Source organism: Paenirhizobium cremeum, from assembly GCF_022884085.1.
GTDB lineage: Bacteria > Pseudomonadota > Alphaproteobacteria > Rhizobiales > Rhizobiaceae > Allorhizobium > Allorhizobium cremeum.
This window is the reverse complement of the sequence record NZ_JAGGCS010000021.1, coordinates 1-51,051: the sequence shown is the minus strand read 5'-3', so window position 1 is coordinate 51,051 and position 51,051 is coordinate 1. Positions and strand designations below refer to the sequence as shown.

At 58.8% G+C, this 51,051-nt stretch carries 61 protein-coding genes and 2 pseudogenes; 28 read left to right on the top strand and 35 right to left on the bottom strand.

The window, feature by feature from the left end:
* Window positions 1–296: 296 nt before the first annotated feature.
* Window positions 297–803, bottom strand: a complete 507-nt coding sequence (locus J5N58_RS24620) for a MarR family winged helix-turn-helix transcriptional regulator (RefSeq protein ID WP_244714023.1) — start codon at window positions 801–803, stop codon at window positions 297–299.
* A 347-nt stretch (window positions 804–1,150) separates the two neighbouring features.
* Here J5N58_RS24620 and J5N58_RS24615 point away from each other — a divergent pair, with 347 nt between their 5' ends.
* From J5N58_RS24615 to J5N58_RS24590, 6 genes are all read left to right on the top strand, one after another.
* Window positions 1,151–2,284, top strand: coding sequence for an ABC transporter substrate-binding protein (locus J5N58_RS24615; protein ID WP_244714021.1), 1,134 nt, complete (start codon window positions 1,151–1,153; stop codon window positions 2,282–2,284).
* Window positions 2,285–2,309: 25 nt separating this feature from the next.
* Window positions 2,310–4,214 carry an ABC transporter permease gene (locus J5N58_RS24610; protein ID WP_046797642.1) on the top strand — a complete coding sequence of 635 codons (1,905 nt, stop codon included), beginning with the start codon at window positions 2,310–2,312 and terminating at the stop codon, window positions 4,212–4,214.
* Window positions 4,211–5,014, top strand: a complete 804-nt coding sequence (locus J5N58_RS24605; protein ID WP_046797641.1) for an ABC transporter ATP-binding protein — start codon at window positions 4,211–4,213, stop codon at window positions 5,012–5,014. The genes J5N58_RS24610 and J5N58_RS24605 overlap by 4 nt, the downstream gene beginning before the upstream one ends.
* Window positions 5,001–5,786 (top strand): ABC transporter ATP-binding protein, encoded by a 786-nt coding sequence (locus J5N58_RS24600; RefSeq protein ID WP_170986361.1) that lies wholly within the window; start codon window positions 5,001–5,003, stop codon window positions 5,784–5,786. The genes J5N58_RS24605 and J5N58_RS24600 overlap by 14 nt, the downstream gene beginning before the upstream one ends.
* 181 nt (window positions 5,787–5,967) lie before the next feature.
* The gene (locus J5N58_RS24595) at window positions 5,968–7,173 is read left to right on the top strand and encodes an alpha/beta hydrolase family protein (RefSeq protein ID WP_244714019.1); all 1,206 of its coding nucleotides are present in this window, start codon (window positions 5,968–5,970) and stop codon (window positions 7,171–7,173) included.
* A gap of 144 nt (window positions 7,174–7,317) precedes the next feature.
* Window positions 7,318–8,096, top strand: a protein-coding gene (locus tag J5N58_RS24590) for an IS5 family transposase (RefSeq protein WP_425314492.1) whose coding sequence is annotated in 2 segments (ribosomal slippage) — window positions 7,318–7,644 and window positions 7,647–8,096 — 777 coding nt in all. Because the reading frame shifts where the segments join, the coding sequence is not laid out codon by codon here.
* 70 nt (window positions 8,097–8,166) lie between these two features.
* Here the strand turns inward: J5N58_RS24590 and J5N58_RS24585 are convergent.
* Window positions 8,167–9,420, bottom strand: coding sequence for an ATP-binding protein (locus tag J5N58_RS24585; RefSeq protein WP_244714004.1), 1,254 nt, complete (start codon window positions 9,418–9,420; stop codon window positions 8,167–8,169).
* A gap of 329 nt (window positions 9,421–9,749) precedes the next feature.
* On the opposite strand from J5N58_RS24585, the gene J5N58_RS24580 reads away from it, so the two are divergent.
* On the top strand, window positions 9,750–9,968 hold the full coding sequence (locus J5N58_RS24580; protein ID WP_244714001.1) for a hypothetical protein: 219 nt from the start codon (window positions 9,750–9,752) through the stop codon (window positions 9,966–9,968).
* 18 nt (window positions 9,969–9,986) lie between these two features.
* Complete coding sequence (locus J5N58_RS24575; RefSeq protein ID WP_125271678.1) at window positions 9,987–10,226, top strand: hypothetical protein; 240 nt, start codon at window positions 9,987–9,989, stop codon at window positions 10,224–10,226.
* 7 nt (window positions 10,227–10,233) lie between these two features.
* On the opposite strand, the gene J5N58_RS24570 is transcribed toward J5N58_RS24575, so the two are convergent.
* Both J5N58_RS24570 and J5N58_RS24565 read right to left on the bottom strand, forming a co-directional pair.
* Window positions 10,234–10,476: a hypothetical protein gene (locus J5N58_RS24570; RefSeq protein ID WP_080823665.1), complete on the bottom strand. Its 243-nt coding sequence runs from the start codon at window positions 10,474–10,476 to the stop codon at window positions 10,234–10,236.
* 34 nt (window positions 10,477–10,510) lie between these two features.
* On the bottom strand, window positions 10,511–10,933 hold the full coding sequence (locus tag J5N58_RS24565) for a hypothetical protein (RefSeq protein WP_244713998.1): 423 nt from the start codon (window positions 10,931–10,933) through the stop codon (window positions 10,511–10,513).
* On the opposite strand from J5N58_RS24565, the gene J5N58_RS24560 reads away from it, so the two are divergent.
* Window positions 10,932–11,252: a WGR domain-containing protein gene (locus J5N58_RS24560; RefSeq protein WP_244713994.1), complete on the top strand. Its 321-nt coding sequence runs from the start codon at window positions 10,932–10,934 to the stop codon at window positions 11,250–11,252. The two genes, J5N58_RS24565 and J5N58_RS24560, sit on opposite strands and share 2 nt — an antisense overlap.
* A 405-nt stretch (window positions 11,253–11,657) precedes the next feature.
* Here the strand turns inward: J5N58_RS24560 and J5N58_RS24555 are convergent, their stop codons facing one another.
* The 4 genes from J5N58_RS24555 to J5N58_RS24540 form a co-directional block, all read right to left on the bottom strand.
* On the bottom strand, window positions 11,658–12,701 hold the full coding sequence (locus J5N58_RS24555; RefSeq protein WP_244713974.1) for a DNA-methyltransferase: 1,044 nt from the start codon (window positions 12,699–12,701) through the stop codon (window positions 11,658–11,660).
* Window positions 12,702–12,877: 176 nt separating this feature from the next.
* On the bottom strand, window positions 12,878–13,309 hold the full coding sequence (locus J5N58_RS24550) for a hypothetical protein (protein ID WP_244713971.1): 432 nt from the start codon (window positions 13,307–13,309) through the stop codon (window positions 12,878–12,880).
* Window positions 13,310–13,437: 128 nt separating this feature from the next.
* A complete protein-coding gene (locus tag J5N58_RS24545) occupies window positions 13,438–13,581 on the bottom strand; it encodes a hypothetical protein (RefSeq protein ID WP_244713967.1) in 144 nt (47 codons plus the stop codon).
* Window positions 13,582–13,833: 252 nt separating this feature from the next.
* A complete protein-coding gene (locus J5N58_RS24540; RefSeq protein ID WP_244713963.1) occupies window positions 13,834–14,151 on the bottom strand; it encodes a hypothetical protein in 318 nt (105 codons plus the stop codon).
* 345 nt (window positions 14,152–14,496) lie between these two features.
* Here J5N58_RS24540 and J5N58_RS24535 point away from each other — a divergent pair, with 345 nt between their 5' ends.
* A complete protein-coding gene (locus J5N58_RS24535) occupies window positions 14,497–15,093 on the top strand; it encodes a hypothetical protein (protein ID WP_244713960.1) in 597 nt (198 codons plus the stop codon).
* Between the two features lie 155 nt (window positions 15,094–15,248).
* On the opposite strand, the gene J5N58_RS24530 is transcribed toward J5N58_RS24535, so the two are convergent.
* Window positions 15,249–15,569 carry a hypothetical protein gene (locus J5N58_RS24530; protein ID WP_244713957.1) on the bottom strand — a complete coding sequence of 107 codons (321 nt, stop codon included), beginning with the start codon at window positions 15,567–15,569 and terminating at the stop codon, window positions 15,249–15,251.
* A 280-nt stretch (window positions 15,570–15,849) separates the two neighbouring features.
* Here J5N58_RS24530 and J5N58_RS24525 point away from each other — a divergent pair, with 280 nt between their 5' ends.
* The 3 genes from J5N58_RS24525 (at window position 15,850) to J5N58_RS26000 (ending at window position 17,139) form a co-directional block, all read left to right on the top strand.
* The gene (locus J5N58_RS24525) at window positions 15,850–16,194 is read left to right on the top strand and encodes a type II toxin-antitoxin system prevent-host-death family antitoxin (protein ID WP_125271792.1); all 345 of its coding nucleotides are present in this window, start codon (window positions 15,850–15,852) and stop codon (window positions 16,192–16,194) included.
* Entirely contained in the window at window positions 16,191–16,832 is a 642-nt protein-coding gene (locus tag J5N58_RS24520) for a hypothetical protein (protein ID WP_244713939.1), read from the top strand. Before J5N58_RS24525 ends, J5N58_RS24520 begins: the two co-directional genes overlap by 4 nt.
* Before the next feature lie 184 nt (window positions 16,833–17,016).
* Window positions 17,017–17,139 (top strand): hypothetical protein, encoded by a 123-nt coding sequence (locus tag J5N58_RS26000; RefSeq protein WP_280520096.1) that lies wholly within the window; start codon window positions 17,017–17,019, stop codon window positions 17,137–17,139.
* Here J5N58_RS26000 and J5N58_RS24515 read toward each other — a convergent pair.
* From J5N58_RS24515 to J5N58_RS24460, 12 genes are all read right to left on the bottom strand, one after another.
* The gene (locus J5N58_RS24515; protein ID WP_244713936.1) at window positions 17,136–17,465 is read right to left on the bottom strand and encodes a hypothetical protein; all 330 of its coding nucleotides are present in this window, start codon (window positions 17,463–17,465) and stop codon (window positions 17,136–17,138) included. The two genes, J5N58_RS26000 and J5N58_RS24515, sit on opposite strands and share 4 nt — an antisense overlap.
* Window positions 17,458–17,712: a hypothetical protein gene (locus tag J5N58_RS24510; RefSeq protein WP_244713933.1), complete on the bottom strand. Its 255-nt coding sequence runs from the start codon at window positions 17,710–17,712 to the stop codon at window positions 17,458–17,460. Before J5N58_RS24510 ends, J5N58_RS24515 begins: the two co-directional genes overlap by 8 nt.
* The gene (locus J5N58_RS24505; RefSeq protein ID WP_244713930.1) at window positions 17,696–18,142 is read right to left on the bottom strand and encodes a hypothetical protein; all 447 of its coding nucleotides are present in this window, start codon (window positions 18,140–18,142) and stop codon (window positions 17,696–17,698) included. The genes J5N58_RS24510 and J5N58_RS24505 overlap by 17 nt, the downstream gene beginning before the upstream one ends.
* A gap of 30 nt (window positions 18,143–18,172) precedes the next feature.
* Window positions 18,173–19,483 (bottom strand): PHD finger domain-containing protein, encoded by a 1,311-nt coding sequence (locus J5N58_RS24500; protein WP_244713926.1) that lies wholly within the window; start codon window positions 19,481–19,483, stop codon window positions 18,173–18,175.
* A 42-nt stretch (window positions 19,484–19,525) separates the two neighbouring features.
* Window positions 19,526–19,678, bottom strand: a complete 153-nt coding sequence (locus tag J5N58_RS24495; RefSeq protein ID WP_244713922.1) for a hypothetical protein — start codon at window positions 19,676–19,678, stop codon at window positions 19,526–19,528.
* A 45-nt stretch (window positions 19,679–19,723) separates the two neighbouring features.
* Window positions 19,724–20,290: a hypothetical protein gene (locus J5N58_RS24490; protein ID WP_244713919.1), complete on the bottom strand. Its 567-nt coding sequence runs from the start codon at window positions 20,288–20,290 to the stop codon at window positions 19,724–19,726.
* The gene (locus tag J5N58_RS24485; protein WP_244713898.1) at window positions 20,287–20,769 is read right to left on the bottom strand and encodes a hypothetical protein; all 483 of its coding nucleotides are present in this window, start codon (window positions 20,767–20,769) and stop codon (window positions 20,287–20,289) included. The genes J5N58_RS24490 and J5N58_RS24485 overlap by 4 nt, the downstream gene beginning before the upstream one ends.
* Window positions 20,766–21,260, bottom strand: a complete 495-nt coding sequence (locus tag J5N58_RS24480) for a hypothetical protein (RefSeq protein WP_244713895.1) — start codon at window positions 21,258–21,260, stop codon at window positions 20,766–20,768. Before J5N58_RS24480 ends, J5N58_RS24485 begins: the two co-directional genes overlap by 4 nt.
* A complete protein-coding gene (locus J5N58_RS24475; RefSeq protein ID WP_244713892.1) occupies window positions 21,260–21,985 on the bottom strand; it encodes a DUF6634 family protein in 726 nt (241 codons plus the stop codon). The genes J5N58_RS24480 and J5N58_RS24475 overlap by 1 nt, the downstream gene beginning before the upstream one ends.
* Window positions 21,982–22,419 (bottom strand): hypothetical protein, encoded by a 438-nt coding sequence (locus J5N58_RS24470; RefSeq protein ID WP_244713887.1) that lies wholly within the window; start codon window positions 22,417–22,419, stop codon window positions 21,982–21,984. The genes J5N58_RS24475 and J5N58_RS24470 overlap by 4 nt, the downstream gene beginning before the upstream one ends.
* Window positions 22,412–22,957, bottom strand: coding sequence for a hypothetical protein (locus tag J5N58_RS24465; protein WP_244713883.1), 546 nt, complete (start codon window positions 22,955–22,957; stop codon window positions 22,412–22,414). The genes J5N58_RS24470 and J5N58_RS24465 overlap by 8 nt, the downstream gene beginning before the upstream one ends.
* A gap of 210 nt (window positions 22,958–23,167) precedes the next feature.
* Entirely contained in the window at window positions 23,168–24,517 is a 1,350-nt protein-coding gene (locus J5N58_RS24460; protein WP_244713880.1) for a replication initiation protein, read from the bottom strand.
* A gap of 449 nt (window positions 24,518–24,966) precedes the next feature.
* Here J5N58_RS24460 and J5N58_RS24455 point away from each other — a divergent pair, with 449 nt between their 5' ends.
* The 3 genes from J5N58_RS24455 to J5N58_RS24445 all read left to right on the top strand — a co-directional run bounded on the left by J5N58_RS24455 (window position 24,967) and on the right by J5N58_RS24445 (window position 27,196).
* On the top strand, window positions 24,967–25,317 hold the full coding sequence (locus J5N58_RS24455; RefSeq protein WP_244713876.1) for a type II toxin-antitoxin system prevent-host-death family antitoxin: 351 nt from the start codon (window positions 24,967–24,969) through the stop codon (window positions 25,315–25,317).
* Window positions 25,318–25,587: 270 nt separating this feature from the next.
* Window positions 25,588–25,932: a hypothetical protein gene (locus tag J5N58_RS24450; RefSeq protein ID WP_244713873.1), complete on the top strand. Its 345-nt coding sequence runs from the start codon at window positions 25,588–25,590 to the stop codon at window positions 25,930–25,932.
* A gap of 1,003 nt (window positions 25,933–26,935) precedes the next feature.
* On the top strand, window positions 26,936–27,196 hold the full coding sequence (locus J5N58_RS24445) for a type II toxin-antitoxin system VapC family toxin (protein ID WP_244713870.1): 261 nt from the start codon (window positions 26,936–26,938) through the stop codon (window positions 27,194–27,196).
* A 149-nt stretch (window positions 27,197–27,345) separates the two neighbouring features.
* Here J5N58_RS24445 and J5N58_RS24440 read toward each other — a convergent pair whose 3' ends face one another.
* Both J5N58_RS24440 and J5N58_RS24435 read right to left on the bottom strand, forming a co-directional pair.
* Window positions 27,346–27,831, bottom strand: coding sequence for a hypothetical protein (locus tag J5N58_RS24440; RefSeq protein WP_244713867.1), 486 nt, complete (start codon window positions 27,829–27,831; stop codon window positions 27,346–27,348).
* Between the two features lie 56 nt (window positions 27,832–27,887).
* The gene (locus tag J5N58_RS24435; RefSeq protein ID WP_244713864.1) at window positions 27,888–28,196 is read right to left on the bottom strand and encodes a hypothetical protein; all 309 of its coding nucleotides are present in this window, start codon (window positions 28,194–28,196) and stop codon (window positions 27,888–27,890) included.
* A 97-nt stretch (window positions 28,197–28,293) separates the two neighbouring features.
* Here J5N58_RS24435 and J5N58_RS24430 point away from each other — a divergent pair, with 97 nt between their 5' ends.
* Window positions 28,294–30,102, top strand: a complete 1,809-nt coding sequence (locus tag J5N58_RS24430; protein ID WP_244713861.1) for a DNA cytosine methyltransferase — start codon at window positions 28,294–28,296, stop codon at window positions 30,100–30,102.
* A gap of 267 nt (window positions 30,103–30,369) precedes the next feature.
* Window positions 30,370–31,368 (top strand): hypothetical protein, encoded by a 999-nt coding sequence (locus J5N58_RS24425; protein ID WP_244713858.1) that lies wholly within the window; start codon window positions 30,370–30,372, stop codon window positions 31,366–31,368.
* Between the two features lie 325 nt (window positions 31,369–31,693).
* Here J5N58_RS24425 and J5N58_RS24420 read toward each other — a convergent pair whose 3' ends face one another.
* The gene (locus tag J5N58_RS24420; protein ID WP_244713855.1) at window positions 31,694–32,203 is read right to left on the bottom strand and encodes a hypothetical protein; all 510 of its coding nucleotides are present in this window, start codon (window positions 32,201–32,203) and stop codon (window positions 31,694–31,696) included.
* A gap of 207 nt (window positions 32,204–32,410) precedes the next feature.
* Here J5N58_RS24420 and J5N58_RS24415 point away from each other — a divergent pair, with 207 nt between their 5' ends.
* From J5N58_RS24415 to J5N58_RS24405, 3 genes are all read left to right on the top strand, one after another.
* Window positions 32,411–33,022: a hypothetical protein gene (locus tag J5N58_RS24415; protein ID WP_244713852.1), complete on the top strand. Its 612-nt coding sequence runs from the start codon at window positions 32,411–32,413 to the stop codon at window positions 33,020–33,022.
* Window positions 33,023–33,085: 63 nt separating this feature from the next.
* Window positions 33,086–33,412 carry a hypothetical protein gene (locus J5N58_RS24410; protein WP_244713848.1) on the top strand — a complete coding sequence of 109 codons (327 nt, stop codon included), beginning with the start codon at window positions 33,086–33,088 and terminating at the stop codon, window positions 33,410–33,412.
* Between the two features lie 579 nt (window positions 33,413–33,991).
* Complete coding sequence (locus J5N58_RS24405) at window positions 33,992–34,609, top strand: DUF1281 family ferredoxin-like fold protein (protein ID WP_244713844.1); 618 nt, start codon at window positions 33,992–33,994, stop codon at window positions 34,607–34,609.
* Between the two features lie 47 nt (window positions 34,610–34,656).
* Here the strand turns inward: J5N58_RS24405 and J5N58_RS24400 are convergent, their stop codons facing one another.
* The 4 genes from J5N58_RS24400 to J5N58_RS24385 form a co-directional block, all read right to left on the bottom strand.
* A complete protein-coding gene (locus J5N58_RS24400) occupies window positions 34,657–35,166 on the bottom strand; it encodes a hypothetical protein (protein WP_244713841.1) in 510 nt (169 codons plus the stop codon).
* 74 nt (window positions 35,167–35,240) lie between these two features.
* The gene (locus J5N58_RS24395) at window positions 35,241–35,690 is read right to left on the bottom strand and encodes a hypothetical protein (RefSeq protein WP_244713822.1); all 450 of its coding nucleotides are present in this window, start codon (window positions 35,688–35,690) and stop codon (window positions 35,241–35,243) included.
* Window positions 35,691–35,752: 62 nt separating this feature from the next.
* Window positions 35,753–36,235 (bottom strand): hypothetical protein, encoded by a 483-nt coding sequence (locus J5N58_RS24390; protein WP_244713819.1) that lies wholly within the window; start codon window positions 36,233–36,235, stop codon window positions 35,753–35,755.
* On the bottom strand, window positions 36,232–36,561 hold the full coding sequence (locus tag J5N58_RS24385; RefSeq protein WP_244713801.1) for a hypothetical protein: 330 nt from the start codon (window positions 36,559–36,561) through the stop codon (window positions 36,232–36,234). Before J5N58_RS24385 ends, J5N58_RS24390 begins: the two co-directional genes overlap by 4 nt.
* 233 nt (window positions 36,562–36,794) lie before the next feature.
* Between J5N58_RS24385 and istA the strand changes: the two genes are divergently transcribed.
* Window positions 36,795–38,315, top strand: a complete 1,521-nt coding sequence (gene istA, locus J5N58_RS24380) for an IS21 family transposase (RefSeq protein ID WP_244713797.1) — start codon at window positions 36,795–36,797, stop codon at window positions 38,313–38,315.
* A complete protein-coding gene (gene istB / locus J5N58_RS24375; protein ID WP_113426738.1) occupies window positions 38,305–39,099 on the top strand; it encodes an IS21-like element helper ATPase IstB in 795 nt (264 codons plus the stop codon). The genes istA and istB overlap by 11 nt, the downstream gene beginning before the upstream one ends.
* Window positions 39,100–39,169: 70 nt before the next feature.
* On the opposite strand, the pseudogene trbJ reads toward istB, so the two are convergent.
* From trbJ to traI, 6 genes and pseudogenes are all read right to left on the bottom strand, one after another.
* Window positions 39,170–39,820 (bottom strand): annotated as a pseudogene (gene trbJ / locus J5N58_RS24370) (P-type conjugative transfer protein TrbJ); the annotation flags it as partial.
* Between the two features lie 16 nt (window positions 39,821–39,836).
* The gene (locus tag J5N58_RS24365) at window positions 39,837–42,293 is read right to left on the bottom strand and encodes a conjugal transfer protein TrbE (RefSeq protein WP_172891010.1); all 2,457 of its coding nucleotides are present in this window, start codon (window positions 42,291–42,293) and stop codon (window positions 39,837–39,839) included.
* Window positions 42,294–42,302: 9 nt separating this feature from the next.
* A complete protein-coding gene (locus J5N58_RS24360; RefSeq protein WP_172891011.1) occupies window positions 42,303–42,602 on the bottom strand; it encodes a conjugal transfer protein TrbD in 300 nt (99 codons plus the stop codon).
* Window positions 42,595–42,975 carry a TrbC/VirB2 family protein gene (locus tag J5N58_RS24355; RefSeq protein ID WP_112635405.1) on the bottom strand — a complete coding sequence of 127 codons (381 nt, stop codon included), beginning with the start codon at window positions 42,973–42,975 and terminating at the stop codon, window positions 42,595–42,597. Before J5N58_RS24355 ends, J5N58_RS24360 begins: the two co-directional genes overlap by 8 nt.
* On the bottom strand, window positions 42,965–43,942 hold the full coding sequence (gene trbB, locus J5N58_RS24350; protein WP_112635407.1) for a P-type conjugative transfer ATPase TrbB: 978 nt from the start codon (window positions 43,940–43,942) through the stop codon (window positions 42,965–42,967). The genes J5N58_RS24355 and trbB overlap by 11 nt, the downstream gene beginning before the upstream one ends.
* A 10-nt stretch (window positions 43,943–43,952) precedes the next feature.
* Window positions 43,953–44,579 (bottom strand): acyl-homoserine-lactone synthase, encoded by a 627-nt coding sequence (gene traI / locus J5N58_RS24345; protein WP_112635409.1) that lies wholly within the window; start codon window positions 44,577–44,579, stop codon window positions 43,953–43,955.
* Window positions 44,580–44,953: 374 nt separating this feature from the next.
* Between traI and repA the strand changes: the two genes are divergently transcribed.
* The 3 genes and pseudogenes from repA to repC all read left to right on the top strand — a co-directional run bounded on the left by repA (window position 44,954) and on the right by repC (window position 48,850).
* Window positions 44,954–46,171: a plasmid partitioning protein RepA gene (gene repA, locus J5N58_RS24340; protein ID WP_172891012.1), complete on the top strand. Its 1,218-nt coding sequence runs from the start codon at window positions 44,954–44,956 to the stop codon at window positions 46,169–46,171.
* A 154-nt stretch (window positions 46,172–46,325) separates the two neighbouring features.
* Window positions 46,326–47,333 (top strand): plasmid partitioning protein RepB, encoded by a 1,008-nt coding sequence (repB, locus tag J5N58_RS24335; RefSeq protein ID WP_112635411.1) that lies wholly within the window; start codon window positions 46,326–46,328, stop codon window positions 47,331–47,333.
* Window positions 47,334–47,523: 190 nt separating this feature from the next.
* Window positions 47,524–48,850: pseudogene (gene repC / locus J5N58_RS24330) on the top strand (plasmid replication protein RepC).
* Between the two features lie 118 nt (window positions 48,851–48,968).
* Here repC and J5N58_RS24325 read toward each other — a convergent pair.
* The gene (locus J5N58_RS24325; RefSeq protein WP_162750716.1) at window positions 48,969–50,129 is read right to left on the bottom strand and encodes a site-specific integrase; all 1,161 of its coding nucleotides are present in this window, start codon (window positions 50,127–50,129) and stop codon (window positions 48,969–48,971) included.
* A gap of 77 nt (window positions 50,130–50,206) precedes the next feature.
* Here J5N58_RS24325 and J5N58_RS24320 point away from each other — a divergent pair, with 77 nt between their 5' ends.
* Both J5N58_RS24320 and J5N58_RS24315 read left to right on the top strand, forming a co-directional pair.
* Window positions 50,207–50,485, top strand: coding sequence for a type II toxin-antitoxin system Phd/YefM family antitoxin (locus tag J5N58_RS24320; RefSeq protein WP_112828854.1), 279 nt, complete (start codon window positions 50,207–50,209; stop codon window positions 50,483–50,485).
* Window positions 50,472–50,903 carry a plasmid maintenance toxin (PemK-like) gene (locus tag J5N58_RS24315; protein WP_244713794.1) on the top strand — a complete coding sequence of 144 codons (432 nt, stop codon included), beginning with the start codon at window positions 50,472–50,474 and terminating at the stop codon, window positions 50,901–50,903. The genes J5N58_RS24320 and J5N58_RS24315 overlap by 14 nt, the downstream gene beginning before the upstream one ends.
* The last annotated feature ends 148 nt before the right edge of the window (window positions 50,904–51,051 follow it).

The window sequence follows — 51,051 nt, the reverse complement described above, 5'->3', positions numbered from 1 at the left end:
CCACCATCAGCAGCGCCAGATGGGGTCTCCTTGTCGCTTACTGCTCATCACGTCCGGTTATCCGTCAACCGTTAAGCCACGAACAACGTGACAACGCCGTTCTGACGCTTTCGCTGGCCCTTTTAGCCACTTCAGGTCAATGTAATCCCCTTAGAAAGCTAAGTTAGTTCTGGGGATAAGAACAGGGGTAGGTGGGGCTTTTTCTGCAAAAATTTAGAACGGCAGTGCCGCGTAGCCATGAAATCCGGCAGGATTCGGCGTTTGGCAACTCGTCTTCACTTAGGAAACGAAGAACGTTAGGTGGCGACTTCAGGCTGAATCTTGGTCGTCATATTGGCCTGGATGGTACCAAGGAATTGCATCAACATTTGGATCTCCCTTTCGGTGAACCCGGAAGCTGCCGCACCAACGACCTCTTTTGCGATGGGCATCAGCTCATGCTTCAGTTTATGGCCGCGCTCGGTAAGAAAAATGTTGATCTTGCGCTTGTCCTCGCTGTTGCGACTGCGGTTGACCAATCCGTTCTGCTCCATCGCCTTGATCGCGGAAAGAGTTGTCGGCTCCATGGTTCCAACGATCAGCGACAACTGTTTTTGCGTTAATCCATCTTCGTTCGATAGGGCCCGAAGAAAATACCACATTCCCAGCGATACGCCGTATGGCTCGATCCGCTGCTGAAGATATTTCTGGATAAGCCTGTGAGTCAGGCGCACCTGGTAACCTAAGCTTGCGGCGAACGGCAGGGCGACTTGCTCTTCCGAGCCGGCGACGAGATCGGCGTTTTGAGCCGTATCAGCTTTCATACCTAAAAAACTCCATTTGTCCTCACTATCACATGAGCATGTGTCGATAGCAATCACGCGAAGACAGGCATCAACCATAGATAATTAGATATCAAACGATACGCCAAGGTTGTGCCGAAACCTAAAAAATTGGGGCATTTACTAGGTCCGTAGCAGGAAAAGATCGCGGCTATTTTGAACTTCTCTGTCGATATGGCCGGCAGAAATTGATCCTTGACAAATCCTAAGATATCTAAGAACGTACCCACGCATTCGCAGAGGAGCGAAATGCCCGTGAAAAAATTGATCGCGATTTAAGGGAGGTTTTGGTTTTGGGTCTGGTTAAGACTATCTTTGCAACGCTAGCCATGTCCGTATCTGTGGGTGCGCACATCGCACAGGCGGAGACACTCGACATCAATGTGGTCCTGCCGCTTACCGGAGGCGGTGCCTTTCTCGGCAAGGCCGAACAACAGGCCCTGCAACTTTACGAAAAGGCTGCAGCCACCGAAACAGTGCATGGCAAACAGATCAAGTTCATCTTCCACGACGACCAATCCAGCCCTCAGATCGCGGTGCAGCTGGTGAATAGCATCAAGGCTGGGGCTCCGCCGGTCATTATCGGCTCGGCCGTGTCTGGCCTCTGCAACGCCATGGGTCCGCTGGTTCGAAGCGGCCCGGTTCTGTACTGTCTTTCCCCGTCGATCAATCCCAAGCCGGGAGAGTTCGTCTTCAGTTCGAGTGTCTCCACCAAGGGCCTGGCGGAAGGACTGCTCAAATATTTCCGCGACCGGGGCTGGAAGAATATCGGGCTGATAACCTCCACGGACGCAACCGGGCAGGACGCTTACAAGAATATTACCGCATCCGTGGGCAAGGGCGATCTGTCCGACATCAAGATCGTTGCCGAAGCGCAATTCAACCCGACAGAAGTCAGCGCCAGCGCACTGGTTCAAAGGATCAAGGGCGCCAATCCCGACGCAGTGATCGCATGGTCCACAGGCGCACCGATCGGGACGATTTTCAAGGCGATCCGCGATGCGGGTTTTGACGTTCCGGTAGGAACTACCGACGGTAACATGACCTACGCGCAGATGGAGCAATATTCCTCGTTTCTGCCGAAGGAATTATATATCCCCGCTCCCCATTGGCTGAAGTCTGAAAAGGGCGACGCTTCTCCGAAGGTCGCGGCGGCAAAGGCAGCCTTTTACAAGGCATTCGAATCGGCGAACGTGAAACCCGACGGGCCTTCGACGTTTGCCTGGGACCCGGCACTTCTCGTCGTCAGCGCCTTGAAGGCAATGCCGGCGAAGGCGGATGCCGATGCTCTCCGCAACTACCTGAACAACCTTCAGGATTTCGGAGGCATCAACGGCGTCTACGATTTCAAGCGGGATCCCCAGCGCGGCCTGGACAAATCCAATGTCGTCATAACCCGGTGGGACACCGCCGGTGGGACCTGGGTTCCCGTCAGTGACGTAGGCGGAACTCCGCTCAAGTAATACCAGTCGAAACTCGGAGTCCACCATGGCTGAAGTCCTACAGATTTTCGTAGGCGGCGTTCTGCTGGGCGCAATCTATGCGTTGATCGCCCTCGGATTTTCGTTGATCTACCGCGTGACGGGGGTCGTAAACCTGTCGCAGGGCGGGTTTGCAGTTCTCGCGGCGCTCGCCGGTTACACATTCAGCCAGCGACTAGGCCTTCCCCTTCCCATCGCGCTTCTGTGCGCGGTGGGAGGAACGACGGTCGTAGGACTGGCGATCGGATGGTTCACCTTCGTACCCGCGTTGAAGAAGCTTTCCAATGCAAACGTTTTGATGCTGACGGTCGGCATCCTGACGCTGATCGAAGGCTTCTCGCTCATCGTTTGGGGAAGCCAGCCCTATTCTGTTCCCGCATTCTCTGGCGAGCAGCCGCTCGAAATCGGCGGATTGAGGATCACGACGCAAACGTTCTGGATCATTGGCACGGCAATTGTCATCTTCCTGGCGGTCTGGTTCGTGATCTCCCGGACGAAGGTCGGCAAGGCCCTGCGCGCCTGTTCGGAAAACCCATCCGCCGCCGCGCTGATGGGTATCAACGTCAAGCGCATGACGCTGCTCAGCTTCACGCTGGCGACACTGATTGCGGCGGTGGCCGGCGTGGTCGTCGCTCCGACGACTACGCTGCAATTCAATACCGGACAGCTTTTCACCATATCCGGCTTCATCGCGGTGGTCATCGGCGGTATCTCGTCCTTCCCCGGCGCGATCGTCGGAGGTCTCTTTCTCGGACTGGTCACCCAGTTTGCAACGGCCTACGTTTCGTCACTGTTCAGCAACGCCATCGCACTGATCCTGCTGCTGTTTATCCTCATCTATGCGCCGACCGGTCTTATCCCGTCCAAGATTACCCGCCGGCAAGACGTTCGCGAGGAACCGCGAGTCTGGGGTCACCTCACGAGGCTCGCGCCGCAAACCGCCTGGATCGCCGCCGCAGTCGGCATCGTCATCGCCGTTGTCGTCCCGCTGGTCATTCCGGCTGCGTATATCTCGAGCCTGACCATTGCCGCGATCATTTTCCTTGCCTTGATCGGCCTGGATCTGCTGATGGGTTATACGGGACAGGTGAGCCTTGGCCAGGCCGGTTTCATGGCGATCGGCGGTTATACGGCCGGGTATCTCTCGATCAATTACGGGATAGAGCCTGTCTTCGGTATTGCGGCGGGCGTCATGTTGTCGCTTCTGTCCGCCCTGGTGCTGTCGATCGTGACATTGCGGCTGCGTGGTCTCTATCTGGCACTGGCGACATTGGCATTCGGACTGCTCATCGATTCCTGCGCCATCGGTTTCATCGACATCACCGGTGGACCGTCGGGGATGGTCGGGATCCCGTCCTTCTCGGTCGGTCCCCTGTATTTCGATACGCCGATGTCCATGTACTTCCTGGTTGTCGCGGTCGATGTCGTGGTGCTTTTCTGCCTCTTCGGTGCGTTACGCACGAGTTTCGGCCGCGCCCTGCAGTCGATACGGTCTGACCAGATGGCGGCCAGCGCGCTCGGTATCAACATTGTCCGCTACAAGCTGGCCGTCTTCATGATCAGCGCCGCTCTCGCATCGATCTCCGGCAGTCTTCTGGCTTACTCCTTCAACTTCCTCGCTCCTGAAATGGTGGGGACGGCACGCTCGCTGGAACTGGTCTCGATGCTCGTCATCGGCGGCGAAGGGACGCTTGTCGGCCCTGTGTTCGGAAGCGTGCTTTTGACAATGCTGCCGACGATCTTCCAGCCGCTGGCGATGTACAAGACCTTCTTCAGCGGGGCGCTGCTGATCCTCTGTTTCCTCTATCTGCCGCGCGGCATGTACGGCGTTATCGCGCACGCGATGAGCCGCGTGTCGACCCCGAAAACCGTCGCGAACAGCCAGGGACTGGCGGAAGGAGGTGCTCAATGAGCCAGGATCTAAAACAGCCGAACGGCACGGATATCCTGCGAGTGGACGGTCTATCGAAAAAGTTCGGCGGGCTGAAGGCGACCGACGGCGTGAATTTCTCCGTACAGGAGAATTCCATCACGGCGCTCATCGGACCCAACGGTGCAGGGAAAACGACGGTTTTCAATCTGATCACCAACATTTTCCCGCCCGACGAAGGAACCGTTGCATTTTTTGGAAAGCAGATTGCCGGTTGGAGCCCCATGGACATCGCCAATCTCGGCCTGATCAGGACATTCCAGTCGGCACGTGTCTTTCCGGGTCTGACTGTTCTGGAAAACGTCATGGTCGGTCGCCATCGCCTGATTAAAAGCAGTGATTTTGGCCAGATGCTGTGGAGCCCGGAAAGCCGGCGCGAAGAGATGAGGATCCGGTCCCAGGCATTGGCGATGCTGAAAATCGTCGGCCTCGAGCGCTTCAAGGATGCGCATGCCGTGGACTTGCCTATGGGTGCCCAGAAGTTGCTGGAAGTCGTCCGCGCCGTGATGGGCAGCCCCCGGCTTCTCTGTCTCGACGAGCCGGCCGCAGGTCTCAACGACACGGAAACCGAGGAACTGGCCGCCCTTCTGAGAGCGATCCGCGCTGCCGGAATCTCGATCCTGGTGGTGGAACACAATATGTCACTGGTCATGAATGTCGCCGATCACGTGGTCGTTCTCGATGCCGGCAGGGTCATCGCCGCTGGATCGGCCGCGGAGGTTCAGAGAAACCCGCAGGTCATCGAAGCATATCTGGGGAGGGAGCAGAATGCCGCTGCTTGAGTTGAAAGGCGTTTCCGCGGGCTATACCGGCGCGAGTGTGCTGAACAAGATTACTCTGTCCCTGGATGCCGGTGAGATCGCAACCTTGGTCGGATCCAACGGTGCCGGTAAAAGCACGATTGCCAAACTCGTGTCGGGAATCCTGACGCCCATGCAGGGCGAAGTGATTTTCGATGGAAAGTCGGTCAAGGGCCTTTCAGCATCGGACCGGCTCCGGCTCGGTATTGCGCATGTTCCCGAAGGCAGACAGATTTTCGGCGGCATGACGGTCCTCGAAAATCTGCGGCTCGGCGCCTACAGTGTGCCGTCGCGACTGTCGATGGATATCGAGAGCCAGCTGGCATTCGTCTGCATGTTCTTTCCGGTGCTGAAAGATCGCCTCGGCGATGTGGCAGGGAATTTTTCCGGCGGCCAGCAGCAGATGCTGGCGATCGCACGTGGACTGATGTCGCGGCCGCGGCTGCTGATCCTCGATGAACCGTCGCTCGGAGTGGCGCCGCTTTTGGTCAACGAGATTTTTCAGCTGATCCAGCGTCTGCGCGGCGAAGGCATCACCATTCTGCTGGCCGAGCAGAATGCCCGACAGGCGCTTTCGATCGCCGACCGCGGCTATGTCATCGAAAACGGGCAGATGGTCATGGAGGGCGCGGCGGCCGCGCTCGCCGGATCTGCAGATATAGCAGAGCGCTATCTCGGGATCGGCACATCCATCGGTGCCAATGAGGATAAGGATGCCCGCATGGCGAGGGAGCTTTTGCGGATCGTTGCATAACATCGCCCGGAATACGGGGCGAAATTTGACCATCACTATCATATGAGGGAGGAGTTCGACTTTGAAGAAAACCATCTATGCGCTGATTTGCGCCGGCGTGGCGTGCCTTTCGGCAAACCTGGCGCTCGCGGCGCCGCCGCCGGAATATGTCAGCTTTGGCGCCGCGTCCGGTATTTTTCACATGCCGGCAGACGGCAAGGCGACGGTTGCCTTTTTGGCGATCCACAGGACTGCAAACTATCTGACCCATCCGACATGCGCTGAAATGCCGAAGCGCGGGTTCGCGGCCCTTTGCATGAATACCCGCTTCAACAACAACGAGATGGTTGTCGATTGGGACCGGATCGCGCTGGACGTCAAGGCTGGGGTGGAGTTCCTGCGCAAGCAGCCGGGTATTCGCTATGTAGTGCTGCTCGGCCATAGCGGAGGGGGGCCGACGCTCAGCTTCTATCAGGCGGTGGCCGAAGCAGGCCTGTCCTTCTGTCAGGATCCGAAGAAGCTTGTGCCCTGCAGAGACGATCTGGCCGGCCTTCCCAAGGCGGATGCGATCGTTCTGGCCGACGCCCATCCTGGTGTACCGGTCATTCTGCTGCGAAGCCTCAATGGCTCCGTCATGGACGAAACACCCGGGAAATTCGACGCAAAACTCGATCCATATGCAACTGAGAACGGGTATAATCCATCGGGATCCTCCCACTATTCAAAGGATTTCCAGACACGGTATTATCAGGCACAGTCGCTGCGCATGAACGCGCTCATCGACAAGGCATTGGCGGAGAGACGAAAAATTCAGGAAGGCAAAGGGCCTTACCCGGATGATGAAGCCTTCTTCATTCCTCATGGCGGAAATCCGGGAGCCGGCCCGGGTGGTGCATCGCAATTGCATAGCATGGACACCGCGATCGCCCTCAGACAGACGCGGGCACCGCAGAAGCTGATCAAAAACGACGCTTCCATCGTCAAGGAAATTGTCACGTCCGTCAGCCCGCCGGAACTCGACGCCAAGCAGACGACAAATTCCTTCGGTAAGGGCACAAAGCAACTGACGCTGACGTCCTTCCTGACGACGCAAGCGGTTCGCTCGACCAATTCGCTCGACGGTATCGATCATTGTTCTTCCAACAATTCCACGATCTGCGCCGTGGAGAAAATAACGGTCCCGACCCTAGTCGCCGGAATGACGGGATATCTGTTTATCCGCGACTCCGAAGAGATCTACGAGCATTCTGTCGCCAAGGATCGGGATCTGATTTACATCGAAGGAGCAAACCACGGCTTTGCGCCCTGCAAGCTGTGCGGGCCTGAAAATGCCTATGCGAACTCCCAGAAGAACCTGTTCGACTACATCGCCGCTTGGACAACCGAAAGATTGCCGGCCAAGCCGTGAAGGACGACGGCGGCCGATAACAACTCCATCGACCGCCGCTGTCATCCGCAGACCACTTGCATACTATATATTCCGACTAGGCAGTGTCCCCATAAATTGGGTTCATCTTATTGACGGTGTGTGATTCAATTTCCGTAAAAGGAGATTGCCATGCGCCGTCACGAATTGAGCGACGAAGAATGGGACATCATCGCACCACTCCTGCCGACCAATAGCCGTGGAGTTGAACGTGTCGATGATGGCCGAGTGATCAATGGCATCCTGTGGCGTTTCAGGACTGGTTCGTCCTGGCGAGATGTGCCGGAGCGTTATGGCCCGCGCACGACGCTTTATAATCGGTTCTCCCGCTGGCGTAAGGCAGGCGTCTGGGATCGTCTTCTAGACGCCGTTTCAAAGCGTTACGATGGAGACATAGTGATGATAGACAGTTCCTGTGTTCGTGTTCACCAGCATGGTGCCAACGCTAAAAAGGGGGCTCTGCCGATCCTTGCATGGGACGTTCGCGCGGCGGCCTGACGACAAAAATCCATGCTCTTGTCGATGCAGATGGCAGACCGGTTCGGCTGGAACTCACCGCCGGCCAAGCCGCCGATGCACCAATGGCTGAAAAGCTGTTGAGCGACCTACGGCCCGGCGCGACGATCCTCGCCGAAAAGGCATATGACACCGACGCAATTCGTAACTTTGCCAAACAACGCAAATGCTGGGCGAACATCCCTGCAAAGGCCAACCGAAAGCAGACATTCAGCTTCAGCCGCTGGGTCTACCGTCAGCGCAACCTCGTGGAACGCTTCTTCAACCGTATCAAGCAGATGCGCGGCGTTGCGACACGATACGACCGGCGTGCAGACAATTACATGGCCGCCCTCAAACTTGCCGCAACGAGGATATGGATCGCCTCAGCTAATGAGTCCGCATCCTAAGACTTGCGAATATACACACCTTCCGCAAAAGAGCATCGCGGCTTTGTTCCATAAATCGCATTATGTGATGTTATAACGTCCATAGTGTTGACAGTGGAGCTGCCGAAATATTCTCATCAAACGGCGTGAACCGATCGTGATCATGGAGCACGAGCCCCCGCAGGAAACGATCTCCTGTCGCAGCTTTGAGCTGGCGCAAACCCTTAATGTCCGACGGACGGACTGTTGCCGACGCCTTAACCTCGATCCCAACAATCCGACCGCGACGGTCCTCGATAACGAGGTCCACTTCATCCTGGTCCTTCGTGCGATAGTGAGAGAACGATAGCCGGAGATCGGTCCAGGCTGCGATCTTTAGGATTTCGGATACGACGAAGCTTTCGAGCAAGGGTCCGAAGCGCCCCCGGTCTCGCCGTAGCCTCTCCTCACCATCGCCGCGCACGGCAGCAAGCAGGCCACTGTCGACGAAGTGCATCTTCGGGGTTTTAATCAGACGGCTGAGGCTATTGGTCGACCAAGGCGAGACCAATTTCAGAAGATAGAGGCGCTCGAGGATGCCGACGTATTTCTGAGCTGTGACGCTGGAGATCGCCAGCGCCGATCCGAAACTGGAATTGTTCGTAAGTTGACCCGCGTGTTCCGCCAATACGCTCAGCAATCTCGGAAGCCGATCGAGTTGGTCGATATTTGCGATATCACGAACGTCACGATCCAGAATCAAGGAGATATAGTCGTCGAGCCAAGCTTGTCTTCGACCGGCACTCTTTCTTCGCAAGACTTCGGGATATCCCCCTTTGAGGACAATCTCGATAAGGTCTCCCGCATTGACGGGCGACCCTACTGATGTAAACGGTTCGTCCGAAAACACCCGGTGCAGGAACTCGCCCGGCGCGCGGACGATTTCGGCTTGAGCCAATGGAAATAGCGAGATTACGGCCATACGACCCGCCAGGGAATCTGCTATGGCGGGAACCGTCGCAAGATTGGCAGAGCCAGTGATCAAGAACCGACCCGGTCTAGTGTCGACGTCGACGCTTTCTTTGAGTGCGAGCATAAGCTCTGGGGCTCTTTGGATCTCGTCTATAACTGCCCCATCCAGCCCTCGGATAAATCCGACGGGATCGCTGCGGGCTGCCGCCAAGGTACCTATGTCGTCGAGGGTGAAATATGGCCGACCGTCTGCGACGAACTGCCGCGCAAGGGTTGTCTTGCCTGCCTGTCGTGGGCCGGAAATGAGAACAACACGGGTATCTTCCAGCGCCTCCCGGATTTTCGGGGCGACTTTCCGATCGTAGTAATGTAGCGACGAATCTTCAGTCTTCATTCGACTGTTTTTAAACCAAATTACGGCCAATTCAAAGTCGTAAGTCGACGATTTCAAATCATCGCTGCATTGGCGATGCCGTCGAGCCGATCAACGCTTCCTGCTCAATCCCGGCACCACGAATTCTTTCACGGCGACCCGCCTGCGGTCAATTCTCGTCCATCTAAAGGTTGTCTGGTCGTGCGTTCATGACTTGCTCCGCCCGGCATCAATTGTCGCCTCAGCGGGTAACCTTACCTGCTTACCAACATTCAGGCATGTCCTTGCTTAGCATCTCTGAATTGTAGAGTTTTCACCCGATGGGGCTCCTCAGCGGCAAGGGGGAACGAATGCTGGCACAGATGCGCGCTCAATACGTGGTCGTGGATCCGCTGTCGTCCCTCGCCGGAAACATAGCCGCCGTGGAAGAGCGGCTGCTCGAAATGGGAATGCACTGCGAAGCGTTTACTGTGACTACCGGTGAGGACGGAATGACCCGCCTGAAATTCTGGGAGCCTGACCGTGTGGAGGCCCTGAGGATACTCGCCAGGCTGGACGGCCACGTTTGAGCTTAACACGCGGTTTACATGCTTCGGGTACGGTCCAAGGCCATGAACCCTTACCTCATCATCCTGCGCAGCACTCTCGCCCGGCTACCGGAAAACACGCCAACAGCCCGCCTTGAGGTATACGCCAAGGCGCGGGAGGGCGTGACCAAAAGCGTGGATCGATTGGATCCAAGGCCGTCAGAGGCGGCACTGCGCAGGATGATGGAAAAGCTTGAAGCGGCCATTGCTGAGGTGGAAGCCGAACAGGGCATTCTCTGAGCCCGCCTTAAACTCTTCCGATTGTCCCCTCCAGCGGCGCTACGGTAGACCCCGCGATAACCTGCGAAACCACCACGGGACCTACAAACCGTTCTATGTCGCCGTCGCCGGCATCACGAAGTAGCTCCAGGCTATAACCATCGGCGAGCGCAGCGGCTCGCACGGCATTGGCCATCGGGTGCGCGTCTTCCAGCCTGACATTGCGATGCTCGGCAAGCCAGTCTTCGAGCCAGTCATCTACGGTCCGCATGGGGATTACCTCATGATTGAGCGGAGGTCATGCTTCATGCGGATATAATTACATGGACGCATTTCAGGTTCCACTTTCCTGATGCGATGCCCGCTGAGCCGCGTGCAGTCAGGCCAAGGCCGCCTGCGCCCTGCTCGGGGTTGCGCGACGACAGGCTCTCGGAGCATGGCGCAGACGTCAAAACCAAGAACACCGGCGACTCGATAACCGGCATGATGCGCTCCATGACGCAGGAGGAGATGCTGGAACTCGGCTGGATCGACAAATAGGGTCGCATCATCTCCAGGCACAGCCCCGAACAACGCGCAGAATTAGGATGACTGGTCCTGCCAACGGGTTTGTCCATGAGAGCTTCCGGCGCCGATAACCCACCCATCACGCCGATGAATCGGAGCGCCTCGACCGATTCAAAAGTCTCATTGGACTTGAGGCAGCGGTTTGGCGATGCTGCCGGCATGGCTCTCTACCCGTACCGTCTCTATTGTCGCAAGATCGACCGTACCCAAAACCTGTCGCGCTACTATATGCTCGCCATCGAACCGACGCTCTTCGGTGAAATCGCCGTCGTGCGGCAATGGGGACGGATCGGCAAGCGCGGCGGTGAGAAACGCGACGTTTTCGCGATCGAGCGGGACGCCGCGATCCATTTTCTGATGCTGGTACGCAAGAAGCGGAAAAGGGGCTATCTGCCGGTCATCACCGGTAGATTTGCTGGCGATACGCCGGCTAACCGAGGCAACGGCGAGGATCCGATTGCCGCTCAAGATCGGTTTTGAGCCTGGAGTTGAGGCTCAAATGTTCTTTTCCGCGGACTGGCCTCCACCGGCCTTCATCCGCTCTCGGATCGTGATCTCAACGACTTGCCTCTCTTCGTCCTGCTCCACGGCAGATGCGCACAACAGTTGTTCGAAACGGGCCTTGGAGAGAGCAGGGGCAAAGACGCGCATACTGAGATTCGCATTGAATTCATTCGAAGGTGATCAGATCGGCCGGTTGCGGCAACCTCGGCGGATCGATTTCCCCAACATTTCGAGCGGGTTGAATGACATGGCGGAAAGGTGGGGAGAATGATGCCGTTGCCTCTGGTGAGGTTGCCCTGTTCTGGCCCCCCTGCTCTGGCCCTTCCCGGCATGTGCTTCGCGCCCACTGTTTGGTTATCGAGGATCGGCGCCGTCATAAGTTCAACCCAACGGCGACGCGCTCCAAATCCGCTCCGAATGAACAATCTCCCGAAAGCCCGCGTCCGGCACGTGCGTCGGGGTGGATGACATGCTGGCAAGGTCCAGTTCATTCGGTGCCAACACGGCTGTATAGGCAGCGCGCAAATCGTCGTCGCATGTGTCGGTGGCGAAACGAAGGAGGGAGGACGCGACATAATCCCTGTTCATCTCGAATGAGATCCAGCGCCGATGCAACCTCTCCGCCGCCTCGCCGGTCGTGTTTGATCCGGCAAAGATATCAACGACGAGATCGTCGGGAGCGGTCAGCATCCTGATGAAGAATTCCGGAAGCAATCTTGGAAACCGGGCCGGGTGTGGGGTTACCCCAAGTCTCTTGCAGCGGCGCAGATAGGCGTCATTGCTGCTCGTGTTTGGAATTTCCAGCACGTTGGAAGGAATAGCTCCGCCGTTATCGCGTGCAATGGTTTTCGTCATGCTGTGCCCGCTCGGTCGAACGGCTTCTTCCGTGCGGTTATCTGTTTCCGCGAGAAGTTTGCGCATCCTTTCGCTGTATGGGGTGAGGACGTTTCGGACGTCTGCCTTCGGCCACGGCGATTTGCCGAGCCACAGGATCGTGTTGACGGCGTCCTTGGCGCGGATCTTGCGCTTGTTCACCCATTCGATCGGGCTCGGCAGCTTGGCCGTATTGTGCCAGTAAAATTCCTGGCAAAGATGGTACCCCAGGTCTTCGCAGAGACGAAGAACGACTTTGTAGATGTGAAGGCTGCGAGAAGGGGTGCCGCGTTGATAGGCCCCGCCGAGATCGATGACGAAGCTGCCGTCTGTTGCGAGTTTTGGCATGACTTTCTCGGCAAAGGCGGCGAGCCAGTCGACATAAGCGGTCTGGTCCTCATTGCCATAAGCTTTTGGTCTCAGCAGCGGAAACGGTGGCGAGGTCATGACCAGGTCGACGCTTTCCTCATCAAGCCGATCGATGAGTTCGAGCGCATTGCCGCACCAGGCTTGTCCATAGGCGGTCGAGTAGAGTGGTTGAGCAGGGTTCATCAAGAGAATTCCGGGTGATGAGCGCGACTTTCCGTTCGCGGACCAATGGCCGCGTCGAAAGACACGTGTTGATGAGAAGGATTGGGATTCCGGGTAGCGATCCCGTGTTCTAGGGTCGAGAGGGTTTCGGGCGCCCTCACCCAGGGTCAGTCAAATGGTCGAAGCGTCACGGCGACCTAGTGCCGCGTCGCTGACTTGCGGCCGAATTCAGCTCTTTCCTCGTCATGCTGCAGCTTTACGGCATGGGACACGACGGCCTCGGCGGCTTTCCGGATCTCGTCGCGATACTGCCGTGGCATGTCGGCGGGAAACTGTCCGAACATGAAGAGCACATAGGAGATCGCCATGCAGCCGGTCGATGAGGATAAAGCCCGGGCCAGGTTCCAGACATGCAGATTTGAGGGCAAGCTTACCAACAGCGTCCGCGGCTTGTTCTGTACGTCTGCCTCTTGCCGCAAGCTGATGCCCGTAGGAGTGAGTTGCAGGTACCAACCTGCAGTGAGGCCATCGCCACAGTCGGCCTCGTCAATGCTGCGCATCTGGTTAACCAGCGCCTCGCAGCATGCGTGGAACAGAGCTTCTTGAGCTGCGATCTTGTTCATGTCCATATGTCGGTATCCTATTCGGGGAATAGACGGCCGAGTGGCCGGTGGAGTTGGTAGTGTCGATCGACGACCATTCGCCGGGTTCTATTCGCGCTGACCCTCCGATGCGATTTCCCTCTGGATCAGCGAGGTCACCACTGCACGAATGGTAGTTTCGCGCGGGCGACGTGGATCTTGAGGGCCGTCAGTGTCCCTGAAGGCACGTCGACCGTCAGTCGATCGGCATGGCTTCGCCGCTCCCGCCGAGGCAGGGCATTCGCGTCGTTCTTGTTCATGCTGGGACTCCGTTGGTGTTCGCTACCCGCCGTGATCAGCCAGGTTCCTCAGTCGTCGCCGAGGTGGAGATATGCCAGTTCAAGGGCACGGGGGTGCGCTTCCTTGATGGCGTCCGCGTCAAAGTACGAGCCTCTGACTAGGCAGGTCAGGATGCCGCCGCCATGTCGATCTCGTGGCGGTTCGTCTGCTGCAGGAGCGCATCGATTTGTCGCTGCCGTCCCGGGCTTTTGCTGGCTCTCATGCGCTCCATGTTAGGCGTCCTCGATCTCGAAGAACTCTGCGATGGTTTGCGCGGAGGCGTGCTCCTCGGCAAACGAGCGGGCTTCCGCGATGGTGACGGGGAGCAATCCCTCGCCGCCAGTGTAGCCGCCGTAATCAGAGCGCGACCACCTGCTCAGCGGACCGCCATACCCCGCCAGGAAGAAACGCCCCCGGGGCGACAGGTAAAGGCTTGTATCTTCGTAGCGGAAGTCCCTCGAACCGTTGGAGCTCTCAAAGTTGCAGACTTCGGTCGCCGTGAGTGTGCTGTAGCGGAGACCTTCGATGATTTTGGTGATGTTGTGCGACATCGCATGACCTTCTGTTGGAGACCTGGAGTATGGCTTCGCCATTCGCGCCGAGGTCGTCGTGCGTTAAATTGTCCTGCTGTTCAGGAGGTTATCGACTGTGGAAACCCGCCTTTGTGCGACCCCACATCAAAAGTGTTGGAGCAAACCAAACCGGGCGCAAGAGGGAAAATGAACGTCCGATGCATTTTCTTGGCGGCACTTCGATACCCGATGTTCGATGGAGTGGCGATAATCCCGGCTTCGACGGGTGAACGATCGCGGAGGGGCAGGATCGTACGACTTCGCGCCCTTTGTCACTTGCGGTCGCCGGCGAGACTCTTGGCTTCATCACCAAGGGAGTCCGACATGAAAAAGGAAAGACCAAAGAAATCGCTGTGGAACTTGCTCAACCCGCTGACCTGGTTGGACGCTGCCCTGGGGCTGCTCGTGGCGATTTTTGCCCCAATCCTGCGATTGTTCGGACAGATGCCGCCACCGGACACGGAAGGGTTCGAAAACATACAAACTTCCGACGTCGATGATGCCGATCGGCTTGCGAAACAGCAGCAGGCGGCGGCCGATGCGATGGCGCGGGCGATGTCTCCGGCCGAAGTGGTTCGCCTCTACGCCCGGGCGGACGCTGCCGGCCGTGCCACGATGGATCTGTCTGTGCTGGAAGTGGCGGAACAGGACTGGCTGCTGCGGTTGAGCGACGATGATCTCGTCAAGCTCAGCATGTCGACGACGGCCGCGTGCGCTCGCAGCCTGAAAGCCAGGAGTGTAAAGCCAGCTTATGCCAGGCCGAAGCCGGAGGTGGAGGCGCCCGAGATCCTGAAAATCCCGAGCGCCGAAGAAACCGAGGAGGCAAAGCGACAAGTGGTGGCCGCCCGGTTTCGCGAACTTGTTCTAACCCCTGGCACTAGCAACACGAATGCGTATCGTGCTGCCGACACGCTCCATTGAGATACCATTGCTCTTCATTGCGAAATCGCCCGGCCCGGATCGCGGCCGGCGTTCGATCTCGAAGCGCCGCAGCGCCTCGTACAATTCCGGCATCTCGTGCATCACATCACCACACTGCTTCACCAGACCCTCATCGGAAAGATCGGGGATAACACTCATGCGCCACCTCCCGTACGCAGACGGTCGATATGGGCCTGGCGCTGAGTGAGAGCGGTCTGCAGACGACGGACTTCGGCTTCGAGCGCCGCAACATGTTTGACGGCGCGAATGGCGATATGGCCGAGTTCGTCGGCGCGGCCACGGGCCTCCGCCAGGTCGCACGCGAACTGATAGGCGGCGCGGCGCTCCCGGGCGCGGTCGGCAGCCTGGATGCCGGCGGCGAGCGCGTCATGGAACGTCGACGCGATGCCGGCGGTGAGCAGGCCCAGTTCCAGCGCCGCCTGGCCGGCGGGATTGCGAGAGTTGAAGATCGTCATCGTGTTACCTCCAGCGGATCGAAGCCGGACGCTACAGGGACCTGGCAACGCTGGGAGCCCCAAAACTGCCTGCAGGCTTAAGATTTTACGATCGGCGGCCTTGCCTCCAGATCCGTCCGGTTATCCAGACAGTGTTGCCGCAGGCTGCGGATCGCGGCCGGGGCATCGGGGCCTCGATTGCCGCATGAGGGAGGGGCGGAGCCGAGCCCCATTCCACTCTCATGAAGAATTTGCGCTGAAAGGCGAAATATGTAAATTTACGTAAATTGCCCGGAGGTGTATGATGCAAACTATTCGCTCGATCAACCTGCAAAAGAACTTAGGTGACGTTTTAAGGGCGGCCGATGTCGAAGCTGTTCTGGTGACGAACCGGGAACAGCCTCGGGCAGTGGTTATGTCTGCGGAAGAGTTCATTCGACTGAAGACCGCAGCAGGGGAACCCGTCCCCGCTGAAGTTCGCAAATCCCGACCGACACTCCATAGACGATCGGTCGATCCGCTTGGTTACGATACGCGCGATCCCTCCTATGTTGTCCGAATGGCCGAAGATGCTCTGAATGGACGGAACTCGGAGGAGATCGAGCAAGAGATTGATCGCGCGATGAGCCGGTGGCGCATGCGATGATGGATGACGATATCTCTCGTAGGCCACGCCTTCTCATCCCGGACAATTCGCCGCTTTCCCTGCTCTCCATGGCCGGGCGCGAGGCGCTGGATTGTCTGTTCGTTCCCGGCGTCGACGTCTGGATCACGGATATGGTGCAAATCGAGGCCACACGAGATCCAGATCCTGGCGACGATCAACGGACGGATCAACGCCGAACGATAGCGGAATGGTTTGACGAAAACAGGCATCGAGTTTCGGTGATTGAAACCGCCGTCGGACGCGAATATTCGAAAGCGATGACGAACTGGACGATGGGTGGAAGCCATCCTGACCTGAAGCCGGACTGGGCTGATCGCGGCGACTACAGTCTTTTCGACATTCTCAAGGCGGCAGAAACCATCGTCGAGGACAGCGAGGCTGTCGTTCTCCTGGTCGATGACCGACGCGCCCGCGCAGCCCTCAGGCAGAGCGAAGATCTTAATCTGGACATTCTTTCGACAAGGGCGTTCATCGCGATGCTGGAAGATGAATTCGGTATGGAGAATGCGGACGACCTTTGGCAGATCATCGAAATCGGCGCCGGCGTGAACGAGCACGGAAAATCGCGCGTTCCTGATCCGCTGCCTGAGGATCCCATCTATGTCCGCAAGCCGTAGGAAGAGCGTGGCTACGTTGTACGCAGTGGGGCTATTGCTCCTTGGTTCCGCAATTTTGCGCCATCGATGCTGGTATGGATTCCTCGAAAAAGGCTGGTTCTATCCGTGTTGGAACCTCTTCCATTTTTTGCCGATCCTGATGTCACATAAACGGTTTTATAATTAAAGGCTTGGAGAGCATACCATGCTGCATTTGCCGATCTTTGTCGCCGATGTCTGGCGTGAGTTGAACGCCGTCGCATTATCCTTTTCGCAGGCCATGACCATGAACGATCCTGCCAATATCAAACTGTCTGAGAATCTTTAAAGGACGTTCGTTCGTGACTGGCGGCCGCGTTCAGAGTCCGCCGGTTTTTCGGGATCCCAACGATATCGGTCGGGATAACGTGCGAGCTTGGCGGCGGTTATACCGCCCCGATCGACAGGGTCGACATAGAGCGCCCGGGCAGTCTCCAGTTCGATGTACCATTCCGCCTCGTCCTCGGACATTGACCGTATCGCGGCGCTTCGCTCGCTATCCGGCAGCGCCAGGTATTCGTCCATCCGTTCAGTCTCGGCTGCGGACGGATTTTCGATTGGCAGCCATTTGAGCTGCAGCCAGTCACACACGCATTCGTATTCGTCGTTATCCATTCCGGTGGTCCATCGGGTTCAGGTTCGGCCGGATCGATGCCAGGCGATCCGGCTGAGGGCTGGTTGCCTCGAGCGATACCGGATCATCGCCGTCCGTCGTCACATGGATCCGCATGCGGCCAGAATTTCGCCAGGCCCGGTGAAGCCGAAATCCCCATGCTGGCGGCCAGGCTGATCCGACAACGATGATGTTGAGGATGATGGCCGCCCAGCCGTCTCCCACATCGACTTTAACGCCGCGTGTCATCGTCGCTGTCCCTGGACATCCGCTGCATTTCTTGCATGAAGTCCAGCCCGTCGCCATAATCCTCGAGAAAGTGCCTGAGATCCTCTTTGTCGTTCGGGTCGTAGGCGACATCGACATGGTGATCGCACCGGACGAGGCCAGCGTTTCCACCTCCCCTCGCCCGACCGGCAGATCCGCAGATCTCGCAGGTGAGAAGCGAGCGTGCCCGGGCAGCCTGCCGGATCAGTTGCCAGGCGCGCCAGGGGTGCGCAACACTCTCATCCAGCGGCATGTCGAAGGCGTTATAGGCTGCCTCCAGCCGCAGCGAACCGTCCGGCGCGCGTGTCGCCGAGACGATCTCGATATCCCATTCACGCGGGAGTCTTGAGACCTCGCCCCGGGCCTCGACAAGAATGCGACGCCAGCCTGCGGCGATGAGGATATCCGGCATTGTCCACCTTTTGGTCGGTTCTTATCGACATCAGCTTTTTGGCTGCCTCTCCCGTATCCGCGCATATTCGGCGTCGATCATGCGGCGCAGCCAGTGCCGCAGCCACGCAACGTCTGCCGGCGACAGGTCGAGCACGAAGGGAAACAGCGCCACCTCGTCGCTGACATAGCGGTCGAGATATCCCTCCTTCACCACGCTGCCGCAGGCAGCGTCGGTCAGATCCCCGGCATAGGCCTCGAGCAGTTTTCTCTCGCGCCCCGTGAGCAGAGCAGCCTCCTGCCCCAGCACCGGATGGTCGCCGAAAAATCTTGCCATCGCTTGCGCTCCGCTGTCGCGCCGCTGTCGCCGGCAACGTTCGTCGATTGCCAGGCTTTGAAGATAGCGGCGGAGAAACGCCCGGTCGTCGTCGGACAAGGGCTGTACACCAACCCACCGATCGACCTCGGACCTCAGCCAGAAATCCACATCGTGATCGGCAACCGACATCGCGGCGACAACCGCGATCTCAAGCTTGTCGATGAATTCCAGCAGCAGATCAGCCTTCCGTCCATAATTGGTCTCGATATCAGCCTCGATCTGGCGGGCGATGTCGGTTCGTGGCACGAGATCGATAATATGGCTCTTCGGACGTTTGCGCCCAGGAAGGAGATCTTTCAGAACTTCGGCGGCCTCGGGAGGATCGTCTTGCCCGTCTTCGAGCCAATGCCATGGATCTGCCCATCGTCCGTCGTCCTCCCTGAACGATCCGAGCACGGCAGCATGCTTGCCGCACGTCGTCTTGGCCCACTGCCCGATCCGCAGTCTGCCGGGATCCCCGCAAATGTCGCAGGTTGCCAGCGATCGCAGCCTGACCTCCTCGCGCAATCGCCGGATTTCTGGCATGGCGCCCCGAGCATCGACATCGAATGAGACAAAAAGCACCAGGCAGCCGAACTTTTCCTTGCCGCCGTCCAGCCGGACTTTCCACGACGTCGGATAGGTCCGCATGCGCGAAACAGCATCCCGCACGAGACCGACCCACCCGATGTCGAACATGAATTCGGCGTCGCGAGCCACGACATCATCGTTGTCGGCGATGAGCTGTCCGAAGATCTCCTCGCGGTCTCTTGCGCGCGATAGGGCGACACGTCGCAAGGATTCAAGTCCGACCTGATCCCTCAGGTACTGACGATCGTCATCCGAAAGATCGCGCAAATCCTCGAACTCGCCGGCGACGAAGGCAACGAAATTGGCATCGATGAAATATGTCCGCGTCGCCGCGTAGTGCTGCGCAATCTCGACGATGCGTCCGAGATAGGTCCCACGCAGCCATCGTTTTCGATCTTCCGAATTCATGCTCATGCGGACATCTCTGTTGCCGGGTGTTTGGGCCCGGCTTGTTTCTCACAGTTCGATGATAAGGCCCGGGTTGAAGTTCGGGTTTTCACCGGCATGACCTTGCGGATTGGCGACGATGTCCGCCTGCGGAACCGCAAACTCCCGCGGCGTTCCGTAGATCTCGAAATGCTGGTCGGACTGGCTCCAGAGTTTTGTCATTTTACCCCTCAAGCGATGCTGCGCGGTCCTGGCCGCATGTTCGGCTCATGCGCGGCAAGCCAATCCCTGTCTTCCCTCAAAAGTCTTCCTCATGCCGGACATCCTCTGTCCGAGCCGCACCCACCCCTCCTCCGTGTGGGCCATCTGTTTTTCCCGATGCAGGTACAAAAGCCGGGTCGTCACCCATAGCTGATGATGATCCGGATGATGTACGATGCCGCCGAGCTTCCAGCAGGCCGGCCGGTCGCCGCTCTGGAACAGGACCAGCGACCATGGCTCCAGCAGCGGCGCCGAGATCAGTTCGGCTGCCGAGGGCTCGGTCTTTCGGCACAGGCGAAACTCCAGCGGTGGCAACAAGGCCCCGCCGGGCGCCGACAGTTCCAGCAGCCGGCGACCAAGATGAAACAGCGTCCCGGTGTGCTCGACCAACAGCCATCCCGCTCGCCGGCAGGTCTCGTCGTCAGCGACCCAGTCGGTCGCGAGGTTGGGCTCGATTTCCGGGCAGCGGCGGATGGCCTCGGCCAGCAAGGCTTTGCGGTCCATGGTTTCGATGGCACTGGCGCGCGCAATGCCAAGACTTGCGCGGCGGCGACGGAGCAATTCGTTCATCATGCCCAGTCCGGTGCCTCCGTCGGGATGAACGCATCGCGATCGGGATCATAGACAATCCAGCCCTCCTGCGTCTGGCGAACATCCCGCGGTTCGGGTTCTTCCGGGATCGCCATGATCCCATACTGAACCGCATGATCGTCGCAGGTGACGGTCAGGTATCTGTCGCGTTTGCGAAACCGTCCGCGCCGTCCACAATATTCGCATGTGTGCAGGGACCGGGCCTCGGCCAGCCGATGCGCGTCGGTGATCGTCGTGACAGATGAAAGCGTCTCGCCGTAGGAAGAGTCATAGATTCTCAGCGTGCCGAGCTTTTCCTTCACTTGCCTCAACTCGTAGGCCGCGCTCACCGGCATCTCGCGATCAATGACCACGAAATACTCGTCCAGAATTCTCAGCCAGCCCAATTCACACTGAAACCCAAACCTTGCCGGGATCAGCCGCGGATATCTTGACCTCAGGTCGTCCCATGTGCCCGTCATCGGTTCCATCCTTCCGGCGGCTCGCTCGGTAACATCGCATCGGCGCTCTCGTCGTAGCGGTACCAGCCGCCCTGGCACTGCATCATCCCGTCCATCCGGCCGAGACGCGGTGCACCCCATGATCGCTGGTCCTCGGAGGCATGGTTGTCGCAGACGCAGCGCCACCAGGCGTAGCGGCCCGGCGGCGGCCGCCGGATCCATCCGGCCGCACCGCAGACCTCGCAGGTCAGGCCGCTCTTGATCTCGGCCTTGCCTTTTGCGAGCCTCGCTTGCAGAACCGGCGTCTCGCACCAGATCCGCATTCCGCCCCACTTCTCCTTGATCTCGAGAACCGCCAGCGACGGATCGTGCGGCAGGGCTTCGCCGACAAAAGCCCGGACAAGCGGCAGCCAGCCGATCCCGACGTCGACATCGCGGGCGGCATCGAACACGCCGGGGAAATCCTCGACTAGATCGTCAAGCTTGATGCGCGGATACTCGATCATCGGCATCAGTGCATCCTTTCCATGAGGTAGGCCTGCCAGAGTTTCGCCAGCCACGCGTGCTCGTAGTTCCCGGACGCCTGCAGCAGATCCCACAGGGCCTGGACGTCGGCGCTGCCACCCGGCGCCTCGCCTTCCGCCAGAGGCTGCTGCCTCAGACGGTGTGCCGTCAGCCGGATCTCGCGCTCGGCCGGCCGGTAGCTGCGGCCGAGCCGGTAGATACGCGTTTCGCAACGTGCCCAACGGGGCGGGATGTTCTTGTCGATCTCAACGACAAGCGACGAGTGCCCGTAATGGCCTTCGCCGATCAAGGGATGCTGGAAAAACCACCCGTGGATCTGCTGCCTTTCTCCGAAGAATACCGTTCCCTGAAGCTCCCAGCCCTCGATCAGCGGCGCCGATCCCAAGTCGACTTCGCTTGGTGCACTGCCCATGTCACATCCCGCTTCGCATGCATCACAGGTAACCTCGCGACGCCCTTCCCGGTCGCGGCCGTGTCCGCAGCCGCAGGACATGCAGGTCGCCAGCGACCGGGTGACGGATTCCTGGATCATCCGGTCGAGACGGGTGCGCTCGGCGGGTGTCAGATCGCGATCGTCGCAGCGCACATGAAGCCAGCCGCGGTCACCGTTCATCTCAAGCACCGAAAGACCCGGAAACTCGCGCATCAGGGTCAGTCGCAGGTCGGTGATAAGCGCCAGCCAGCCGATCGCGAATTTCTGCTCGGACGTCATCGGCCGCTACAGTTCTGGTGACATTCGGTGCACAGAAAACGATCGCCAAGCACGGCGTTCGGGTCGTCGAAGAGGGCTTCGAGCCCGGTCTTTGCGATGATCTCGCCGGGCCTGCCGCAATGTTCGCATGCCTCGCAAAGCCGTTCCTGTGCCCGCTCGACGATACGATTGCACATCCGCCGGTCGGCCTCGGTGGCGCCGTCGGAATATCGGATGTCGATGACGACAAACCCCGCATTCCGCGTCGTAATGCCGTATACGCGAGAGGCGCAAAACCGGTCGGCGATATCGAGATCATGAAGCAGGTCATCGACGATCACCTGCAGGCCGCGACGGAACTGCAAATGCTTGATCGGCGGGACGGCATCGCCGTAGCAGGCAATGAGGTGGTTGTACCAGGTGGCATCGGGCCGCAGCGGAAAAGTGTCAGGCATCGAGCGTCTCCCGGATCTCGGCAAAAGTCATCGGCGAAAAATTTGCGATCGGGCTATCGATACCGACATCGCGGCTGCGCCCGAGCGGCGGCAGGGTGCCGTGGCTATGTCCATAGAGGTGGTAGCTGCCGTGATGGGCGGCGGGCCAGGTGCGGCAGGCATAGTGATGCAGAGATAGACGGCAGCCGTCGTCCGTCGTTTCAAGTGCTGCCAAGGGCGGCCGATCCCATGGCAGATCGCGGATCACCTTGTTCACGCGCCCCTGCCTGTCGAGATCGTGGTTGCCCAGGATCAGGATCTTGCGACCGCGGATTTGGTGAAACAGGTGGCGGACATAGTCTGCGTCGCCGGACAATGCGAAATCACCGACAATGTAGAGCATGTCGTCGAGACCGACGCGCTCGTTGATGTTGGCGACGATCCTGGCGTCCATGTCTTCGACGGTGTCGAACGAACGGGTCGCCGGGCAGTGACGGAGAATTCCGTGGTGGCCGAGGTGCAGATCGGCGGTGTAATATTTTGCCGTGAAGCAAGACATGCAAAGACTCCGGAAACAGACATGCGAAAGCGGTGCCCCGCCAAGGGGTCAGGCGGCTATTCGGTCTATTCGGAGTCCTGCGGTCATCGGTGTAGTCCTTGTTCCGGATCCTTGTATAGGGACCCGGAGCGGCTGTGAGCCCTAAAAATGGACGTCAGACGAGAAAATATCAGCGAAGGGCAAATGTCATCCGATCGGATGACGGGTACGCTACACGGGATCACAAACCGAGTTGATGAAGTCCTTGAGCACATCGCGTGTGGATCTGCCGGCATCGGGTTCCATCTCGACTTCGACATAGTCGGGATCGAGCGGTGGAAGGTTCCGCAGATCGTATCTGCCGGAAACACAAGAAGGCTCCTCGGGATCCCGCATCCACAATTCAAAAGCATGTCCGACGCCGCGGTGCTCGAGAGCGGCGATCAGTTCACTGCCGTCGAACAGGACGGTTTGTCCAACGCTGAGCGCCGGGGATTCGCGGGCGCGATCGAGGGCATCGGCCCAGCGTTTTGCCGTCTCGATGACGTCGGTGTTGAGCACGGTGGCAGCCCTCGCGAGCATGCCGATCGGCGGCAGGTCTTTTTCCAGATCCATGCCGCGTCGGATCATCAGCGCCTTCAGGATCGTGACCTGCTGCGACGAAACCTCGGCCTTTCGCCGCTCCGAGAGGGGTCTGCTGGCCTTTGAAACGGTGAGGAGGATCCGGGTGACCGGACGTCCGCGGGTGTCCGCCTCGATCCGGTCATAAGCGATCACCTGGAAACGGCGCACGTGAAGACTGATATCGGCCAGCGCCGGCAGCAGGCAGCGGTGTTCGAAATTCGAGAATTTGAACTTTCCCGGTTCGTATGACCAGCCGAGCTGGTCGGCAAGTTCTTCCGGAGTGACGCTGATCGGATGTGGCCGTTCGAAGGACATGCCGGCGCGAAGGGCCAGGACAGGATAAAGCCGAGCGGCGTATTTGCAGGAAAACTTGGCGAAGGGAGCGAGTTCGAGCCAGGTGTATCCCTTCGCGGCGAGGATCGCCTGCCGGACGACGTCGGGCAGAGAATATCGGATGCAACGTTCTCCAGAAGCGTCAACGTCCTCGGAGCATTGCAGCAATCGGACATGCCGCCGGCCTGGCTCAACTCCGTCTCTGGCCATGAAGTTGTAGCTCACCCGTGTGTTGGTGAGATCGGCCATATATTCCCTGATCCTGGCCGTCCGCGTGACCTGCAGGAAAGCCCTCACAGAGGAAAATGGCACCGTGAACTCGGTCTGCTCGACCAACTTTCGCCGTGCATGTGCCATCAAGTGCTCATAAAGCGCGATTGTTTTTGCGCCCAAGGTTTCCGTCACCGCTCCTGCAGATTCCGCGCTATCGCAAGTTCCGGCGTAGCGGAGCGTCCTGATCAGCACGGCCGCACGCTCGACGGAAATGTCCGCTGCCTGTTCGGACTTCGGATCAAGGACTGCGGCAAGGTTTCCGCGCACGCCAACCCTGCTGGCACCGGTCCCCGGACGGGCTGCTCTCCGTTCGAGGCGTGTCCTGAAGTTCGAAAATCGCGGTGCGGGCATGGATCCTCCTCTCTCCCCTTTGATGGTTCGGCGTCGAGGCGAAGATGACAAGAGGCATTCGGTGCGGACAGGAGACATTTTTTGATCGCGCGGCGCCACGATGTAGCCGGAACGGGCAGTTTTCGGATCAGGATGGTGGCCGAACCCGTTGACAACCCGTGACGGCGGCAGGGTAGATTGCGTTGATCACCAGTGGATACTCTAAGAAAATACACGGACAGCGATTTCGCCGATCCCTCGGCTCTTTCGTGCCTCGCCATCCGACGTGAGGGGTAGAGCGCCGGCCGGCCGGGAAGTGGAACTGTCCCGTCCAGCTTGCCCCTGTCGCCGACGGTCGGGTCGTGGAGTGGGCGGATGTAGCCTGGGCAGGCGGAATTTTGGACAAGATATTTGCCCACGCCACACGTCGCGATAAAATACATAAAACATGAATTTGTGGAGATGCTCCTATGCAGACCTTCACCTCGGTCGATTTGCAGCGGCAGAACGGCGACGTTCAACGGGCAGCATCACGGGAGGGTGTCGTGGTGACGTCTCGTGGAAAGCCCCGAAACGTCATGCTGTCCGTCGAAGAATTCTGCCGCCTCAATCGCATGGCCCACGAGCCGATCCCAGCCGCGCTTATCCTCCGCAGACCTGTGGTCGTTCGCCATGTTCCAGATCCTCTCGGCTACGACGTGAGCGACTTCAGGCACGTCGCGGCCCAGATGTCCGAGGAGGCGATCAACGGTGTCAATGACGATGCGGTCGAGGTCGAGCTGGACAGGGTTAGAAGCCTGTTCAGCGGGGATAGGCGATGATCGACAAGCCGCAAACAGAAGATCAGAGGTCGCCACGTTTTTTGATCATGGAGAACACGCCTCTATCCCTCCTTGGTAGCATCGAGGCGCTGGATTGGTTCTTTGAGCCCGGATGTGAGGTGATGATAACCGATATGGTGATCGCCGAAGCCGTCCGTGACCCTGGTGAAGGACAAGACCAGCGGCGAGATGATCGGGCCTATGTGGCTCAGTGGCTGAAACGCAACCGATATCGAATCAAGGTTCTCGCGACGACCGAAGGTCGACGGTATGAGCGAGAAATGCTGGGAGCGGGCCGGCAAGCCTCAAGACTTGCATCCCGATTGGACGGATCGGGGAGAACGCAGCGCGTTTTCGGCTGTCCAGGACTTCAAATCGGCCCTCGCGCAGCATGAAGAGATTATTGTTGTCATGGATGATCGCAACGGCCGTGATGCGGTACGGGCAGTACGTGCCGACATAACGCTGATGGGCACGAGAACGTTTGTCCGTTGGATGGATGAGGATTTTGGAATAACGGCAGCGGCGACAGCATGGCAGGCTGTCCGAATGGCAACCAACCATGCCGCGGATGAGGGCGAGGAAGACGATCCGGTATTGATCAGAAGGCGATGACCGCCGGAGATTTTGATAAGATCTTGCGCGACGTCGGATCCAGGGAAACGGCTTGTTCCAATGTTGTAGTCGGAGAATTCATCGCCGAATTCGCGGTCCCCGGAGTGCTGCAATGCAGCCGGAACAATCGGTATTCCGGTCAGGATGAAGTCCAAAGACATTGACAACCCGTGACGACGGAAGGGCGGAGTGTGCCGATCACCGGTGGATACTCTAAGAGAGTACACGGATAGCGATCTCGACGGCCCTTTGGCTCTCTCGGGCCTCGCATCACAGCGTGAAGTTTGGAGCGCCCGCTGGCCGGGGAGTGAAACCGTTCCGTCGAAATTGCCTGTCCGGCATTCGAAGACCTGACGTCTATCTTCCCTCTACCCGGGTTATCTCCTTTGGTCTGCCGCCGACTTTGCCCGGATTGCCCCTTGTCACCGATGGCCGGATCGCGGAATGACAGGATTGGCGTTGTCACGTTGTTTGACGGAGGGCGCATGTATCGCTCTTCGCGGAACTCAGACTGTTGCGGCGGAGCGTGAGGCAAGCTGCCGAACCTTGGATTTTCCGATTCATGTCGATTTAAGTTCGGAGGACTGAACAAGCTGTCGCGTCGTCATCGACCCGGGATTTCCGGGTTCAGAACGTCACCGGCGGAGGGGCCGTTCCGGGATTTCTGGGTTCAAAAAAAGTGGACTGTCATTGTAGCCAACAGGTCCAAAGGCTCGTGATAGATGCTCTGCGTCAGCGATATGCGCACATTGAAAACAGAGAGGTAGGGCTTCAGTTGAAGAGCTTGTGGCGATCGCCGACAGGGGCCGCGGTTCATTTGAAGCGGCCTTATACCGATCACGCTGAACTCCTCTATGATGAGAACGGCCTGCCGAAATGACTGTCGATACATCCGCCATTGTGGCGATCCTTTGCAGCGAGCCGGAAGCCGTCGCGTTCACGCGACTGATCCACGATTCTGCGACCACCCGGAACAGCGTGGCAAAACTATCTGGAACTATCCATGGTGATCGAAAGGCAACTCGGGCCGGAAGGCATGAGGCAGGCCGATGCCTTCGTCCGCCGTGCAGCGATCGGCATCGAGCCGGTGAGCGTCGAGCAGGGCCATTTGGCCCGGCAGGCATTCTTTCTTGGCAAGGGCAGACACAAAGCCGGGTTGAATTTCGGAGACTGTTTTGCCTACGCGTTTGCGAAGGATTTCGGCGTACCATTGCTGTGCAAGGGCAAAGATTTCAACGAGACGGACATCCGTTCGGCCGCCTGACATGCGACCTGGAATGATGAATGGGCGGCGCCGCAATAATCCAAGTAATGAGCTCCGCCCATGTGGTTGAAGTCTCAGGCGGAGCCTTTGATGCGCCCGAGGCACGGATCGCTAATCATCCTGCGTAAGCCCACGACCAGGCTCGACGCCTACAGCGGTACCGCAATGTCACAGACGTAGTTGCCGACGGCCGCCACATGCGCGCCGTGGACCACACGGTAGTCAAATGCCGGCATGCTGTAGACCGGGCAGCGCATCGGAGCATTCTTCAATCCAACGGCCTTGTTCGTGATCCCGCTCTGTCCCGGGTTGCTCAGAATTTCCGCCACAAGCCGGGTCCCGGCTTCCGCCATCTCCGCCGTGCCAAGTTCTTCTACAGGATCCGATGTGACGGCGAGTACCCTGGTCTCGCCCGGATCGAGCATGACCAGAACCTGCCCGTTGCATACGCCGTGATAGATGAGTGCCTTGCGCAACGCATGCTTGACCTTGAACGCATCGGTCTCGTAACGCTTAACGAGGTCCGCAACCGGCGTCACGGGGTTGATCGATCCATCGGTGAGATCGTCCTGCATCTTCGCGAGAGGCCCGAAACTGTCGCGGATGGAGGGCTTGAGGTATGGCGTGGCGGTCATGTCTAACTCCAGACTGTTGATGACGAAGGCAACCTGCCCGGCATCGCGCTGCACGTCTAGCGGGTATGGCAACTTTTTTGGTGTGGCTCGCGACGCTCACCGAAATCGGCCGAATTGAAGCCATTGCCGATTGATTTCATTAAGCATTCCTGTTCGCGCATCTTAAACGGCTGATTTCCTATGTCTGCGTTGCAGATGAATTCGGGAGTGGTCATGACGCAGATTGAAGCAGTGCAGCAGGCGGACGGAGCGTTCTGGAAGGGGGTCAACGAAAAGCTGAGGAACCAGTCGAAGACGATCCGGAAGGCAACATTCGCGATTGCCGATATCCTCGCCGAAATCGCCACCGTATCGCCGGCCAGCAAGCTTCAGGCATATCTGGTACGTGAACTGGGCCTGTTCGGAGCCGACGCCGCGGGCTATATCGCACTCGCCAGGCTGCCGGCCGACGAGCGTGATGCGTTGGGCAAGCTTTCCATGCCGTTCTCGACGCTGAAGACGCTTTCGCGCCAGCCGGGCTCGGTACGGACCAAAGCCGCCGAGAAGATCCGCTCCGGCACGCTGCTCGGCAGCCGTGAGATCCTCGCCCTGACTCGGGACGAGAAGCCGTCATCATCGGCAGAACTGGAGCGCAAGCGTCAGGCTGCCTACCTTCGCCAGACTGCCCGCCGCAGGACGGATCAGTCACTCACCATGTTCCGGGCGCAATATGTGTCCTTTGCAGGTGAACTCCTGGACCTGCATCTGAAGTATATGTTTCCCGATGAGCGATCGATCAAACCTGAAGAGAGCAAGGATATCGATGCCAGGATGGCGCGGCTTACGCAGATTGCCGCACGAGCCGTTGCCGATTTCACCGGCATGTTCGATACGGCAAGCCTTCCCAAGATATGGGATAATGACTGCTATACGGGCATGACGGACGATGCGCGGCTTGCCCGCGCGCATGCCGCCCTGTCGGATATTGCGCGCGGTGTCTTCGAACCCTGGTCGGAAGATCCTGACGATCCTCGCCCCTACGGAAACGAGCCCGGGCTGGTCGATCGCTATTACGTCGATGCCATTCTGTGGCTTTGCGGCAAATCCTATCCGTGGAATATCGTCCCGCGCCCGAAACCGGCCGCCGTTCCCGCGCCATATCGCGATCCGGAGCACCGCCTGAGTTCCATCGAGCTTTGTGCCGGTGCGGGCGGGGCGGCTCTGGGGCTTCACGCCGCCGGCTTTGATGCGATGGCCCTGTTCGAGGCTGACAAGCATGCCGCACAGACCTTGCGCCGCAACGACTTTTTGGGTGAAGTGGTTGAAGGAGATCTGACGAAGGTCGATTTCCGGCGCTACGCAGGTGTGGATCTGGTCGCTGGCGGTCTGCCTTGCCAGGGCTTTTCCAGTGCCGGCGATCGGCTTGGCCGCGAGGATGAGCGCGACCTGTTCTCCGCTGCTGTCGATATCATCGATGTGGTGAGGCCAAGGGCGTTTTATTTCGAGAATGTTGAAGGCTTCAAGGAGAACAGGCACACGGATTACCGCGCCGAACTGCATGATCGATATCAACGCCTCGGTTACGAAAGCCGCCTGTTCACGATCAAGGGCGTCGATTTCGGACTGCCGCAGATGCGCGAGCGGATTGCGTTCGTCGGGTTCAGGGAGGGATCGTTGCGACGCTTCCAGCTGCCCGAGGCAATGCCGTTGATGCGCAGATCGATGGGAGAGGCGTTGCTTGATCTGGTTGCCGCCAATGGCTGGCCGCATGCGGAAGCGTGGGCGAGGCGCGTGGACCGGCCGATCTACACTCTGATCGGCGGGTCAAAAAAATCTGGCTCGACATCGTTCTTCAAGCACGGCGACGATCGTTTCGGATCCTTGCAGATCATTCCGAACAAGCTCGCAAAGTCTGCACCCGATCGCGATCATCCAAAAGATGCGCCTTTTGCCTTGACGTTCAAGATGGCGGCGAGACTACAAGGGTTCCCGGACGACTGGGTGTTCACGGGCGCAACACAGGATCGCAAACGGCAGATCGGTAACGCGCTTCCGCCTGTGATGGCGCGCGTCGTGGGGCTAGCACTTTACGCGGCTCTGACCGGGGTGACGATCGACTACGAAAATGAAGTCGCACAACCAATGAAGCGCTCGCCAAGTAATGCAGCGTGGAAGAAGACGAGGACGCTGAACACCCCTGCCAAACGCTATCATCCGAGCCAGGCGTATCTCGAAATTCGCGATCGGCTGGAAGAAGAAGCCGAGGCATATCCCGAACACCTCCTGGCCTGATCCGACGGCCGCTCAACGTGGCGGTGCATAAAAATGTCCGGGTGACATCACCGTCACCCGGACTGCCCTCTTTCGCGTAGCATGATGATGGCACTGGAGCGCAGCTACCCCGTACGCTCCCTCCCCGCCGCGGCCCGGCTTGAAACCGGCCGGCCAGGGTTTGCGGATGACCCCCGCATATCACCGGCAACAATTCCGGTTTGACGCTCCTCGCGATCATCTGCAGGGTCCTGATCAGCCGGACCTGTTGTGCGTTAAGGAGCGATCATGGAACTCTACATCAAAGGTTTTGTAACTGCGTCGATCAACAATATCGACCTCAAGACCACGCTGACCCGTCGTGAACTGAACGACCGTCAGGCTCGCGGCAAGACGCGAGCGGCGATCAGGCGGGATGTGTTTTTCGACACGGTTCGTGACGCGTTGCTGTCGGCGAATTTCGACAAGGTTGACGGAGACTGGGACGCGGCCGCGACCGAACGGGCGAAACTGGATTACATTCGCCGGCTGGCGCCGTTCCTCCTCCCCGATCTGGCTCACACTGCGGCAGCCTTTGTCGTGGATCGGAGCTTCCTGAAGCCGACATTGGGCGATGCGTGTTCATCGGACGAAATCACGGCCGCCACGGCGGTCCTGCAGACACGCGAAAGCACTTATGTCGAGTTCCCGCATGAGACGTTCCTCTCATCAGGCGAGGTCGGCGCCCGGATGGTCATCATCACGACGGTGGACGCTCAGCGGTTCAAGTGGTCGGCGGTGCTTGAGCCGACCGGAGAATTCGCCGAGACCTGTGTCGTGAGCTGGTATGTCACGAGGGGTATCGCCGAGCCGTATACCAACGTCATCTTTGCGGGCAAGGCTCCCGTGATCGCGGACTGGACCAGGATCTGCGACGAGCTGACGCGCCTGGTTCATGCCTGTCTGGCGTGTATTTCCTGTTCCGCCCGGAGTTCCGCGTCCACCTCACGGCGACAGACAGAACAGAGCAGCGATCCTTCCTGCCTTGCGACTGAGGTCGCCGATACATATCCGGGATTCCATTTCCGCGTCGAGCGGCTGACCGCCGAACAGCGTGATGCCGGAGCATTGCGTGCGAACGCCTCCGGCAAGGCACTGTCGAAGCACATCGTGGTTGCGGGGTATTTCAAGAACGTCGCCTGCGGAAAGGGTCGCCAGGAACGGCGACGGACGTGGATCCCCGAACATCACAAGGGGCCGATCCATCAGCCGATCGAGACGAAGGTTCCGCTGTTCCGGGTCGGGTGATCCGCAGTACTTGTCCCCGGGCTGTCGCAAGAGCCTCGCCACCCATCGAATGTGTATTCGAGGAATTATTGGTGGCCTTGTCCACAGTCGGCTTGTCCCCTCTCCTCGGCTGCCCGGCGGTTTGTTTCGCAACGGGTGACAGCAGATTTGACGGTGGCGATTTTTCCGCCCTCCCCCGCTTGTGCCCCGTCCATAAGCCGGACAGCCTTTTGATATCGGTGGCTCCTGACGTCCGTCTCCACGCGGCACGCCTGCCCCGCTCCCGGATTTCCATCAGCCTGAAAGGGTAGAAGATGCTTTATATGGTTCAGAACTCCAACGACTATCACCCGGTCGCGCGTGTCCTCGAAACGACGAAGCCGTTGCCTTCATCGCGCAACGAAAGCAGGAAGACCCTGACGGCTATCTCGAGATTGCACCCGAGGAACTCACCTGCCAGTCCTGGTGGGAATATACCAATAAACGCGATGGCACCTGCATCCATGCATGGGGTGACGACAGTGAATCCTATATCTGGCTCGACCACCTCGAGCGGCAGCATCCCTATGACAGCGATGTCTGGCATTGCCGCGAACTCGGGATCGCAAAAGCATTCGAGCCGGATCTCGAGAAGCCCAGCGATAGTCTGGACCTGAGCGAAGCGATCCTGGAAATCCGCCCGCAGTTGCTGGGGTATCTCGATGAACTCCTGAAAGAGGTGTCGATCGTCACCGCCCCTTCCCTCTTTGCCACAGAGACGTCGGACGTCGTGCGCGCGGTCGAGGCGGCCTATTACTTTAGTTTGCGGCTGGAATATGCAGGCGTCATCGACAGCGCCGGGATGATGGTTCGCCATGTTCTCGAAGGCAGCGATTGGGAGCTTGGTGACGAAGATCCGGTCTCACGGATCGTCCAGAAAGCGACGTGCTCGATAGTTTTCGAGGAAAACATCTCCCGTCACAGGTAACCCCGCAGTGCCAACTTCGAATTTCGCGGCAGCCTGACCGAGTCCGTATTCGGTCGCGCCAAATTCGCATTACCCATCACAGACCAGGAGCCATCCATGACGCCGACAGCAACCGCCACCCGATCGCCCGAGCAAATTTACCACCTGGCCAGCGGGATCGCCGACATCATCTTTGCCTTTGGAACCCGCATCGCCAGCGAATTGTCCCGACTGGTCGGGGTTCTTGACGTTCCGGCATCAGATCCGGAGGGTGGCCGGCTGTGCATCCGGGTCAGCCGGACCGGGGCCGAGGTCGCTCTCAGATCGTCAATGCCCTCGGACGAGGAGTTGAGCGAGGCGGCCGATGAATACAGCTTCTGGTTCGGATTGCCGCCCGAGGTCGACAAGAGCCTGTTGCTTGCCGGGTTGCAGCCGCCAGCTTTGCAGAACCTCGCCACAATTCAGGTCTGGGTCTGGGCGGTCAACAAGGCACTTCTGGACGGGCACCCTCCGCATTCGTCGGTACCGCGTAAATTCACCGATCTGATCGACAAGGAGGCTGCCGCGTTCCGCGCCTTCGTCACGGCCTCGCCGCGAAATGAGCATGTCGACCGTGGTGCCGGTCGGAGAGCGGAAGATGAGCCTTGCGTGCCTGTGGCAGCACTTGCGGGAAAGGCGAGAACACTTGCTGGCAATTCATCTCGATTTGCCGCAAATTATTTTGGGTAGTGACGGGCGCTGTTTGTGACTTGCATCACGTAGTGGTCCCCTTGGATGCACAGGAGAACAACGATGCCGCGGCGAGCAAACCCAGACAACGAGCAGAGGCGACTTCGAACGGAGCGTTGGCGACAGCGACGACGCTCTACCGGCCGACCGGAGGCATCCATCGTCGACCGCGCGGTCGCCGCGTCCTTTTCGGTGTTTCTGGCCAGCAGCTTGCGTGATCCGGAGGAGAACGAGTTTACGCTGCGAGATGTCGTCGCCGGAGCTCAGCGGCTTCTTGTGCGGCAAGGCTACGACAAGAGGGAAAGCAACCTGGAAATGATGCGGCGGATGATGCGGAGGGCCGATCTTCCTCGATTGAACGCGATCATCAATCCACACGAGAACGTTTGACAGGAATGAGTCTTCTCCCCGTTACTTCCGGGTTGTGAATCGGAGATTTCAGGAGCCGGTAGAGACAAGCGGGGGGCTCATCCCCTGCAGCCAGGGGCGCGAGCTACGATCGCGTGCAACGCCCGGAGAACTGATCATCCTAAAGGGGATCGCTGATCTCATAGCGTCGTCGGCTCAAGGCAGCCGATCACGTGCTGCGGTAGACCTTTGCTGTAGTCGAAGATCGTCAGCGACAGTTGCGGCTCCTTTGGTGTCGGCAATGCGGAAGATGTGTCGGCTCCGGCTGCATCCGGAGCTATTCATCGAGGACGTCCACGAACGACGATTACGTTGGCGGCGTCTAGCGGTCACGCTTCAAGCTGCTTCTTTGGAACGTCCACGGCTGTGGAGCTTCGTACAAGCTTCTCCGCGATCTGCTGAAGAAACCTCCCGTACCCGCTTGCACGCCGGCTGAATGCACGACAGCCTTTGATGAGCGGCAAGTCGCACCTGCGCTCGAATGGCCGGAAGTGATCAAGGATGGGCGCTCAGCCACCAGGTGCTTCACGCCGCTATTTGGTAAAATTCATGGAGAGGTACATGCCGAGTTGGGTTGGTAACCGGATAGAGTTCCGTGGTCCGAAGAATGAGATACAACGTATGATCGATGAGTGCTTCACGCGCGAGACGATCGACAACAGATCAGCATTCACCGATTTCGGCGAGAAATTGCTGACGAATGAGGACACTGTTCTCGCTCTCGACTTCGAGCGCGTCCTGCCCCACCCCGTGGCTCAGTCAATTGGGGAGCATGCCTCGGTTAGCGGCAGCATCGAGGCTAAGCAAGCTGAAGCTCAGGACACCGGTCTGGATGTGAGCGATTGGCGTGAAACGCACTGGGGCACTGAATCCAAAGCATGGTGCTCACAGCTCGTAAAAGTCGGTGATCAGCACATCGTGGCGATGTTCCTTACCGCCTGGGCGGTTCCCGAGGGCGTACTCGCCACATTGGCGCACCGATATCCGAGCATCGAATTCTTTGGGCATGCCGTAGATGAGGGATTCGAGTTCGGAGCGACCGTCTTCGGCAAGGGCGGATATTGCAGCTCTGCCTACACGTCGACGCGCGAGGCCAGCATGAAGCTGTGGGAGATCGTCTTCGGACATCCACCGATCGACTGGAGCGACATGGAGGACGATATCGATGACGCGGCTTGATTGAGGCTGATCTGGAAACGATCCAGGAGCATAGGCCGGCTTGAGGCTCACTCGGAGCCATCAAGCGGGTCATGTTTATATCGCCCCTGCTGCGCCAACAGCTCCTGCATCATGTCAAGGCCATCGCCGTAGTCCTTCAGGAAATGTGCCATCGCCGCCTCGGGGTTGTCGAACATGTAACCCGTCGATGCCGTCCCGCTCCAACCGACCGCATCCAAAACATACTCATGCAGCCGACACCGCACGCGCGCTTCCTCGTCAGCACCGACCAGCGTGCCCGGACGGCCGCAGCACTCGCACGTTGCCAGCGACTTCTCGCGGGCCCTATCCCGGATCCGCATCATCGCCCTCCATGGATGCGGGAGCTTGCGATCCGGCGGCAGGTGGTCGTCCAGCGGGATATCGCCGGAGACGTACTGGGCCGATAGCTTCAGTGCGCCGTCGACGCGATCAGCCGACACGATCTCGAAGCACCATTCCTCCGGAAGCTTGCTAGCTTCCTCAACGGCTTCCTGGAGGATGTGCTGCCACCCGTTGGCGACGGTAATATCCGACATTGTCCACCTGTTTGTCGTTTATTTTCGACATCAGTTCGTGTTGCGCTCGGTAGCGTTCTGCCGTTCGCGATTAATCATCTGTGCAGCCGCCTGCCCAGCCGGATCCAGCCATCGTCCGTTCGCGCCATTGCCTTGTCTCGATGGAGATACAGCAGCCGCAGCCACCTCCTGCCGACACCGTCGCGGCTGTAGAGCATGCCGCCGACCTGCCACTGGGCGGGAACGTCTCCGCTTTGCCAGAGCAGTAGCTGCCAATCCTGCATCCACCCGGCGTCGAACATCTCGTCCGCAGTCGGCTCGATCTCGCGGCACAGACGGAACTCGGGCGGCGGCATCAGAGGGCAGCTTGGAGACGATAGCTTCAGCAAACGGTGGCCGATGCGGAAGGCGCTGCCTGTCTGCGATACAAGATGCCACCCAACGCGCTGGCACGTCGCCGCGTCCGGCTGCCAGTCGATGTCGAGGACGTTCTCGATGTGCTCGAAGCGGTGGACCGCCTCGCAGATCAGCGTCTCGGCATCCATCCCCTCGTATGCGATGCCGCGGACGCCCAAACTCCGGCGTCGGGAACGAGGTTTCGTTGCTGTCACGTGGCCCATTCTGGCGGCTCCGCGTTGACGAAAGCATCGACGTCGGGGTCGTAGACGATCCAGCCGTCTGCGGTCTGTCGGTAGTCGCGCGGCTCGGGCTCCTCCGGCACCGCGTAGACGCCATGTTGCGTTGCATGCTCCTCACATGTGACCGTCAGATAGCAGCGCCGCCTCCGGAAACGACCGCGGCGGCCGCAATATTCGCAAGTGTGCAGGCTCCTAGCTTCGGCCAGGCGATGTGCTTCTGTCACGGCGCGAACGGACGACAGCGTCTCGCCGTACGAGCTGTCGTAGATGCGCAGCGTACCCAATTTTTCTTTGATCTGCCCGACTTCGTAGACCGCGCCCTCCGGCATCTCGCGCTGGATCACTTCGAAATAGCGGTCGAGGATCCCGATCCAGCCGATCTCGCACTGAAACCCAAAGTCCGGCCGCAGCAGCCGCGGATACCGCGCTTTTAGATCATCCCAACTTCTCATCGAAATCGCTCCGGCGTCGGGATCGGTACCAGGGTGTCGCTCTCCCTGTCGTACTCGTACCATTGACCACCGACCTGCATCGTGCCAGAGTTCCAGCGTGTCGACTGGCCCCACTCCGCCTGATCCGGAGACGCGTGATCCTCGCACAGCGTCCGCCACCACGCCCACCTTCCCGGCGGCGGTCTGCGCAGCCAGCCTTCGGCACCGCAGATCTCGCATGTGATCGCCGATTTGGCCTCCGCCTTACCCTTCGCGAGCCGCGCAGCCACCACAGGGGTGTCGCACCAGATCCGCATGGTGCCCCACTTTTCCTTGATCTCGTGCACGCTCAAGCTCGGATCATGCGGCAGCGCCTCGCGGACGAAATCGCGGACGAGCGGGAGCCAGCCGGTCCCGACGTCGACATATTTCGCTGAATCGAAAACGCCCGGGTAGTCCTGCTGCAGTGTTGGTTTCCACGCAGAACTGAGCCGGTTAGGCGCATAATTTCCATTGAGAATTGAGCCATGTGAACCTTCCCCCCAACGCGGTGAGCGACGGGGGCAACGGAGTGATCCACATGGGACTTTTAAACATCATCCGTCGGATGGCGCTGCGCGAGAAGCAGTCGATCCGGGAGATCAGCCGGCGCACCGGGCTGTCACGCAACACGATCGCGAAGTATTTGAGCGCTGGTACGATCGAGCCGACGTTCATGGTACCGGAACGACCGAGCAAGCTTGATCCCTATGCCGACAAACTTGCTGGCTGGCTGAAGACCGAGGCCGGGAGGTCGCGCAAGCAGCGCCGAACGCTGAAGCAGCTTCATGCGGACCTGGTGGTTCTCGGCTTTACCGGCTCCTATGGTCGGGTCGCCGCATTCGCCCGTGACTGGCGGTCTGAGCAGCAAAAAGCGGGCCGCGGCATATTCGTTCCGCTATCCTTTCGCCCAGGCGAAGCATTCCAATTCGATTGGAGTGAAGATTATGCCGTGGTAGGCGGCGAGCGCACGAAGCTTCAGGTCGCACATATCAAGCTATCACACAGTCGCGCGTTTCTGGTCAGGGCCTACCTGCTGCAAACGCACGAGATGCTGTTCGACGCCCACTGGCACGGCTTCCGTGTGTTCGGCGGCGTACCTGGCCGCGGCATCTACGATAACATGAAGACCGCGGTCGATCGCGTAGGCCGGGGCAAGGAGCGGCAGGTCAACATCCGCTTCCTGGCGATGACGAACCATTATGTCTTTGCGCCCGAGTTCTGCAATCCAGCGGCAGGTTGGGAGAAAGGTCAGGTCGAGAAGAACGTCCAGGATGCCCGACCACGCTTGTGGCAACAGATGCCGGACTTTCCCGATTTGGCGGCGTTGAACGACTGGCTGGAACAGCATTGCCAGGACCTATGGCGGGAGACGGCGCATGGAACCTTGTCCGGCACGATCGCGGATGTCTGGGCTGATGAGCGGGCAGCATTGATGTCGCTCCCCGCCATGTTTGACGGCTTCGTCGAGCAGAGCAAGCGCGTCTCGCCGACATGCCTGATCACCTTTGAGCGTAATCGTTACAGCGTGCCAGCATCGTTTGCTAACCGGCCCGTCAGCCTGCGGATATATCCCGAGAGACTGGTGGTTGCGGCCGAGGGCAATGTCCTATGCGAGCATGAGCGGATCATTGAGCGCAGCCACGACAAGCCGCCGCGAACGATTTACGACTGGCGACATTACCTTGCCGTCATCCAGCGCAAACCCGGTGCCCTGCGCAATGGTGCACCCTTCCTGGAATTACCGCTGGCCTTCAGACAGTTGCAAGATCAGATGCTTCGCCGCCCCGGCGGTGATCGTGAGATGGCCGATATCCTTGCCCTTGTCCTTCATCACGACGAACAGGTCGTCCTCAGGGCTGTGGAACTGGCCTTGGATGCGGGGGTGGCGACCAAGACGCATGTGCTGAACCTGCTGCATCGGCTGATCGACGGCAAGACAATCGATGGTCCCGACATCGATACGCCACAGGCGCTGACCTTGCTGCGTGAACCCAAGGCCAATGTCGAACGCTATGATGGCCTACGCGCCCGGATCGCAGGGGGTCGCCATGCGTCATGACCCCGCAAGTGCTGCCGTCGTCATCATGCTGCGGAGCCTGAAGATGTATGGCATGGCCCAAGCCGTCACGGACCTTATCGAGCAAGGCGCTCCCGCCTTTGATGCGGCTGTGCCCATCCTATCCCAGTTGCTGAAGGCCGAGATGGCCGAGCGCGAGGTCCGCTCCATCGCCTATCATATGAAGGCTGCCCGCTTTCCTGCGTACAAAGACATCTCCGGCTTCGACTTCGCCGCCAGCGAGATCAACGAGGCCACCGTGCGCCAACTGCACCGATGCGAGTTCATGGATGGGGCGCAGAACGTTGTCCTTATCGGTGGCCCTGGCACTGGCAAAACGCATGTCGCGACCGCTCTTGGAATCCAAGCCATCGAGCACCATCGCCGAAAGGTCCGCTTCTTCTCGACCATCGAACTGGTCAATGCTCTCGAACAGGAGAAGGCCAAAGGCAAGGCAGGCCAGATCGCCGAGACGCTGGTTCGCCTCGATCTGCTGATCCTGGACGAACTGGGATATCTTCCCTTCAGCGCGTCCGGCGGGGCGCTGCTCTTCCATCTGCTGAGCAAGCTCTACGAGCGGACCAGCGTGGTGATCACCACCAACCTCAGCTTCAGCGAATGGGCAACCGTCTTCGGCGACGCCAAGATGACGACCGCCCTGCTCGATCGTTTGACCCATCGTTGCCATATCCTGGAAACCGGGAATGACAGCTTCCGCTTCAAAGCCAGCTCGGCTGCCGCAGCACACAAGAGAGGAGAAAAAGCCAATCCCTTGACCAAACCCTGATCAGAAAACCATACTCAGAGGTGGCTCACTTCTCGGTGGAAAAACCGGCTCAGTTCCGCGTGGAAACCAACAGCCATGTCCCCATCATCGTCATTTGCTGCGAGACAAGACCACGCAGCTTCTGCATCTGTGAAACCTGCTGGGCGGCAATCTGGTGTCCGACCTGGAGGGCCTTCATTTGGCCGTCGGCCGACTCCGACATGGATCGCAACGAGGTCATCGTGCTTTCCTCCGTGTCGAACTGATCCGCTGTCAGGCTCGCCGCCTTGAGCGTGCTGCCGATCGTGTCCCGGTTCGTGTCCGACCAGGATTGGTAGGTGTTCGAGAAAGACTCGGCGTTCGGCAGGTTGGTTTTCAGATCCGCATAGCTATTAAACCGCTGCTGAAGGACGTCGTCGGCATTGCCCATTGAGAACGAGATGCTCTGCCCTTGATCAACAATGCTGCGCAGGCGGTTGAGATCGCCCTCGACCTGGCCCCAGATATGATCAGGGAGCTGCGCTGTGTTCTGCAGCATGTTCTCATAGATCTTCAGTTGGTTCTGAATCTGCTCTGCGAGTTGCGTGATTTGGGTCAGCTGGTTATCGACCTGCAGGCCAGAGCTTTTGAGAAGATCGATGAGCTGAGCATTGTTGGCGAGCTGCGTCCATTCGGTGGCGGCGCCCGTTGCAGAGCCCGCATGGACGGAAGCAATCGGCAACAGCGCGATTGCCGCAGTCATCGTTGCGACGATCCAGTTACTGGGCGTTGAGGTGCGACGTGGCATCCGGAACTCCTCTCGATTCAAGCCAATGGGTTGGCCAGTCCTGGCCATATTCCGCCTTCAGCGCGCGGATCCGCTTCAGGTCTTCCTTTCCGGATGCGCCCACAAAGCTCAGTGCCACCGGCCCGAGCGACATATCGAAAAGCCGCCGTCCGTCTGGCGTGGCGACATAGTATTCGCGTTTCGGGATGGCGCCCGAGACGATCTCGATCTGGCGCTCGTTGAAACCGATCCGCTCGTAGAATTCCCGCGTGCCCGGCTCGCGTGCGGCACCATTCGGCAAGCAGATCTTGGTCGGGCAGGACTCCTTCAGGACGTCGATAATGCCGGAGCGCTCGGCGTCGGAGATTGACTGCGTCGCCAATACGACGGCGCAATTGGCTTTGCGGAGAACCTTCAGCCATTCCCGGATCTTGTCGCGGAAAACCGGATGCCCGAGCATCAGCCAGGCCTCGTCGAGGAGGATGAGGCTCGGAGAGCCATCGAGCCGCTTCTCGATCCGGTGAAAGAGGTAGGTGAGAACGGGCACCAGATTACGCTCGCCCATATTCATGAGATGCTCGATCTCGAAGCACTGAAACGCTCGAAGCGTCAGCCCGTCCTCTTCCGCGTCGAGAAGCTGACCCATCGGGCCGTCGACGGTATAGTGATGGAGTGCGTCCTTGATCTCGCGCATCTGCACGCCGCTGACAAAGTCCGATAGCGACTTTCCGGGTGCTGTCGCCATCAGCCCGATCTGGCGTGAGATTGCATTGCGATGGTCGGGTGTGATGGTAACGCCCTGCAGGGCGACAAGCGTTTCGATCCACTCGGTCGCCCAGGCGCGATCGCCATCTGTCGAAAGATCGAACAGAGGGCAGAACGCTAGCGCTTTCCCCTCCCCGTTCTGATCGTTGCCGATTTCGTAGTGATCGCCGCCGGCGGCAAGCGTCAGGGGGAGGAGCGAGTTACCCTTGTCGAAAGCAAAGATTTGAGCGAACTCGTAGCGACGGAACTGCGCGGCGATCAGCGCGAGAAGCGTCGATTTTCCCGAGCCCGTCGGTCCAAAGATCAGGGTGTGGCCAACGTCGTCGACATGCAGGTTGAGACGAAACGGCGTCGATCCCGAAGCGACCTGCATCAGCGGTGGCGAGTTCGGCGGATAGAAAGGGCACGGCGCCACTGGGTTACCCGACCATACCGAGTTGAGCGGGACGAGATCTGCCAGGTTGCTTGTATTGATCAGCGGCTCACGGACATTGGCGTACCAATTCCCCGGCAGACTTCCGAGAAACGCATCTGTCGCGTTCAGGGTCTCGACGCGCGCTCCGAACCCCTCTGCCTGGACGAGCCGGCGGATGGCTTCCGCCTTTTCCTGCAGAGCGTCACGGTCATCATCAAACAGGATGACGACAGGCGTGTAGTAGCCATAGGCGACAAGCTGGGACGATGCCAGAGCGATGGCGTCCTCGGTCTCGGCAACCATGGTCATGGCATCCTGATCGACCGATCTGCTCTGGGTCTGGAAAAGCTGGTCGAAGAAAGGTCGAACCTTCTGCTGCCATTTCTTTCGCGTGCGCTCGAGTTTCTGGCGCGCCTCCTCGGCATCGAGGAAGATGAACCGCGACGACCAGCGGTAGGTCAGCGGCATCAGATCGAGATTGTTGAGGATGCCGGGCCAGCTCTCGGCCGGCAGCCCATCGATGGCTACAACCGCGAGGAACCGGTTCTCGACCTTTGGCGTCAGGCCATGCTCCAGCTCTGCCGTCGCCAGCCAGTCGAGATACATGGGAACTTCCGGTAGCCGAACCGGATGGCTCTCCCCCGTGATGCAAAATCGAACAAACTGCATGAGGTCGTCATAGCGTGCGACCCGCTCCCCTCCCCTCTCGCGGACCTCGCGGGTCTTCATGCGAGCGATCGACAAAGTGTTAGACAGGTACTGTTCGATTTCCCGGATCGCGTTTCGAAACACGAACAAGACCGTGTCGGCATAAGACTTCTTCCTGCTCTCCTCGTCCGAGTAGATGTATTTGCTAAGCGCCGTCTTCTTCGACTCGAGCGGCCGGTAGGTGAGAATGATCGCGTGCTTGCTCTCGAAATGCCCCTGCTCCCGCCCGAAATGAGCACGGCGCTCGGCATCGATCGCTCGGGTGACAGGATCCGGGAAACGGCACTGATCTGGCGTGGGATAGTCGACCGTCGGCACGCGGATGGCTTCGACTTGGATCATCCATCCGGTCCCTAGTCGTGAAAGAATTGAACTGATCTGTCGGGACAGCTCGTTGCGTTCGAGGTCGGTGGCGCTTTCGGAGTCCGGACCCGCGAAATACCAGCCAGCCATCAGGCTGCCGTCCTTCAGCAGCAGGACGCCGTTGTCGACCAGGCCGGCGTATGGAACCAGATCAGCGAACGAGGGACCGGTCGTGCGGAATCGTTTGAGGGCAACCATCAGGACACCTCAGTATCTTCGCCACGGCGCGGCCGTTGGCCGGTAGTGGGGCTTGTAGGAAATGTGACGGGCATAGACCTGCCGCATCAGCGGATCGGATTTGGCCATCATGCGAAGCAGACCGACGATGACGATCCAGACGGCCACACCGAAGAGCGCCGAGTAGACCGTCAGGACAACGAAGATCAGGATCACGGCGGCGAGCCCGGTGATCAGCACCAGCTCGCGGTCGGCGCCCATCAAAAGGTTCGGACGCGACAGCGCGCGATGAATGCGATTTCGTTGCAGTCTTGAGGCAGCTTCAGCCATCTGTGCCCTCCCCTGATTTTATAGCTGGGAAGGTAGAGGTGACTTTCTCCGAAATGCCGATCGATGCACCGGTGGCGCCAAAGAGGCCGACGATCGTCGTCGCACCGAGCAGAATGCCGGCGACCAGGACGACGTACATCAGCCTGCGCGCGAAATCGTTGAGTTCGCCGCCGAAGATTAACATACCGCCAGCGATGGCAACGGCTGCGAGCGCGATGTATCCAGCGACTGGACCTGTGATCGATTGCTGGATCTGCTCCAGAGGACCTTCCCAAGGAAGGCTGCCACCACCTGAGCTCGCCATCGCCGGCACCACGAAGGCAAAATGAGTTGCTATTACTGAAAAAGCGAAAACATTGGTCTTACGCAACATGACGGGCTTCCTGTTCTTCCGTAAGGTGCTCGGACTGGATTTCGTATTCGCCTTTGGCAAAACGCTCGACGGTTATGATGTCACGGACTCTCCTGCCGCGGGGCGTGCGCTCGATCGAAACGATGAGGTCAACGGCCTCACCAATGACTTCATGCATTGGCTGTTGGCTTGCCTCTGCCGTGAGTTGTTCAAGCCGGCGGAGTGCGGACATGGCGGTGTTGGAGTGGATGGTTGCGACGCCGCCCGGATGCCCTGTGTTCCAGGCTTTAAGAAGCGTGAGGGCTGCGCCATCGCGCACCTCGCCGACGACGATGCGATCAGGTCGAAGGCGCATCGTACTTTTGAGCAAGCGGGCCATATCAACGCTGTCACTTGTGTGGAGAAGAACGGCGTTCTCGGCGGCGCACCGGATCTCCGCCGTATCTTCGAGGATCACCAGTCGATCCTCTGGCGCACTTCTTACGATTTCGTCGATCACTGCGTTGGCTAGCGTGGTTTTCCCGGAGCCGGTCCCGCCTGAAATGATGATGTTCAATCGCGAGGCGATCGCGCTTCTGATCGTTCCTGCTTGCAGGTCTGTCATGACGCCGGTGCGAACATAGTCATCGAGCGGAATGAGACGTGAGGCACGCCGGCGTATAGTGAACGCCGGTTTTGCAACGATGGGAGGCAGCAGGCCTTCGAACCGGTGCCCCCCGATTGGCAGCTCACCGGAGATGATAGGTTGATTGGTATCGACCTCGGACTGAAGAGCGTGCGCAACAGTCCCGATGACCATCTCCGCCGCAGCGGATGACATTTCCCCGGCAGGCGCTACGCCGTGACCAAGCCGTTCGATGAACAGCTTGCCGTCTGGATTGAGCATGATTTCAACGACATTACTGTCGTCGAGCGCGACGCATAGCTGATCGCCTAGCGCCTCCTGGAGCTTGCGTACAAGTCTTGGATGGGAAAGAAGCTGGGTCACGTGGCTGTCCTCAAGCGGCCTTGTGGAAGGAAGTAGCGATGAGCGACCGATAGTGCGGTGGCTGCAACCGCTGGAACGAAGCGCGGTCTGCGGGGAGAACGCCTGCAATTGCCGTGGTGACGCCAATCTTTTGAGGTGTTCCCAGTCGTTGCAATGGCCATCCGACACGGGAGAGGATCCGCTCAAACCGCAGATCCGTCACGGTGACGATGTCGCTAAAGCCGTTGACGATTGACCACTCGATGATGCCAGCAAACATTGCTTGCGTGACGTTGTTGATGGAGCTCTGCGCACTCGATCCTTGCGATTGCGTATCGACGCAAAAACGTGAGCTTTCGATCATTGCGGCGTGAGCAAAGAGCCTCCCATCTGGAAGAAGTGACGGGAAAATCTCCTGGATCATTGTCGGCCCGGTGGCGGGTAGAAGCCGTGCGCAGCCATGGACACGATCGTCACCCCCGACAGCTAGAATGTATGTTGGACGTAGATCATCGAATCGATCCATCTCCATCCCGTCATCAACGTCGACTTCCCATCCCAACCGGTCGGCGAAGACTTTTGCCCGGAGGGCGTGCTGGGCAGCGAGCAGTCTCTCTTCTTTTGCGGTTCGAGGTGTCGAAATCGCCAGTAGCTGCATGGATATCTCCGTCGATGTTGAGTCGATTGAGATATGTGCACGGATCGGAACCGAGCGGCAGTTGTAGGATTCGACAAATGAGAATCGCGCTGAGTCGCGGTAGACATGGCGACCGCATGCGTTTGGCAGAGGAATCGACTGCTTTACGGGTTCGGCAAGTTGCAGGATTCACAATAAAACAAATGAGGAACAGGAAGCTACAAGGGAGATGCTAAGTTACTGTATAAAATACGTAATCTGTTTGGGTTACCGTAGGTGGCAATGCGTCGATTAAGGTTTCGTTAACCATTAAGTCCTTGCCAAGAAACTGGTTGCAGGTATCGTCACGGTAAACAGGCCGTTTCGGCTTAAAATCCGTGATAAGAGAGATCATCGTGAGCGTGGCTAAAAACGTGAATAGGCACAGCCTCCCAAGTGCTGATGAAACGATCGGGGCGCAGGCTGAACTCCTGAGCTCTCAGCTTCAGTCTATGAGCGAGGCGCTGTTCCCGCCGACTTCACAAAAGGTCCTCCGTAAGTTTACGTCGGGTGAAGCTGCTCGTTTGATCGGAATATCTGATTCCACGTTGCGCAAGATGACGCTGGCTGGTGAAGGACCGCAGCCGGAAACTACGAGTAACGGGAGGCGCCTATATAATCTCAGTGAGATCAACCAGATTCGTCGACTGCTCGCCCAATCGACACGCGGTAGAGAGACGATAGAATTTGTCCCTCACCGTCGCCCAGGTGAGCATCTGCAAGTCCTTGCCGTCACCAACTTCAAAGGCGGGTCCGGCAAAACGACAACGACAGCTCATTTGGCACAATTTCTGGCTCTCCAGGGCTATCGCGTTCTAGCCGTCGATCTCGATCCACAAGCCAGTCTTTCGGCACTGCTAGGCGTTCTTCCGGAATTGGATGTCGCGTCAAACCACACTCTATATGCTGCAATTCGTTACGACGAAGAGCGTCGCGCACTTTCGGAGGTGATCCGGCCAACTTACTTCGACGGCCTGGATCTCGTCCCAGGTAATCTAGAACTGATGGAGTTTGAGCATACGACGCCCAGAGCGCTCAGCGCGGGGGCTTCAGGCGAAACGCTGTTCTTTGCACGAGTGGCGGCGGCGCTTGACGAGGTTGCCGACAACTACGACGTCGTCGTGATTGACTGCCCTCCTCAGCTCGGCTTCCTAACGCTCAGTGGATTGTGCGCAGCGACTGCGATGATCATCACGATTCATCCGCAGATGCTCGACATATCGTCGATGAGTCAGTTCCTTTTGATGACGCGTGATCTGCTCGGTGTAGTGCGGGATGCTGGCGGCGAACTCAAATATGATTTCATCCGCTACCTATTGACCAGATATGAGCCTCAAGACGCTCCTCAAACGAAGGTCGCGGCTCTGCTCCGTAATCTTTTTGATGACTACGTGTTGACGAATCCCATGCTGAAGTCTGCAGCGGTATCGGACGCCGGCCTGACCAAGCAGACCCTCTATGAGATTGGTCGTGAGAACATGACTCGCTCCACCTATGATCGGGCGATGGAGTCGTTGGAGGCGGTCAACTCGGAGGTTGAGACATTGATTAAGCAGGCTTGGGGTCGGGCATGAGTACCCAATTCGGTTCTCCACATAATGATATCGCGGATTGTTGGGAGCTCCCAACCATTCCGATCAGCCCATCTTCCCAGAGTGTTGAACCGCGTTTGTTGGGAGCTCCCAACAGCGAGCCAATTGATCGGGACTCTCATCCTGGAGTAAGTTCATGAGCCGCAAGGATTCCATCGACAACCTCTTCATGAAAAAGCCGGTCGTCACCGCATCGTCACCGGCCAGGTCTCCTGATCGGGTGCGCACTGGTGCAATATCGGCGATGGGGTCCTCACTCCATGAAATGGCGGAAAATGCCAAGCAAGTAACCAAGCTGCAGCAACAATTGGCCGAAGGTGAACCGGTCGTTTCCCTCGACCCGTCTGCGATCGATAACTCAAAGATAACTGATCGCATACAGCTCGAGGTCGACCCCGATTTTGAGGCGCTGGTAGCAAGTATTGCTGAACATGGGCAGCAGGTGCCGATCCTTGTTCGTCCAAATCCTGAAACTGCGGGGAGGTTTCAGATTGCATATGGACGACGCCGTTTGAGAGCTGCCGAACAGCTCGGGCGACCTGTCCGAGCAATTGTTAAAAGTCTTTCTGACAGCCAACTCTACATTGCCCAAGGCCGGGAAAATCTGGATCGGAAAGATCTATCCTTTATCGAAAAGGCCTTTTTTGCACGAAATCTGGAGGACGGTGGGTGCGACCGCGCCACTATTATTTCTGCTCTCGTTACGGATAAAGCGGATGTGAGCAGATACATTGCGGTGGCCCGACGATTGCCGGACAGTGTCGTAAACTTGATTGGCCCCGCGCCCAAGGCGGGACGCGCCAGATGGATGGCTCTGGCCGAACATCTTGCAAATCCATCAATGGTCGAAGCGGCCCAGCAGATTCTAAGAGGATATGTTGAACAGCGGCTAGACAGCGATGCGCGTCTTAGTGGCTTGCTGCGTGAGTTGTCCGGGCACCCCAAGGTAAGCAAAAAGAGATCTGAGTCGACGGACGTTTGGAGAACTCCGACGGGTAAGCGCGCAGTGAGCATCGAAGCGAACGATGGCAAGACGTCCATCGTTTTCGAAGAAAAGGCTGTTCCAGCGTTCGCCAAGTTTGTGTCAGCGAGACTGGATGAGCTTTACGAACAATTTCAAAAACAGAATCGCGAGGGGGATTGATGATGAATTGAGCCGCTGGACTGTTTCACGGTGAAGCAAAATCGGCAAAGAAAAAGCCCTCCGAAATGAATTCCGAAGAGCCTTCTCCACTTTGGTCGGTTGAGAGAATCGCACTTCTCAGAATCCCCGTCAAGAGTCTTTGACGTCGTTCCGGCGAGCGTTTTTCTGTTGCCTTTCGAAAGGTAGGAAAATGCATCCCGAAAATGTAACGACGCCCTTTGGGCGGCGGCCGGTCGTGCTTGCTCTCGTAAAGAGACAGCTGCAGACGTCTGAGACGAAACCAAACCGCCCGGTCGAAAAATGGAAGGTGTTTCGCGACGCTTGTGAGGCCCGTGAACGCCTCGGCCTCCAGGACAGGGCGCTGACTGTGCTGGACGCACTGCTGACGTTTTATCCAGAGAGCGAGCTCAACTGCGATAGTGGATTGGTGGTCTTTCCATCCAATGCTCAGCTGTCTGTCAGAGCGCACGGCATAACCGGAACGACCTTGCGGCGGCATTTGGCTGCCTTGGTCGAAGCCGGGCTCATCCAGCGCAAGGATAGCCCGAACGGCAAGCGCTACGCTCACCGGGACAAGGGTGGCGATATCGAGCAGGCTTTTGGATTCGATCTTTCTCCACTTTTGGCTCGTGCTGCGGAACTTGCAGGTCTGGCACAGGAAGTCGCTGCCGAGCGCCTGCAGTTCAGACGAGCCAAAGAAGCGCTGACTATCTGCCGGCGTGATGTACGCAAGCTGATCTCCGCCGCGATGGATGAGGGGGCCGACGGCGACTGGGAAGCCATCGAAGACATGTATGTCGGCATTGTCAGCCGACTCCCCCGCAATCCTGACCGTCGCCAGGTGGAGGCAATCCTCGACGAGATGCAGCTATTGCGCACCTAAATCCTCACCCGTCTGGAAAATCAGTCAGATTCTCAATATATGGACGGCAATGCTGTTCAAATTGGCTGTCACATACAGAATTCAAAACCCGAATCCATCCATGAACTTGATCCTAGCTCTGGAAAAGAGCAGGGCGGAGCCGTCGAGCTGGAAGTAGAACCCAAAGCGGTTGCTCAGCCGTTGGCAAAACCGGAACAGATTAAGGCGTTCCCACTGTCGATGGTCCTGAAAGCCTGCCCGCAGATTTTGGACTACGGGCCCGGCGGGACGATCTCCCATTGGCGCGAGCTGATGGGGGCCGCGGTGGTGGTTCGATCCATGCTTGGCNCAGATTTTGGACTACGGGCCCGGCGGGACGATCTCCCATTGGCGCGAGCTGATGGGGGCCGCGGTGGTGGTTCGATCCATGCTTGGCGTTAGCCCGTCGGCTTACCAGGAGGCTTGCGAGGTGATGGGGCCGGAGAACGCCGCGGTTGCGATGGCTGCAATCTTGGAGAGGGCAGGGCACATCAATTCGGCAGGTGGATATCTCCGCGATCTCACGCGCCGAGCGCGGGCAGGGGAGTTCGGGCTGGGACCGATGCTAATGTCACTGATGCGTGCCAATGCGAACGGCGATCGGAAAACGGGGTGATGGGTTATACGAGGTACCAGGTAGAGGCATGATCGTACGGCAGTGGCGCCGCATTTCATACAGCACTCGTTCCACGGTTTATAGCTGGCGCGCCCTCCCATGAGAGAGCATCACCGAACTAGAGCAGCCTGGCTGCTCTGCCACTCCGTCTCGTTGCGCTATTGTAGTATTCGGATGCTTGCTGAACCGATCGATGCCGGGATTGCTCCATGGCTTCTGGAAGCGGAATGCCGCGATTGGCTGCCTCGGTCAGGTAGCCGGAGCGCAGGCCATGGGCGGAAAACTCCGCCGGGTCCAGCCCTGCCATGAAGGCGCGCTGCTTGACGATATCGTTGATGGCTTTCGGATCCAGCGCGCGCTTTGAGACATTGCCCCAGCGATCGATCGCCCGGAACACACTGCCGCTTTCGATCCTGCCGGCCTCGAGCCAGCCATTCAGCGCATCGACGGGCCGGCCGGTGAGGTAGACAACCTCTTCGTTGTCGGCGCCGCTGGTCTTGGTGCGGCTGAGTTGAATGGACAGCGAGGGCAGGGGAGCTGATCCTTCAACCGGGATAGGTGCTTCCATGACCAACTGCTCCTTACGCAGCCCCGCCACTTCGCTGCGGCGCCTCCCACCGGAGGCAAAGGCAACCATCAGGATCGCCTTGTCCCTGACATCGCGCAGGCTGCCGGCCCGGCAGGTGCCAATCAGCTTCGACAGGACATCGCCTGTCACGGCCTTGACGCTCTTGCGCCGCTTCGGGCGTGGCGTTGCACGCACCGCCAGCCGGATGGCCGACTTGAGGGCAGGGGAGGTGAAGGCACCTTGCAGTCCGCGCCATTTGGTCAGCGTCGACCAGGTTGCCAGACGTCGGCGCACGGTGTCGGGTGCATGGGGGCCTGAAGAACGGAGAAACCCTTGGAGGCGAAGCTTGTCCTCGACCTCGGCCGGCATGCCATGATCCGGATCCGTCAGACGCTTTTCCGGATCCCAGAGGTGATGAGCGACAAACTTCAGCAGCAGCGCTTCCGGCGCGGGCCAGGCGAGTGATCGTCCTGATGCCGCCAGCGACCAGGCCTGCAGGTAGGCGAGATCGGAGGTGAGCGCGCGCAGTGTATTTGCGCCCATGCCTTCGTTGACGAGATGACGGAGCGTCTCGACATCCTGGTCCGTCAGGAGCTCAGCCAATTCGTCACGGCGTTCCATTGGGAGTACGGCAGCGATGGTATCGAGTTCTTCCACACGTCGCGTAACCACATCGTCGGTCGATTTGGATGTTAGTGGCTTTCGCGTCATCGTATTCCGTCACTTTCAGGAGCACATTTGCAAAAGTTCCGGAAAGCCCGTATATTCCGGAACAAAGGAGATCTGCCATGACGTCGATTGTGACAGCAGCTGCGGTTTCGAAGAATTTCGGTGCCTACCAGGATGCCGCCGTGCGAGAGCCGGTCATCATCACCAAGAACGGCCGGCCGCGCACGGTGCTCATGGCCTATGAAGATTATCTCCGGCTGGCCAAGCGGGACCGTCGGGTCGATCTGACGGCTGCGATCAGTGACGACGAACTGGCCGCGATCGAGGCTTCGATGATGGAGCGGGGCCTGGATCATCTCAATGCCGAACTGCTGATGGACAAGAATGCTGCCGATTGAACCGAAGGTCGGCTGGGTCTTTCGCTATTCCTATCTCTGGCATTGGCAGCATCTGGACGGACGAGAGGAGGGGGACAAGGATCGCCCGGCTCTCGTGCTGGCGATTGTTGCGACGCTTCAGGACGGGACACCTGCAGTGCGTGTCCTGCCAATCACGCACTCGCCACCGTCCGATCCCAGCGAAGCAATCGAAATCCCGCCGGTTACCAAACGCCGCCTGGGTCTCGATGACGAGCGATCTTGGATCGTGTTGACCGAGAGCAACCGCTTCGTCTGGCCGGGGCCCGATATTCGCCCTGTTGACAGCGAGAGCGGATATCACGGGCCGCTGCCTCCGGCATTGTTCGAAGAGGTAAAGCGCCGGTTCGTTGAGCTCGCGAGAAGCCAGCGTCACAAGGCGACCATTCGCAGCGATTGAGCTGTTCTTCATCCTTTTGTTCGCCCTCGAATTCTGCGCGTCCAGCAGTGATCTTCGCCGTGATTTGCCACGACTTTAGGCCTTCAGAGCCGTCAGATCAATCACCACCGATAAGGGATACTTATCGGCGGCCAGGCGTGGCCTGGAG

Coding starts and splice junctions, on each gene's coding strand:
- J5N58_RS24470 (WP_244713887.1), bottom strand. CDS start 22,419: ATGCCTGACACTTTTCCGCTGCGGCCCGATGCCACCTGGTACAACCAC.
- J5N58_RS24485 (WP_244713898.1), bottom strand. CDS start 20,769: ATGACGGGCACATGGGACGACCTGAGGTCAAGATATCCGCGGCTGATC.
- istA (WP_244713797.1), top strand. CDS start 36,795: ATGGGACTTTTAAACATCATCCGTCGGATGGCGCTGCGCGAGAAGCAG.
- J5N58_RS24515 (WP_244713936.1), bottom strand. CDS start 17,465: ATGGATAACGACGAATACGAATGCGTGTGTGACTGGCTGCAGCTCAAA.
- J5N58_RS24420 (WP_244713855.1), bottom strand. CDS start 32,203: ATGGCGAACCATCATCCCGGCGCTGTCGATGACGCCTGCATATTCCAG.
- J5N58_RS24545 (WP_244713967.1), bottom strand. CDS start 13,581: ATGAACAAGAACGACGCGAATGCCCTGCCTCGGCGGGAGCGGCGAAGC.
- J5N58_RS24390 (WP_244713819.1), bottom strand. CDS start 36,235: ATGAGAAGTTGGGATGATCTAAAAGCGCGGTATCCGCGGCTGCTGCGG.
- J5N58_RS24595 (WP_244714019.1), top strand. CDS start 5,968: ATGCCGGCAGACGGCAAGGCGACGGTTGCCTTTTTGGCGATCCACAGG.
- J5N58_RS24505 (WP_244713930.1), bottom strand. CDS start 18,142: ATGCCGGATATCCTCATCGCCGCAGGCTGGCGTCGCATTCTTGTCGAG.
- J5N58_RS24455 (WP_244713876.1), top strand. CDS start 24,967: ATGCAGACCTTCACCTCGGTCGATTTGCAGCGGCAGAACGGCGACGTT.
- J5N58_RS24400 (WP_244713841.1), bottom strand. CDS start 35,166: ATGTCGGATATTACCGTCGCCAACGGGTGGCAGCACATCCTCCAGGAA.
- J5N58_RS24585 (WP_244714004.1), bottom strand. CDS start 9,420: ATGAAGACTGAAGATTCGTCGCTACATTACTACGATCGGAAAGTCGCC.
- J5N58_RS24365 (WP_172891010.1), bottom strand. CDS start 42,293: ATGGTTGCCCTCAAACGATTCCGCACGACCGGTCCCTCGTTCGCTGAT.
- J5N58_RS24315 (WP_244713794.1), top strand. CDS start 50,472: ATGCTGCCGATTGAACCGAAGGTCGGCTGGGTCTTTCGCTATTCCTAT.
- J5N58_RS24405 (WP_244713844.1), top strand. CDS start 33,992: ATGCCGAGTTGGGTTGGTAACCGGATAGAGTTCCGTGGTCCGAAGAAT.
- traI (WP_112635409.1), bottom strand. CDS start 44,579: ATGCAGCTACTGGCGATTTCGACACCTCGAACCGCAAAAGAAGAGAGA.
- J5N58_RS24465 (WP_244713883.1), bottom strand. CDS start 22,957: ATGTCTTGCTTCACGGCAAAATATTACACCGCCGATCTGCACCTCGGC.
- J5N58_RS24580 (WP_244714001.1), top strand. CDS start 9,750: ATGCTGGCACAGATGCGCGCTCAATACGTGGTCGTGGATCCGCTGTCG.
- J5N58_RS24475 (WP_244713892.1), bottom strand. CDS start 21,985: ATGACGTCCGAGCAGAAATTCGCGATCGGCTGGCTGGCGCTTATCACC.
- J5N58_RS24480 (WP_244713895.1), bottom strand. CDS start 21,260: ATGCCGATGATCGAGTATCCGCGCATCAAGCTTGACGATCTAGTCGAG.
- J5N58_RS24415 (WP_244713852.1), top strand. CDS start 32,411: ATGACGCCGACAGCAACCGCCACCCGATCGCCCGAGCAAATTTACCAC.
- J5N58_RS24575 (WP_125271678.1), top strand. CDS start 9,987: ATGCTTCGGGTACGGTCCAAGGCCATGAACCCTTACCTCATCATCCTG.
- J5N58_RS24570 (WP_080823665.1), bottom strand. CDS start 10,476: ATGCGGACCGTAGATGACTGGCTCGAAGACTGGCTTGCCGAGCATCGC.
- repB (WP_112635411.1), top strand. CDS start 46,326: ATGAGCCGCAAGGATTCCATCGACAACCTCTTCATGAAAAAGCCGGTC.
- J5N58_RS24490 (WP_244713919.1), bottom strand. CDS start 20,290: ATGATGAACGAATTGCTCCGTCGCCGCCGCGCAAGTCTTGGCATTGCG.
- J5N58_RS24530 (WP_244713957.1), bottom strand. CDS start 15,569: ATGACGATCTTCAACTCTCGCAATCCCGCCGGCCAGGCGGCGCTGGAA.
- J5N58_RS24495 (WP_244713922.1), bottom strand. CDS start 19,678: ATGACAAAACTCTGGAGCCAGTCCGACCAGCATTTCGAGATCTACGGA.
- J5N58_RS24440 (WP_244713867.1), bottom strand. CDS start 27,831: ATGACCGCCACGCCATACCTCAAGCCCTCCATCCGCGACAGTTTCGGG.
- J5N58_RS24610 (WP_046797642.1), top strand. CDS start 2,310: ATGGCTGAAGTCCTACAGATTTTCGTAGGCGGCGTTCTGCTGGGCGCA.
- J5N58_RS24620 (WP_244714023.1), bottom strand. CDS start 803: ATGAAAGCTGATACGGCTCAAAACGCCGATCTCGTCGCCGGCTCGGAA.
- J5N58_RS24615 (WP_244714021.1), top strand. CDS start 1,151: ATGTCCGTATCTGTGGGTGCGCACATCGCACAGGCGGAGACACTCGAC.
- J5N58_RS24525 (WP_125271792.1), top strand. CDS start 15,850: ATGATGCAAACTATTCGCTCGATCAACCTGCAAAAGAACTTAGGTGAC.
- J5N58_RS26000 (WP_280520096.1), top strand. CDS start 17,017: ATGCTGCATTTGCCGATCTTTGTCGCCGATGTCTGGCGTGAGTTGAAC.
- J5N58_RS24410 (WP_244713848.1), top strand. CDS start 33,086: ATGCCGCGGCGAGCAAACCCAGACAACGAGCAGAGGCGACTTCGAACG.
- J5N58_RS24605 (WP_046797641.1), top strand. CDS start 4,211: ATGAGCCAGGATCTAAAACAGCCGAACGGCACGGATATCCTGCGAGTG.
- J5N58_RS24360 (WP_172891011.1), bottom strand. CDS start 42,602: ATGGCTGAAGCTGCCTCAAGACTGCAACGAAATCGCATTCATCGCGCG.
- J5N58_RS24540 (WP_244713963.1), bottom strand. CDS start 14,151: ATGTCGCACAACATCACCAAAATCATCGAAGGTCTCCGCTACAGCACA.
- J5N58_RS24425 (WP_244713858.1), top strand. CDS start 30,370: ATGGAACTCTACATCAAAGGTTTTGTAACTGCGTCGATCAACAATATC.
- J5N58_RS24325 (WP_162750716.1), bottom strand. CDS start 50,129: ATGACGCGAAAGCCACTAACATCCAAATCGACCGACGATGTGGTTACG.
- istB (WP_113426738.1), top strand. CDS start 38,305: ATGCGTCATGACCCCGCAAGTGCTGCCGTCGTCATCATGCTGCGGAGC.
- J5N58_RS24550 (WP_244713971.1), bottom strand. CDS start 13,309: ATGGACATGAACAAGATCGCAGCTCAAGAAGCTCTGTTCCACGCATGC.
- J5N58_RS24555 (WP_244713974.1), bottom strand. CDS start 12,701: ATGAACCCTGCTCAACCACTCTACTCGACCGCCTATGGACAAGCCTGG.
- J5N58_RS24535 (WP_244713960.1), top strand. CDS start 14,497: ATGAAAAAGGAAAGACCAAAGAAATCGCTGTGGAACTTGCTCAACCCG.
- J5N58_RS24320 (WP_112828854.1), top strand. CDS start 50,207: ATGACGTCGATTGTGACAGCAGCTGCGGTTTCGAAGAATTTCGGTGCC.
- J5N58_RS24450 (WP_244713873.1), top strand. CDS start 25,588: ATGAGCGAGAAATGCTGGGAGCGGGCCGGCAAGCCTCAAGACTTGCAT.
- J5N58_RS24565 (WP_244713998.1), bottom strand. CDS start 10,933: ATGCCGGCAGCATCGCCAAACCGCTGCCTCAAGTCCAATGAGACTTTT.
- J5N58_RS24600 (WP_170986361.1), top strand. CDS start 5,001: ATGCCGCTGCTTGAGTTGAAAGGCGTTTCCGCGGGCTATACCGGCGCG.
- J5N58_RS24510 (WP_244713933.1), bottom strand. CDS start 17,712: ATGACACGCGGCGTTAAAGTCGATGTGGGAGACGGCTGGGCGGCCATC.
- J5N58_RS24500 (WP_244713926.1), bottom strand. CDS start 19,483: ATGAGCATGAATTCGGAAGATCGAAAACGATGGCTGCGTGGGACCTAT.
- J5N58_RS24395 (WP_244713822.1), bottom strand. CDS start 35,690: ATGGATGCCGAGACGCTGATCTGCGAGGCGGTCCACCGCTTCGAGCAC.
- J5N58_RS24445 (WP_244713870.1), top strand. CDS start 26,936: ATGGTGATCGAAAGGCAACTCGGGCCGGAAGGCATGAGGCAGGCCGAT.
- J5N58_RS24520 (WP_244713939.1), top strand. CDS start 16,191: ATGATGGATGACGATATCTCTCGTAGGCCACGCCTTCTCATCCCGGAC.
- J5N58_RS24460 (WP_244713880.1), bottom strand. CDS start 24,517: ATGCCCGCACCGCGATTTTCGAACTTCAGGACACGCCTCGAACGGAGA.
- J5N58_RS24355 (WP_112635405.1), bottom strand. CDS start 42,975: ATGTTGCGTAAGACCAATGTTTTCGCTTTTTCAGTAATAGCAACTCAT.
- J5N58_RS24560 (WP_244713994.1), top strand. CDS start 10,932: ATGGCTCTCTACCCGTACCGTCTCTATTGTCGCAAGATCGACCGTACC.